This is a genomic window from Micromonospora sp. NPDC049523, from assembly GCF_040676775.1.
Classification (GTDB): Bacteria; Actinomycetota; Actinomycetes; order Mycobacteriales; family Micromonosporaceae; genus Micromonospora_G.
This window is the reverse complement of sequence record NZ_JBFAPP010000015.1, coordinates 1-54,806: the sequence shown is the minus strand read 5'-3', so window position 1 is coordinate 54,806 and position 54,806 is coordinate 1. Positions and strand designations below refer to the sequence as shown.

The 54,806-nt window shown below is 71.0% G+C and carries 53 protein-coding genes and 1 riboswitch (1 of these 54 running past the window's edge); of the genes, 33 read left to right on the top strand and 20 right to left on the bottom strand.

Features of this window, described 5'->3' with window-relative positions:
* Positions 1 to 57: the 5' end (the start) of an antibiotic biosynthesis monooxygenase gene (locus AB0J90_RS23320; protein ID WP_363599029.1), read on the bottom strand. Its footprint begins 258 nt before the window's first position; 57 of the gene's 315 nt are visible here — the first part of the coding sequence; the start codon lies at positions 55 to 57; its stop codon lies beyond the left edge, outside the window.
* 318 nt (positions 58 to 375) lie between these two features.
* Between AB0J90_RS23320 and AB0J90_RS23315 the strand changes: the two genes are divergently transcribed.
* Positions 376 to 1,458, top strand: a complete 1,083-nt coding sequence (locus AB0J90_RS23315; protein ID WP_363599027.1) for a right-handed parallel beta-helix repeat-containing protein — start codon at positions 376 to 378, stop codon at positions 1,456 to 1,458.
* A gap of 118 nt (positions 1,459 to 1,576) precedes the next feature.
* Here AB0J90_RS23315 and AB0J90_RS23310 read toward each other — a convergent pair whose 3' ends face one another.
* Positions 1,577 to 2,257, bottom strand: coding sequence for a hypothetical protein (locus tag AB0J90_RS23310; RefSeq protein ID WP_363599026.1), 681 nt, complete (start codon positions 2,255 to 2,257; stop codon positions 1,577 to 1,579).
* Positions 2,258 to 2,530: 273 nt separating this feature from the next.
* On the opposite strand from AB0J90_RS23310, the gene AB0J90_RS23305 reads away from it, so the two are divergent.
* From AB0J90_RS23305 to AB0J90_RS23295, 3 genes are read left to right on the top strand one after another with little or no spacing between them, the layout of a single operon-like run.
* A complete protein-coding gene (locus AB0J90_RS23305) occupies positions 2,531 to 2,794 on the top strand; it encodes a hypothetical protein (RefSeq protein ID WP_363599024.1) in 264 nt (87 codons plus the stop codon).
* Between the two features lie 42 nt (positions 2,795 to 2,836).
* Complete coding sequence (locus tag AB0J90_RS23300; protein WP_363599022.1) at positions 2,837 to 3,175, top strand: Imm51 family immunity protein; 339 nt, start codon at positions 2,837 to 2,839, stop codon at positions 3,173 to 3,175.
* A 50-nt stretch (positions 3,176 to 3,225) separates the two neighbouring features.
* On the top strand, positions 3,226 to 3,513 hold the full coding sequence (locus AB0J90_RS23295) for a DUF1905 domain-containing protein (RefSeq protein WP_363599020.1): 288 nt from the start codon (positions 3,226 to 3,228) through the stop codon (positions 3,511 to 3,513).
* A gap of 90 nt (positions 3,514 to 3,603) precedes the next feature.
* Here the strand turns inward: AB0J90_RS23295 and AB0J90_RS23290 are convergent, their stop codons facing one another.
* Both AB0J90_RS23290 and AB0J90_RS23285 read right to left on the bottom strand, forming a co-directional pair.
* On the bottom strand, positions 3,604 to 4,590 hold the full coding sequence (locus tag AB0J90_RS23290) for a CU044_5270 family protein (protein WP_363599018.1): 987 nt from the start codon (positions 4,588 to 4,590) through the stop codon (positions 3,604 to 3,606).
* The gene (locus tag AB0J90_RS23285; RefSeq protein WP_363599016.1) at positions 4,577 to 5,170 is read right to left on the bottom strand and encodes an RNA polymerase sigma factor; all 594 of its coding nucleotides are present in this window, start codon (positions 5,168 to 5,170) and stop codon (positions 4,577 to 4,579) included. The genes AB0J90_RS23290 and AB0J90_RS23285 overlap by 14 nt, the downstream gene beginning before the upstream one ends.
* A 207-nt stretch (positions 5,171 to 5,377) precedes the next feature.
* Between AB0J90_RS23285 and AB0J90_RS23280 the strand changes: the two genes are divergently transcribed.
* On the top strand, positions 5,378 to 6,205 hold the full coding sequence (locus AB0J90_RS23280; protein ID WP_363599014.1) for a DUF72 domain-containing protein: 828 nt from the start codon (positions 5,378 to 5,380) through the stop codon (positions 6,203 to 6,205).
* Positions 6,206 to 6,223: 18 nt separating this feature from the next.
* Here the strand turns inward: AB0J90_RS23280 and AB0J90_RS23275 are convergent, their stop codons facing one another.
* Complete coding sequence (locus AB0J90_RS23275) at positions 6,224 to 6,577, bottom strand: TraR/DksA C4-type zinc finger protein (RefSeq protein ID WP_363599012.1); 354 nt, start codon at positions 6,575 to 6,577, stop codon at positions 6,224 to 6,226.
* Between the two features lie 119 nt (positions 6,578 to 6,696).
* Between AB0J90_RS23275 and AB0J90_RS23270 the strand changes: the two genes are divergently transcribed.
* Both AB0J90_RS23270 and AB0J90_RS23265 read left to right on the top strand, forming a co-directional pair.
* Entirely contained in the window at positions 6,697 to 8,073 is a 1,377-nt protein-coding gene (locus AB0J90_RS23270) for an FAD-dependent monooxygenase (RefSeq protein WP_363599010.1), read from the top strand.
* Positions 8,074 to 8,163: 90 nt separating this feature from the next.
* A complete protein-coding gene (locus tag AB0J90_RS23265) occupies positions 8,164 to 8,556 on the top strand; it encodes a DUF2784 domain-containing protein (RefSeq protein WP_363599008.1) in 393 nt (130 codons plus the stop codon).
* Positions 8,557 to 8,622: 66 nt separating this feature from the next.
* Here the strand turns inward: AB0J90_RS23265 and AB0J90_RS23260 are convergent, their stop codons facing one another.
* From AB0J90_RS23260 to AB0J90_RS23250, 3 genes are all read right to left on the bottom strand, one after another.
* The gene (locus tag AB0J90_RS23260) at positions 8,623 to 10,197 is read right to left on the bottom strand and encodes a YbjN domain-containing protein (protein WP_363599006.1); all 1,575 of its coding nucleotides are present in this window, start codon (positions 10,195 to 10,197) and stop codon (positions 8,623 to 8,625) included.
* A 111-nt stretch (positions 10,198 to 10,308) separates the two neighbouring features.
* Complete coding sequence (locus tag AB0J90_RS23255; RefSeq protein WP_363599004.1) at positions 10,309 to 12,165, bottom strand: HSP90 family protein; 1,857 nt, start codon at positions 12,163 to 12,165, stop codon at positions 10,309 to 10,311.
* A gap of 14 nt (positions 12,166 to 12,179) precedes the next feature.
* Positions 12,180 to 12,650, bottom strand: coding sequence for a YbjN domain-containing protein (locus AB0J90_RS23250; RefSeq protein ID WP_363599002.1), 471 nt, complete (start codon positions 12,648 to 12,650; stop codon positions 12,180 to 12,182).
* Between the two features lie 194 nt (positions 12,651 to 12,844).
* Here AB0J90_RS23250 and AB0J90_RS23245 point away from each other — a divergent pair, with 194 nt between their 5' ends.
* A complete protein-coding gene (locus tag AB0J90_RS23245; RefSeq protein WP_363599000.1) occupies positions 12,845 to 15,346 on the top strand; it encodes a DNA translocase FtsK 4TM domain-containing protein in 2,502 nt (833 codons plus the stop codon).
* 96 nt (positions 15,347 to 15,442) lie between these two features.
* Here the strand turns inward: AB0J90_RS23245 and AB0J90_RS23240 are convergent, their stop codons facing one another.
* The gene (locus AB0J90_RS23240; RefSeq protein ID WP_363598998.1) at positions 15,443 to 15,709 is read right to left on the bottom strand and encodes a hypothetical protein; all 267 of its coding nucleotides are present in this window, start codon (positions 15,707 to 15,709) and stop codon (positions 15,443 to 15,445) included.
* A 7-nt stretch (positions 15,710 to 15,716) separates the two neighbouring features.
* A riboswitch (guanidine-III (ykkC-III) riboswitch) is annotated at positions 15,717 to 15,785 on the bottom strand.
* A 99-nt stretch (positions 15,786 to 15,884) separates the two neighbouring features.
* On the opposite strand from AB0J90_RS23240, the gene AB0J90_RS23235 reads away from it, so the two are divergent.
* The 7 genes from AB0J90_RS23235 to AB0J90_RS23205 all read left to right on the top strand — a co-directional run bounded on the left by AB0J90_RS23235 (position 15,885) and on the right by AB0J90_RS23205 (position 22,190).
* Entirely contained in the window at positions 15,885 to 16,808 is a 924-nt protein-coding gene (locus tag AB0J90_RS23235) for an ornithine cyclodeaminase family protein (protein WP_363598996.1), read from the top strand.
* Positions 16,809 to 16,973: 165 nt separating this feature from the next.
* Positions 16,974 to 18,491 (top strand): 30S ribosomal protein S12 methylthiotransferase RimO, encoded by a 1,518-nt coding sequence (gene rimO / locus AB0J90_RS23230; RefSeq protein ID WP_363598994.1) that lies wholly within the window; start codon positions 16,974 to 16,976, stop codon positions 18,489 to 18,491.
* Positions 18,492 to 18,531: 40 nt separating this feature from the next.
* The gene (gene pgsA, locus AB0J90_RS23225) at positions 18,532 to 19,092 is read left to right on the top strand and encodes a CDP-diacylglycerol--glycerol-3-phosphate 3-phosphatidyltransferase (RefSeq protein WP_363599250.1); all 561 of its coding nucleotides are present in this window, start codon (positions 18,532 to 18,534) and stop codon (positions 19,090 to 19,092) included.
* Between the two features lie 82 nt (positions 19,093 to 19,174).
* Positions 19,175 to 19,702 (top strand): CinA family protein, encoded by a 528-nt coding sequence (locus tag AB0J90_RS23220; RefSeq protein ID WP_363598992.1) that lies wholly within the window; start codon positions 19,175 to 19,177, stop codon positions 19,700 to 19,702.
* A gap of 182 nt (positions 19,703 to 19,884) precedes the next feature.
* On the top strand, positions 19,885 to 20,358 hold the full coding sequence (locus AB0J90_RS23215) for a helix-turn-helix transcriptional regulator (protein ID WP_363598990.1): 474 nt from the start codon (positions 19,885 to 19,887) through the stop codon (positions 20,356 to 20,358).
* A gap of 187 nt (positions 20,359 to 20,545) precedes the next feature.
* On the top strand, positions 20,546 to 21,406 hold the full coding sequence (locus tag AB0J90_RS23210) for a PspA/IM30 family protein (RefSeq protein WP_363598988.1): 861 nt from the start codon (positions 20,546 to 20,548) through the stop codon (positions 21,404 to 21,406).
* A gap of 22 nt (positions 21,407 to 21,428) precedes the next feature.
* A complete protein-coding gene (locus AB0J90_RS23205; protein WP_363598986.1) occupies positions 21,429 to 22,190 on the top strand; it encodes a hypothetical protein in 762 nt (253 codons plus the stop codon).
* On the opposite strand, the gene AB0J90_RS23200 is transcribed toward AB0J90_RS23205, so the two are convergent.
* The 4 genes from AB0J90_RS23200 to AB0J90_RS23185 all read right to left on the bottom strand — a co-directional run bounded on the left by AB0J90_RS23200 (position 22,187) and on the right by AB0J90_RS23185 (position 27,902).
* Entirely contained in the window at positions 22,187 to 25,810 is a 3,624-nt protein-coding gene (locus tag AB0J90_RS23200; RefSeq protein WP_363598984.1) for a fibronectin type III domain-containing protein, read from the bottom strand. The genes AB0J90_RS23205 and AB0J90_RS23200 overlap by 4 nt on opposite strands.
* A gap of 171 nt (positions 25,811 to 25,981) precedes the next feature.
* Positions 25,982 to 26,776: a zinc finger domain-containing protein gene (locus AB0J90_RS23195; protein ID WP_363598982.1), complete on the bottom strand. Its 795-nt coding sequence runs from the start codon at positions 26,774 to 26,776 to the stop codon at positions 25,982 to 25,984.
* A gap of 27 nt (positions 26,777 to 26,803) precedes the next feature.
* A complete protein-coding gene (locus AB0J90_RS23190; RefSeq protein ID WP_326560285.1) occupies positions 26,804 to 27,052 on the bottom strand; it encodes a CPCC family cysteine-rich protein in 249 nt (82 codons plus the stop codon).
* Positions 27,053 to 27,113: 61 nt separating this feature from the next.
* Positions 27,114 to 27,902, bottom strand: a complete 789-nt coding sequence (locus tag AB0J90_RS23185; RefSeq protein ID WP_363598980.1) for an SAM-dependent chlorinase/fluorinase — start codon at positions 27,900 to 27,902, stop codon at positions 27,114 to 27,116.
* 87 nt (positions 27,903 to 27,989) lie between these two features.
* Between AB0J90_RS23185 and AB0J90_RS23180 the strand changes: the two genes are divergently transcribed.
* On the top strand, positions 27,990 to 28,928 hold the full coding sequence (locus tag AB0J90_RS23180) for an LLM class F420-dependent oxidoreductase (protein WP_363598978.1): 939 nt from the start codon (positions 27,990 to 27,992) through the stop codon (positions 28,926 to 28,928).
* A gap of 119 nt (positions 28,929 to 29,047) precedes the next feature.
* Positions 29,048 to 30,472, top strand: a complete 1,425-nt coding sequence (locus tag AB0J90_RS23175) for an ATP-binding protein (RefSeq protein ID WP_363598976.1) — start codon at positions 29,048 to 29,050, stop codon at positions 30,470 to 30,472.
* Positions 30,473 to 30,500: 28 nt separating this feature from the next.
* Here the strand turns inward: AB0J90_RS23175 and AB0J90_RS23170 are convergent, their stop codons facing one another.
* Positions 30,501 to 31,724 (bottom strand): hypothetical protein, encoded by a 1,224-nt coding sequence (locus tag AB0J90_RS23170; protein ID WP_363598974.1) that lies wholly within the window; start codon positions 31,722 to 31,724, stop codon positions 30,501 to 30,503.
* Positions 31,725 to 31,855: 131 nt separating this feature from the next.
* On the opposite strand from AB0J90_RS23170, the gene AB0J90_RS23165 reads away from it, so the two are divergent.
* Entirely contained in the window at positions 31,856 to 32,278 is a 423-nt protein-coding gene (locus AB0J90_RS23165) for a VOC family protein (protein WP_363598972.1), read from the top strand.
* A gap of 10 nt (positions 32,279 to 32,288) precedes the next feature.
* On the opposite strand, the gene AB0J90_RS23160 is transcribed toward AB0J90_RS23165, so the two are convergent.
* Positions 32,289 to 33,011 carry a pentapeptide repeat-containing protein gene (locus tag AB0J90_RS23160; RefSeq protein ID WP_363598970.1) on the bottom strand — a complete coding sequence of 241 codons (723 nt, stop codon included), beginning with the start codon at positions 33,009 to 33,011 and terminating at the stop codon, positions 32,289 to 32,291.
* A 162-nt stretch (positions 33,012 to 33,173) separates the two neighbouring features.
* Between AB0J90_RS23160 and AB0J90_RS23155 the strand changes: the two genes are divergently transcribed.
* Positions 33,174 to 34,079, top strand: coding sequence for a diacylglycerol kinase family protein (locus AB0J90_RS23155; protein ID WP_363598968.1), 906 nt, complete (start codon positions 33,174 to 33,176; stop codon positions 34,077 to 34,079).
* Between the two features lie 6 nt (positions 34,080 to 34,085).
* Here the strand turns inward: AB0J90_RS23155 and AB0J90_RS23150 are convergent, their stop codons facing one another.
* On the bottom strand, positions 34,086 to 34,502 hold the full coding sequence (locus AB0J90_RS23150) for a VOC family protein (protein WP_363598966.1): 417 nt from the start codon (positions 34,500 to 34,502) through the stop codon (positions 34,086 to 34,088).
* Positions 34,503 to 34,708: 206 nt separating this feature from the next.
* Entirely contained in the window at positions 34,709 to 35,359 is a 651-nt protein-coding gene (locus AB0J90_RS23145) for a helix-turn-helix domain-containing protein (protein ID WP_363598964.1), read from the bottom strand.
* 99 nt (positions 35,360 to 35,458) lie between these two features.
* Here AB0J90_RS23145 and AB0J90_RS23140 point away from each other — a divergent pair, with 99 nt between their 5' ends.
* Both AB0J90_RS23140 and AB0J90_RS23135 read left to right on the top strand, forming a co-directional pair.
* Positions 35,459 to 36,403, top strand: a complete 945-nt coding sequence (locus AB0J90_RS23140; RefSeq protein ID WP_363598962.1) for an ABC transporter ATP-binding protein — start codon at positions 35,459 to 35,461, stop codon at positions 36,401 to 36,403.
* Positions 36,384 to 37,121, top strand: coding sequence for an ABC transporter permease (locus tag AB0J90_RS23135; RefSeq protein ID WP_363598960.1), 738 nt, complete (start codon positions 36,384 to 36,386; stop codon positions 37,119 to 37,121). The genes AB0J90_RS23140 and AB0J90_RS23135 overlap by 20 nt, the downstream gene beginning before the upstream one ends.
* Positions 37,122 to 37,142: 21 nt before the next feature.
* On the opposite strand, the gene AB0J90_RS23130 is transcribed toward AB0J90_RS23135, so the two are convergent.
* Both AB0J90_RS23130 and AB0J90_RS23125 read right to left on the bottom strand, forming a co-directional pair.
* Positions 37,143 to 37,745 carry a DUF6624 domain-containing protein gene (locus tag AB0J90_RS23130; protein ID WP_363598958.1) on the bottom strand — a complete coding sequence of 201 codons (603 nt, stop codon included), beginning with the start codon at positions 37,743 to 37,745 and terminating at the stop codon, positions 37,143 to 37,145.
* Positions 37,746 to 37,795: 50 nt separating this feature from the next.
* Positions 37,796 to 38,221 carry a VOC family protein gene (locus AB0J90_RS23125; protein WP_363598956.1) on the bottom strand — a complete coding sequence of 142 codons (426 nt, stop codon included), beginning with the start codon at positions 38,219 to 38,221 and terminating at the stop codon, positions 37,796 to 37,798.
* A gap of 114 nt (positions 38,222 to 38,335) precedes the next feature.
* On the opposite strand from AB0J90_RS23125, the gene AB0J90_RS23120 reads away from it, so the two are divergent.
* Positions 38,336 to 38,794 (top strand): VOC family protein, encoded by a 459-nt coding sequence (locus AB0J90_RS23120; protein WP_363598954.1) that lies wholly within the window; start codon positions 38,336 to 38,338, stop codon positions 38,792 to 38,794.
* 85 nt (positions 38,795 to 38,879) lie between these two features.
* Here the strand turns inward: AB0J90_RS23120 and AB0J90_RS23115 are convergent, their stop codons facing one another.
* Positions 38,880 to 43,445, bottom strand: a complete 4,566-nt coding sequence (locus AB0J90_RS23115) for an ATP-dependent helicase (RefSeq protein ID WP_363598952.1) — start codon at positions 43,443 to 43,445, stop codon at positions 38,880 to 38,882.
* A gap of 171 nt (positions 43,446 to 43,616) precedes the next feature.
* Here AB0J90_RS23115 and AB0J90_RS23110 point away from each other — a divergent pair, with 171 nt between their 5' ends.
* The 11 genes from AB0J90_RS23110 to AB0J90_RS23060 all read left to right on the top strand — a co-directional run bounded on the left by AB0J90_RS23110 (position 43,617) and on the right by AB0J90_RS23060 (position 54,769).
* Entirely contained in the window at positions 43,617 to 43,955 is a 339-nt protein-coding gene (locus tag AB0J90_RS23110) for a hypothetical protein (protein WP_363598951.1), read from the top strand.
* Positions 43,956 to 44,025: 70 nt separating this feature from the next.
* Complete coding sequence (locus AB0J90_RS23105; RefSeq protein WP_363598949.1) at positions 44,026 to 44,421, top strand: hypothetical protein; 396 nt, start codon at positions 44,026 to 44,028, stop codon at positions 44,419 to 44,421.
* 348 nt (positions 44,422 to 44,769) lie between these two features.
* On the top strand, positions 44,770 to 47,619 hold the full coding sequence (locus AB0J90_RS23100; protein WP_363598947.1) for a Na+/H+ antiporter subunit A: 2,850 nt from the start codon (positions 44,770 to 44,772) through the stop codon (positions 47,617 to 47,619).
* A complete protein-coding gene (locus AB0J90_RS23095; protein WP_363598945.1) occupies positions 47,616 to 48,143 on the top strand; it encodes a Na(+)/H(+) antiporter subunit C in 528 nt (175 codons plus the stop codon). The genes AB0J90_RS23100 and AB0J90_RS23095 overlap by 4 nt, the downstream gene beginning before the upstream one ends.
* Complete coding sequence (locus tag AB0J90_RS23090; protein WP_363598943.1) at positions 48,140 to 49,645, top strand: Na+/H+ antiporter subunit D; 1,506 nt, start codon at positions 48,140 to 48,142, stop codon at positions 49,643 to 49,645. The genes AB0J90_RS23095 and AB0J90_RS23090 overlap by 4 nt, the downstream gene beginning before the upstream one ends.
* Positions 49,642 to 50,391: a Na+/H+ antiporter subunit E gene (locus tag AB0J90_RS23085; RefSeq protein ID WP_363598941.1), complete on the top strand. Its 750-nt coding sequence runs from the start codon at positions 49,642 to 49,644 to the stop codon at positions 50,389 to 50,391. Before AB0J90_RS23090 ends, AB0J90_RS23085 begins: the two co-directional genes overlap by 4 nt.
* Positions 50,388 to 50,648 carry a monovalent cation/H+ antiporter complex subunit F gene (locus AB0J90_RS23080; RefSeq protein ID WP_326560262.1) on the top strand — a complete coding sequence of 87 codons (261 nt, stop codon included), beginning with the start codon at positions 50,388 to 50,390 and terminating at the stop codon, positions 50,646 to 50,648. The genes AB0J90_RS23085 and AB0J90_RS23080 overlap by 4 nt, the downstream gene beginning before the upstream one ends.
* Complete coding sequence (gene mnhG, locus AB0J90_RS23075) at positions 50,645 to 50,995, top strand: monovalent cation/H(+) antiporter subunit G (protein WP_363598939.1); 351 nt, start codon at positions 50,645 to 50,647, stop codon at positions 50,993 to 50,995. The genes AB0J90_RS23080 and mnhG overlap by 4 nt, the downstream gene beginning before the upstream one ends.
* 275 nt (positions 50,996 to 51,270) lie before the next feature.
* On the top strand, positions 51,271 to 52,647 hold the full coding sequence (locus tag AB0J90_RS23070) for a hemolysin family protein (protein WP_363598937.1): 1,377 nt from the start codon (positions 51,271 to 51,273) through the stop codon (positions 52,645 to 52,647).
* A complete protein-coding gene (locus AB0J90_RS23065) occupies positions 52,644 to 53,708 on the top strand; it encodes a hemolysin family protein (protein WP_363598935.1) in 1,065 nt (354 codons plus the stop codon). Before AB0J90_RS23070 ends, AB0J90_RS23065 begins: the two co-directional genes overlap by 4 nt.
* Positions 53,709 to 53,860: 152 nt before the next feature.
* Positions 53,861 to 54,769 (top strand): sporulation protein, encoded by a 909-nt coding sequence (locus AB0J90_RS23060; protein ID WP_363598933.1) that lies wholly within the window; start codon positions 53,861 to 53,863, stop codon positions 54,767 to 54,769.
* Positions 54,770 to 54,806: the final 37 nt, after the last annotated feature.

Below are 54,806 nucleotides of genomic sequence, written 5' to 3'. Positions count from 1 at the left end.
GAACTCCGTCGCGGCGGATTCGTCGCGGAGGTCGAACCGAACCACCAGTGCAAACATCAACCCCTCCGGGGGGTACGTCGCGTTGATTTGCGCCACCGTACCCGAACGACAGCCCCGCCCTGCCCGCGCTCCGGGCCGGCAGCCGCTGGCAGGAACGCGGTCAGTTCGTCCACGGCGGGCGAGTCGCGCAGGATCCCTGAGTTGAAGATCCGCTGACGCGCCGGTGCGACCTGTTGCTGGGGGGCCGGTTGAGGGAGGGGGAGTGAGCAGGGGATTCAAGGTGGTTGCAAGAGGCGTTGCAGATCATGCACCTAGTTTCATCGGCACGAGGGGGCGACGGACCGAAGGTCGCCGATGAACAGAGCGGGGATGGCAATGAGGAGAGTTTGGCAACGGACGGGTGTCAGCCGACGCGCCTTCCTGGTGGCCGGTGCGGCGTGCGTCGCGCTCGCGGGTGTGCTGCCGTCGCTGCCGGCGAGCGCCGCCCCAGTCGATCAGCTGACCGTGTACGTGAGCCCTTCGGGCACCGCCAGCGCCAAGTCGATGGGCAGCCGTGCCGGACTCACCGGCGACACCGCCGTTTCCTCGATCGAGGAGGCGCAGGCGATCCTGCGCGCCCGGAAGGTGAAGAACGCGAAGGTGCTCCTGGCGGACGGCCTCTACCAGCCGACCGCGCCGATCAAGGTGGACTGGTCACCTCCGGGCGGGCAGCTCACGATCGCCGGGGTTGGCGCCGCGGCCGTGATCGACTGCGGCTTGTTCGAGGACAACAGCCCCAACACCGAGTACGGCGTGATCGTCTCCGCCGACAACGTCCGCATCTCCGATCAGACGTACCAGAACTGCCGCAACGGTGGCATCCGGGCCAACGGAACAGCGGCCAACCCGCTTGACGCGCTGAACGTCAGCGGCAACACGTTCCGACGCCTCGGCAGCAAGTACCAGGCCGGGCCCGGCAACGGCTACGGCGGCGTACACGCGACGTACACGACGCGGCTACGGGTCGAGGGCAACCTGTTCCAGAACCTGGAGAACAGTGCCGGCACCGGCGTCGCCGAGATACACGGCGTGTACGTCGCCAACTACGGGAGCAACACCACCATCTACGGCAACAGGTTCGAGCTGATCTCGGGCGATCCGGTGCGGACGCGCAACCGTGCGAACAACACGATCGTGGACGCCAACATGTTCTGGAAGACCGGCTCGTACGCGATCTTCAGCGACTGGCGGTACACCACGGAGGGGTGCAGCACGAACGGGATCTTCTCCGCGAACAAGGTCGGCACCACCACGTACAACAATGACAGCTGGAACGAGGACGGCCAGGGCTCGATCAGCATCGTGCGGGTGCGACTGTGGGGGCATGACGCCGCGACCGACGCCAACCTCTACGGCTGCTCGAGTGACCCGATCACCTTCAGCGGCACCAACTCGTACGTCTCGACCAGGCCCTGGTAACACCAGTTCCATCGGCGATCTTGCACTTGTGGCGCCCGTATCAGGTCAATGATCCGGGTTTGCGTGACGCCACAAGTGCAAGATCGTCGCGCTGTTCTGTGTGGGGAGAGGGTGGGGGTTAGGGGGTTAGGGTTTGGTGTAGGCGGTAGCGGTTGACGCTTATCTGGCGTACGCCTTCCATGGTTCGGACCCGGTCCCAGAGTGGGCCCTTCGAGATGGCGTTGCCGTTGGCGGCCAGGGCTTCCAGGTGTGCCTCGGGGCTCGTCCACTCGGCGTAGTTCAACACGTGGGTACCGTCGTCGCTGATGTGGAAGAAGGCTCCGATGCCACCGGCGGGCAGGTTCCCGTCCGCGTCGAGCGCCTCGAACACCGCGTCGATCCAGACCCGCGAGCGTTCGAGGCCGTCGGTGTCGACGCGTACCGCGACCACCGCGCCCGTGATCCGGCCGTCGTCGGCCCGGTTGCCCCGGTAGATCCGGTACCGGGCCAGGTCGCGCCGCTCGATGCCGGGCACCGCCGCGTCGATCCGGTCGACCCGGGCCGCGCGACCGTCGTGGGTGAACTGCTCGAACGCGGCCTTGTCCGCCCATTGCGAGTAGTGCCGGAGCAACTTGCCGTCGGTGTCCAGGTAGATCGAGTACGACAGCAGTCCGGCCGGCCACGGGGCGTCCTGCCAGGCGGAGACGATCGCGTCCGCCGCTGCTCGCTGCCGATCGGGCGTGCCGAGCACCCACTCGCTGGAGAGGGCAACACCCACATCCGTACGGGTGAGATCGGGAAGTTGGTCGGTGATACGCACGGTCGACTCCTCCAGAGAACGGCTGGTACGGAGTCGACGGTAAAACCCCAACAAACGTTGAGGTCAAGTGCCGCGCCTCGTGGAGCTTGAATCTCATTTGTCGGGTCTGCTGTGGCGCGAGGCGATCTGGGCAATCACGAGGACTCTCCGAACCGGGAAGCCGACCGATTGTCAGGTGTCGATCGGTGCTGAAAAATCCCAGCCAGTTGCCAGCTTCGCCGGTCCGAAGTGGACTGACGCGATGCTGGCGCGGCTGACCAAGGGAGAGAGAACATGCTGCGTCGTGTCTTCGTCGCGCTGGTGCTCGCCATCGGCGTCACCGCCCTGATCCCCAGCGCACCGGCCCAGGCCCTGTACCCCTGCCCGGCCGGCAACCTCTGCCTGCACACCTGGTACGCCGACTCGGCCCGCACCATCTGGAAGGGCAGCTACAGCATCAACTGCGACGGGCAGGAACTCCGGCTCGGTACGCAGTCCGGATACCTGGTCTTCACCAAGGGACCGTGCGGGGGAGTGACCCCGCCGCCGATCAGCTGACGCCGACCGGGCGTCACCGGTGCCCGTGACAGAATCGCCGCCATGTCTCCGATGCGGCTGCACGAGCTGACCCCGGGCAAGTTCTCCCTGTTGCTGAACGCCGGCACCACGGACGTGGACGACGTGGTCGCGGAACTCGGTCACGAACCCAACGGGTACTTCTGGGAAGGCGTCGCCCAGCTGCTGGTCAGCAACGAGGCGCCGACCCTGGAAGGGCGTTTCGCGTACGACCCGGAGGGCGGCATGTTCGTCGCCTACGGTACGGACAAGGCCGCACTGGAGGAGTTGGCCACCCGGATGACCGTCGTGGCGACGGATCCCGAGCGCATCCGGCAGCTCGTCGCCGACGCCGAGGCGAACGGATTCGAGTTCGACGACTGACCAGGGTTCCGTTGCCGGTCCCGTAACCGTCCGGCTCCTATCCTCGTCACGTGGAGCTGGAGTTCAGGGGCGAGATGTGGTTCTGGAAGGGCCCGTCGCCGTGGCACTTCGTCACCGTCGCGGACGAGGAGTGCGGTGCGCTGGAGGCGGCCTCGGGCCTGGTGACGTACGGCTGGGGCATGATCCCGGTCGCGGCGCAGATCGGTGCTACCGGTTGGAAGACGTCGCTGTTCCCGAAGGACGGGCGGTACCTCGTCCCGGTGAAGGCGTGGGTACGCAAGGCCGAGGGGCTTGAGCTGGGCGACGTGGTGACCGTACGCCTCGTCGTGGACGTCTGACCGTACGCCTCGTCGTGGACGTCTGACCGTACGGCGGCATACCGGCCCCGTGTCCGTTGTGCCGCCGTACGGTCGGTCAGCGGGTCCGCTTCACGGCACCTGGCGTACCCGGTCGACGATGGCGATCCTGGTCCGGGCTTCGGCCCACCCACGTTCGTTCGGCACCAGCGTCGGGGGCCCCGGTGTCGGCCCGGCCGTGGTCGTCGCCGGGCCGGTCGGAACCACCTTCACGTCCTGGCTGCCGAGATACTCGTGGGTCGTCGGATCGAAGATCAGCGCCGAGCCGAGCCCGTCGGTCGTCCTCGCCACGCCGACGCCGTGCCGGCCGGCCGCGTCGACCGCGTCCGGGATCACGACGACTCCGGGCAGGGTCGCGACCGCTTCGAACAGGGCGGCCAACACCGGCGCCGGCAGGTACTGCCCCTGGACGATCTCGCAGAACAGCTCGAACACCCGCTGGTCCTGTGGATGCTCACCCGAACTGTTCGCCACCAGGTACTGACGCATCTCGTCGGTCTTCGTCGGCAGCCCCGGCACGTACGCGGGCCGAAGGCAGTCCGGCCCCTGCTCGGGGCAGAGGGTCAGGAGCGGGCCGTGCAGGTCGGGTCGCCCCTGATTCCCCGGATCCTCGGACCGCTCGTCGAGCCAGCCGTCGCGGGTGCCGTCCACCGGCATCCACAACTGTCGGTGCTTGCGGACGGGCGGAACGTACCCGCCGCTGAGCACGATGACGGACTCGACGTACACGAACTGGTCTGGTCGGGGGGTGACCGAGGGCGTCTCCCGCGCCTTCGCCGCCGCCAGTTCCAGCACCGTACGGGCGTCGAGGGTGGTCGTCGACGGGCCGGTCACGTCCGGGCGCGGCGTACCGAGGTTGACCGCCACCAGCCCGACCACGACGGCGAGCGCCAGGCCGACCGCCGGTGCCAGCCGCCACCCCCACCGGGCCACCGGCCGTACGCGACCCGCGGGCGCCGTGGCCTCGGCGAGCAGCCGGGTACGGGCACGGGCCAACGCGTCGGGTTCCGCCGACGCCAGGTCGGCTCGGAAGCCGGACATCAGGTCAAGCTCGTTCATCGTCGGCCCCGTTCGTCAGGTCCAGTTCTGGGTGGTCGCGGAGCGCTTCACGGATGCGTCGACGGGCGCTGTGCAGGCGGGAGCGGACGGTCCCGACGGGGATGCCGAGGGCGCGGGCGACCTCCGGATAGCTCAGTTGCGCCTGGCCGACGAGCGTCAGCACCTCCCGCTCGCGTACGGACAGCCGGGCCAGCACCGCGGCGAGTTTGCGGACGTGGTCCTCGGCGGCGACCCGGGCCAGCACCCGGTCCGTGTCGCCGTCTCCCACCGGGTCGACTCCGGTACGGGCGAGCGCCCGGTACTGGCGTACCTCAGTGCGCTGTTCCCGGCGGAGCAGGTTGGCGGCGATGCCGTACAGCCAGGGTCGCGCGTCAGGGTGCGAGACGTCGTAGCGTTCGCGACCGCGGAACGCGACCAGGAACGTCTCGGCGGTGAGGTCGTCCGCGAACGAACGGCCGATCCGGCGAGCCAGGTATCGGTGGATCGCCTCGGCGTGGCGGTCGAAGATCCCGGCGAACCGTTCCGGGTCGGCCCAGGAGGACCGGATCAGCTCGTGGTCACCGACCGTGCCCGTCCTCACGTCAGCCTCGGCCGCGCCGGCCGTCATGGTCGACCCGGCGGCGGGTACGCCGCAGCCCGCGCGCGGGCCGTCCGGCCTGGTGGATGTGTCATCGGCTCTCCCATTGGGGTACGAATCTCTCTCACCCGTCATTGCCCGATAGGGTCCGAGCAGTTCGGTGTGTCCAGGGGAGGGGTCGGGGTCTTGCGCCTGCACGTGGGATGCGCGATGTGGAGTCTGAAGTCATGGCAGGGACGTGTGCTGCCGCATCCACTTCCGTCCCACGAGCGCCTGCGGCACTATGCCAGCTGGTGCAACGCGGTCGAGGGGAACACCACGTTCTACGCGACTCCGGCCAGGGACACCGTGGTCACCTGGGCGCAGCAGACCGATCCCGAATTCCGGTTCGTGGTCAAGCTGCCGAAGCCCATCACGCACGAACGCCGGCTCAGCGACGTCGACGAGCCGCTGCGGACCTTCCTGGACGCGATCGAGCCACTCGGTCCGCGCGCCCACGCGCTCTGGATCCAACTGCCGGGTTCGTTCGGTCCCGCCGAGGTTCCCACCCTCGCCAGCTTCCTGCGCGGCCTGCCCGACACCCACCGGTACGCCGTCGAGGTCCGTCACCCCGCGTTCTTCGAGGAGCCCCGCGCGGTGCGGCTGCTCGAAGGGGTGCTTGCCGACACGGCCACCGAGTGGATCCCGTTCGACACCACCGCCTTCTTCCGCAGCCCGCCGACCAGCGACGCGGAGCGGGACGCGTGGACCAAGAAGCCACGGATGCCGCTGCGTACGCGTGCGCTGACCGACCGGCCGATCGTCCGCTACCTGGGCCGGGACGCCGAGGCGCGGACGGTCGAGGGCTGGCAGCCGTGGGTCGGGATCGTCGCCGGTTGGCTGCGCGAGGGCCGCTCGCCGACCATGTTCATCCACACCCCGGACAACGCCGACGCGCCGCTGCTCGCCCGCCGCTTCCACGACGAGGTACGGGCACGCGTACCCGAACTCGACGCGCTTCCCGAACCGATCCCGGCCGAGCCGCTGACCCTCTTCTGACCGCCCCCGAAGGCCCCGTCAGCGCCGGTTGGCGCAGGTCACACAGGTACGGGCCGAGGGGCGTACGGCAAGCCGCTCGACGGGAATCGGACGCGCGCACCCCTCGCACACGCCGTACGTCCCATCGTCGAGCCGTTGCAGCGCGACGTCGAGTTCGGCGAGCTGTCGGCGTGCCGCGTCCAGTACGGCGGTGAGCTGGGCCCGTTCGAACGCGATCGTGGACCCCTCCGGGTCGTGCTCGTCGTCGGCGTTGGACGACCGGGATGCCTCGAACAGGTTCCGCAGGTCGCCGTCGAGTGCCTCGGCCTGGGCCTCGGCCTGCTCGCGTAGTTGCAGCAGCACCTCGCGGACCGAGGCGTCTTCCCCGTTCATGGCGCTTCCATCAGACGAGCGTACGGCGTGGCAGGTGGGTGACCCCGGCCGAGTGGGCAACGCCGAGTGCGCAACGTCGAAGACGGAATGCAATGGACTCGGCACATAGAGTGCTGCGCATGGCATCCACTGGCAGCGCCGTGGTGGTCGGCGGGAGCATGGGCGGGCTGCTCGCGGCCCGCGCACTCAGTGAGACGTACGCCAGGATCGTGGTCATCGACCGGGACCGGTTGCCGACCCAGCCGGCGAACCGGCGCGGGGTGCCGCAGGGCCGGCAGTTGCACGTCCTGCTGGCCCGTGGCCGGGAGGCGTTCGAGGAGCTGTTCCCCGGCCTGACCGACGAACTCCACTCGGGCGGTGCACCGCTGGTGGACCTGAACGGGCAGGTCAACTGGTACAACGACGGCTACCTGATGCGCCGCCGACCCTCGTCCCTGTACGCGGTCGGCATCGGCCGGCCTCTGCTGGAGCACGCCGTACGGGCACGGGTGGCGGCGCTGCCGGGTGTCGAGTTCCTCGCCACGACCGAGGTGCTGGGCATCACCGCCACCCCGGACAACAGCAGGATCACCGGCGTACGGGTGCTGCCGCACGGCGCCGACGAGGACGAGGCGTACACGATCGACGCCGACCTGGTGGTGGACGCCGGGGGCCGCGCCTCCCGTACGCCGGTCTGGTTGGACCAGCTCGGCTACCCGCGCCCGGCCGAGGAGCTGGTACGCGTGGACGTCACCTACGTGACCCGCACCTACCGCCGGGAACCGCACCACATCGGCGGGCTGCTGGGAGTGCTGACCAATGCCGTGCCGGGCAGCCCGCGCTCGGCGATCATCGCGGCCCGGGAGGACGACCAGTTCGCGGTCGCCTTCGCCGGCACACTCGGCGAGGAGCCGCCCACCGACGACGAGGGTATGGCCGAGTACGCCGGGAAGCTCGTCGCGCCGGAGTTCGCCGAGGTGCTGCGTACCGCGGTCCCGACGGGCGAACCGGTGAAGATGCGCTTCCCGGCGAGCATCCGCAGACGGTACGAGCGCCTGCGCCGTTTCCCCGACGGCTACCTGGTGGTGGCCGACGCCGTGTGCAGCTTCAACCCGATCTACGGCCAGGGCATGACCGTGGCGAGCCTGGAGGCGCTGCTGCTGCGGCAACTGCTCGCGGGTGGCACGGACGATCTGGCTCGGCGGTTCTTCCGGGGTGCCGCGAGGCTGATCGACGCGCCCTGGTCGATAGCGGTCGGCACCGACCTGCGGTTTCCCGAGGTGGTCGGCCCCCGTACGGCGAAGGTGCGGTTCGTCAACGCGTACGTCCACCGGCTGCACCGGGCGGCCACGACCGACGCCGTACTCGGGGCGGCGTTCCTGCGGGTCCTGAACCTGATCGACCCGCCGACCAGTCTGCTGGCACCGGGCATCATGCTGCGGGTGCTACGTGGAATGTTGCGCGGCACTCGTGCGACCGACCCCAGCGACAGCGCCCCGGCGGACACCCACGTGTGACCGAACGGCTCTGCCGCGGCGCGCGGGTCTGAGTTCGCGTACCCAGGATTCGCCGGCCGTTGCTGCGTAGCCTGGCCTGCGGAGGCGTACATGGGCTATCGGTTGTTGACCACGGTGATCCTGGTGGTGCATTTCGGCTTTCTGGCCTACCTGGTGTTCGGTGGGTTCGTGGCCTGGCACTGGCGCTGGACGATCTGGCCGCATCTGGCCGCCGCGGTCTGGGGGGTGACGGTCGTCGTGGGCAAGCTGGTCTGCCCGCTGACCTACGCCGAGCACTGGTCGAGACGTCAGGCCGGTGAGTCCGGCGCCGCGACCACCCAGGGTTTCATCGACCGGTACGTCGAAGGAGTGCTCTATCCCGCCCGGTTCACCGCCCTGGCCCAGACCCTGCTCGCCCTACTGATCGCCACCTCCTGGACAGTCTTCGCCCTCCGCCGCCGCCGAATCCCCCACCCCCACCCCGACCCAACCCGTCGATCATGAAGTTAGCGCAAGAAATCGGCCTTCCCGATGCGCTAACTTCATGATCAACGCGGGCTTGGGTGGGGTTTAGGGGAGGTTGGTTACGGCGTCGGCGAAGGCGGCGCCGGTGGCTACGGTGGCGTTGATGAGGGCGGCCAACTGGGGGGCACTGACGCCGTGTTCCAGGTCGGTGGTCACGTCACCAGCGATGATCAACTCGCCCTCGCCGGTGTCGTGCACGTACGCCTTCGGCAGCAACTGGTCGTGGTTCCACGAGTTGCAGAACTCGTACGCCTCGGCCAGCCGGTCCGCCTCCAGCCGGCGGTCGGCGATCACCCGCGCGTGCAGGATCTCCTGCCGCTCACCGATCTGCTGGAACTGGATCACGGCGGTGCCCCAGCGCCCGCCGACCGTGCCGTCCTCGTCCACCAGGTAGTGGTCGCCGCGTTCCTGCAACACCGCGACGATGCCCTCGATCCGCAGCGGCGCCACCACGTCCTGCCGCCCCTCCGGCGGCAGCGCGGACGGCATCGCCCAGTCGCCCGGCGGCTCGTCCGGCGGCAGCACCACCGGCGCGTCGACCGGCCGCTCGGCCAGCCACGCGGCCATCCGCCCGGACTGGTGGCTGGAGCCGTTGCGGGCGTCGAACCGTCCGGCGAGATCCTGCGCGGTGGCCACGAGATCGGCACCGAGCGCCGTCAGGGACAGCTCGGCGGCGGCGCGTTCGCCGTACTCCGGGCGTTGGATCTTGCGGTCGACGCCGGCCTCCGCGGCCAGCCGGCAGACCAGCGCGCCCGCGGCGGAGAACTCCATCGCCGAGGACTCGTCGTACGGCCGGTCCAGCCAGCCGAGGTGGGTGCCGAGGATCTCCAGCCCGCGCTCGTGCTGACCGGTCAACGCGCAGAACCGCAGGTGCTCGGCGAGGAACGGGAACGCGTCCCGCTCGTGCCGGTGCCGGCGGTACGCCCGCACGTGCGCCTGGGCCGCCTCGTCGTAGCGACCCAGCCGCAGGTACGCGATCAGCACCGTGACCAGGGCCTTCTCCGGCTGCTCGGCGCAACCGAGCGCACCGGAGAGCACCGGCTCGACGGTGTCGACCGCCGCCTCCCACTCGCCCCAGCCGGCCAGCAGCTCGGCCTGGCGGGACGGGTCGCAACCCGCGCAGTCGCTGTTCTCGTCCCGGCGGGCGCCGCGCCACTTGGCCAGCCACTCCCGCGCCCCGGCCTCGTCACCGAGATGGTCGGCGACCCGGCAACGCAGGTTGTAGACCGCCTGCAGGCTGCGCCCGCCGGCCTTGAACCGGCGTTCCAGGTCGTCCAGGGCCGCCTGGGTCTGCACCAGTCCCACCCTGGGTGTGCTGCGCAGCGCGGCGATCGCCCACTTGTGGTACCAGCGCAGCATCTCCGCGTCCCAGTCGTCGAACAGCGACGGGTCACGGTCGAAGGCGGCCAGGCACCAACTGAACGGCGGCAGCATCCGCCACCGCTCGGTGTGGTTGTTGTACGCGTCGATCACGGCGAACCGGGCATCGAAGCCGAGCCGTACGTTGCCGGCGGCGTCGGCGTGCGCCACGATCCGCTCCAGCTCGGCGATCTTGCCGTCGCCGTCCGGCAGGTCCCGCGCGTCCTCCAGCGCCTCGACCAGCTCTTCCTGCTCACTCATGCCGCCGCCTCGCTGCGCTCACCGGCAGCATGAGCCAACCTGGCGCTGACCTTGCTGATTCGCTCGCTTCGCTCGCTCACGCTGCGTCCACGCGGTACGAGAGGGGGGTGTTCATGGGATCTCCTCGGGGGGCGGGTCCGCTGCCGCGACCGCGCCCGTACCGGCCGGCGGGCCGGAGAAGGCGCGGTCGAGCAGCGCGAGAAACGACCGGTTCAGGGCGGCGGTGTCGACCGCGCGTAGCGGGTGGTGGCCGGCGAGCAGCGCCTGCCCGTACAGGGCCTCGATGCCGTGGCGGAGGGTGGCGCCGGGCGGGCCCGCGGTGATCCGCCGGATCAGCGGATGCCGCCAGTTGAACACCAGCTCCGGGCGGTGCTCGATCTCCACCTCGGCGAAGGCGGAGAGCACATCGGACCAGAGCTCGTCGGCCTGCGCCAGGTTGCGGTGCACCGTCTCCTGCTCGTGCGCCCGCCGGCTCACCACATAGAGCGCCGGTACGGTGACCGGGTCGAACTGGCGGATCAGCGGCACACAGCCGAACTCGGCCAGTACGCCCCGGGCGACGCCCAGGAACGTCGCCAGTTCCGCCTCCTGCTCGACCGGCAGCGGCTCCAGCCGGGCGGCCAGCTCACCCGGATCCAACCGCCGTGCGGTGACCGACCGGTCGATCCGGTGCAGCCGCTCCAGGATCTCCGTGTCGTACGCGTAACCGGCGTTGACCAGGGGAGTGCCGGCGGCACTGGCGATCGCGGCGAGGGCGCGGAACTCGTCGACCGTCTCGGCGTACCGCAGCACGGTGGCGCCCCGCCGGAAGGCACGCAGGGTCATCGTGCCCCGGCTTGTTTCGAACGGCAGTCCGGCGTCGACCAGGCGCAGCATCTCGTCGTCGCGTACGGCGAGCGCCTTCACCCCGAGGTGGTGCACCCGCAGGAAGGCGGCGAGCCGGTCCGGGTGGTGCACCGACAGGTCCAGCAACCAGTCCCGGATCTGCCCGCCGAGCGACTCCTGCACCTGGGACAGCAGGTCGTCGTCGTAGAGACCCTCGCGGCTGGCGGTGGGCCGCAGCACCGACGTGTCGACCACGCAGCGGACGAAGAACGCCCACTCCGGGACCAGCCCGACCGCGTTCTCGGTGAGCAGCATCCGCTTCAGGTAGACCCGGTGCCCGCCGGCCTGGACCGTGTTCGCGGTCGGCAGCACGAAACCGACACCGACCAGACCGGCCTCGGGCATCCGCAGGTCGATCACGTCCATCGGGCGGCTGCCGAGCAGCTGCGCCCCGTAGTCGAGCAGCGCCGCGCGGCGTACGTCCGGGTCTTCGTGGTCGACCTCCCACGGCGCCTGCGTCTCGGTCAGCCGCAGCTCGTCCGTGCCCGGGGCGTGCCGGAGCACCTCCACGTCGAGCAGGTGCCCGTACGCCCTGACCAGGTCCGCGACCTGGTCCGGTGCGAACCAGTGCGCCCCACCGGGCCGCGGCCGCAGGGTCACGGTGGTGCCGATGTGCGGCCGGGCCGCGTCGTCCACCGCCACCGTGTACCGCCCGTCGGCGTGCCCGGTCCAGCGCACCGCCGGGGTGCCGGTGACCGAGCGGGACACCACCTCGATGGTGTCGGCGACCATGAAACAGGAGAGCAGGCCGATGCCGAACTGGCCGAGGAAATCCTGCCGGGCGAAGCCCAACTCGTCGCGTTTCGAGGTACGCCCGACGCTGGCCAGGAAGGTGTGCACCTCGGGCTCGGTCAGCCCGACGCCGTTGTCGTGCACCCGGAGCGTGCCGTCCGGGTCGATCTCGAAAACGACCCGCCCCGGCTCGGGCGCCGGGTCGGCGTCAGGGGGCAGCGCCCGCCGGGCGGTGATCGCGTCGGCGGCGTTCTGCAACAGCTCGCGGGCGTAGACCCGGGGGCTGCTGTACAGGTGTTGGCTGAGCAGGTCGACTATGCCGCGCAGGTCGACCCGGAACCGTTGCTCCATGGTGGATCCCGCGCTCAGGGTCGCAGTTCGGCGGCGGACTCGGCGAGCTGGCAACCGGTCGAGATGCCACAGTTGATCAGCTGGTCGAGTTGGTGCAACGTCACGCCCTGGGCCAGGTCGGCGGTCACCTCGCCGCAGACCCGCGCACTGCCGTCGTCGTTGACGTGTACGAACGCCTTGGGCCACAACCGGTCGTGGTTCCACGAGTTGCAGAACGCGTACAGCTCCGGCACCCGGTCGATCGGGAACGTGGTCGCGGCCATCGTGCGCACCTGGAGCAGTTCACCGTCCGGGCCGAGTCGGAAGAAGTAGATCAGGTTGTCGTCCCACCTGCCGACCAGGTCACCGTCGCCGTCGGTGTAGAAGGAGAAGCCTCGGGCACTGAGCACCGCCGCGATGAGGTCGTTGGTCAGCGGTTGCAGCGTCTGCAACTGCCCGGCCTCGGCCGGCTCCTCCGGAGAGTGCGGCAAACCCGGCGATGACATGCGACGTCCCCCGTTACGGCGAGATGGGTTGCTTGGTCTGCCCGTGATGTTAGGCGGATCACGCGAGCCGGCATAGTTCGGCCGGACCGTCCAGCTCGTTCGACCGTACCGACTGTGACGTTGCGCCGGACCGGGGGCGGACACGACCGGTAAAAGCGCGGATATCCGTGACGGCAGGGCTAACGTGTGACCTTATGGCGGGCCGTACCCCTCAGGCGAACCGGCGCCGAAGCGGGTCGTCGACGCGCGGCGCCGCACCTTCCCGTACCCGACAGGGCACGCGTGCCCAGCCGGCTGCCCGCGCCCGTGCGGCCAGCCGACGACCCGTCCGCACCTCACCGGCGGTCTACGTCGGGCGCGCGGTCAACACGATGTGGATGGGACTGGCACACGGTGTCGGCTGGGCGTTCCGCGCGGCCGGCCGCCAGGCGGCCACCGCCCGCGAACTCGACCCGGAACACCGCCGCGACGGCGCCGGGCTGCTCATGCTCGGCCTGTCCATCCTGACCGCGGTCGCGGTCTGGTTCTCCTCCGCCGGGCCGCTCGGCACCCGGCTGGCCGACACCGTACGGCTCTTCCTCGGCGCGATCTCCGTGGTCCTGCCGCTGTTGCTGCTCATCGGTGCGATCCGGCTGATGCGCAGCCCGAGCGAGGCGGAGCACCGCGGCCGTGGACTGGTCGGCTGGTCGGCGCTCATCCTGGGCACCGGCGGCCTGCTGCACATCGGCCACCACCCGGCCAACAACCTCGAACGCGACTACGCCGGTGGGCTGATCGGCGCCGGCATCGGCCAGACGCTGGAGAACGCGGTCACCCCGTGGGTGGCCGTACCGCTGCTGGTGCTGCTGGTCCTCTTCGGGCTGCTCGTGGTCACCGCGACGCCGATCAACAAGGTCCCCGAGCGGTTGGGGCTGTTCGCCGAGGCGGTCACCGGTCGCGGCGGCGGCAGCACCCTCACCGACGACGAGATCGACGAGGCGGACGAGGACGAGGAGGAAACCCCGGCCCGCCGCCGGCCGTCCCGGCGCCGCACCGGCAGCCGGGTCGGATCCGCCACCGAAACCGACGGGTACGGTGCGGACGAGTTCCCCGACGAGCCGGTCCCGGTGCCCCGCAAACCGCCCGCGAAGGTGCCCGCCACCCGGAAGGTCGCCGAGCCGCCCGAGCACTCGCCCGCGCCGACCCGCGCCGAACAGCTCGCCATCACCGGTCTCGGCGGCGACTACGTACTGCCACCGGCGAACCTGCTGCGTACCGGCAGCGCGCCGAAGACCCGGAGCAAGGCCAACGACGAGGTGATCGCCGCACTCACCGGAGTCTTCGACCAGTTCGACGTGGACGCCGCGGTGACCGGCTTCACCCGGGGACCGACCGTGACCCGCTACGAGGTGGAACTCGGCCACGGCGTGAAGGTGGAGCGGATCACCCAGCTCTCCCGCAACATCGCGTACGCGGTCAAGTCCCCGGACGTACGGATCCTCAGCCCGATCCCGGGCAAGAGCGCGGTCGGCGTGGAGATCCCGAACACCGACCGGGAGGACGTGGCCCTCGGTGACGTGCTCCGCTCCCGTGCCGCCGGCAACGACCACCACCCGATGCTGGTGGCCCTCGGCAAGGACATCGAGGGCGGCTACGTGGTGGCCAACCTGGCCAAGATGCCGCACATCCTGATCGCCGGTGCGACCGGTGCGGGCAAGTCGTCCTGCCTGAACTCGCTGCTGGTGTCGATCCTGAGCCGGGCCACCCCGGACGAGGTACGGCTACTGCTGATCGACCCGAAGCGGGTCGAGATGACCAGCTACGAGGGGATCCCGCATCTGGTCACCCCGATCGTGACCAACCCGAAGAAGGCGGCCGACTCGCTGGACTGGGTGGTCCGCGAGATGGACATGCGCTACGACGACCTCGCCGCCGCCGGGGTACGCCACATCGACGACTACAACCGCAAGGTCCGGGCCGGACAGATCAAGCCGCCACCGGGCAGTGAGCGGGAGATCCGGCCGTACCCGTACCTGCTGGTGATCGTGGACGAGCTGGCCGACCTGATGATGGTCGCCCCGCGCGACGTGGAGGACTCGGTCGTACGCATCACCCAGCTCGCCCGCGCCGCCGGCATCCACCTGGTGCTCGCCACCCAGCGCCCCTCGGTCGACGTGGTGACCGGTCTGATCAAGGCGAACGTGCCGTCCCGGCTGGCGTTCGCCACCTCCTCGCTGGCCGACTCGCGGGTCATCCTCGACCAGCCCGGCGCGGAGAAGCTGATCGGCCGAGGCGACGGCCTGTTCCTGCCGATGGGCGCCTCCAAGCCGGTACGCATCCAGGGCGCCTGGGTCAACGAGTCCGAGATCAGCGACATCGTGAAGTTCTGCAAGGACCAGCGTGAGCCGGAGTTCCGCTCCGATGTGCTCGCCCCGGCCAAGGACACGAAGAAGAAGGTCGACGAGGACATCGGCGACGACCTGGACGTACTCGTGCAGGCGATCGAGCTGGTGGTGACCTCGCAGTTCGGCTCCACCTCGATGCTGCAGCGCAAGCTGCGGGTCGGTTTCGCCAAGGCCGGCCGTCTGATGGACCTGATGGAGACCCGTGGCGTCGTCGGCCCCTCCGAGGGCTCCAAGGCCCGCGACGTCCTGATCAAGCCCGACGAGCTAGACGACGTCCTCTCCACCCTCCAAGGCGACAATCCCGACGCCTGACACATTCCCCCACCCCACCCCTCCGCCGTAGGGCGCAGTTGTAGGGAAAGAGTGGCTATCGCGGGTCGGATAGCCACTCTTTCTCTACAAGAGGGGTCAGGACTCGGGTGGGGGTGGGGGAGGGGAGCGGTAGAGGAGGGTTCGGGTGAGGGAGATCACGGAGACGATGGTCCAGGTGCCCTCCAGGAGGAGGAAGCCCCAGGAGCGTTCGGTCGCGGCGATCACCGCCAGGATGCCGGCGCCCAGCACGTTGAGGACGAGATAGCGGACGGAGTGCGGGTCCATCCGGCGTAGCTGGTTGGCGGCGAAAGCGGCCAGGATCAGCAGGGCGCCGAGGACCTCGATCAGGTCGTGTGTGTTCATCACCGTCTGCGCGCCGTCTTTGCCTGGCCGGGTACGGCACGCGCTCGTCCGGGGCGTACGCGAAAGCGTCCACCTGCGGCACAGTCTAGCCATCGGCCCGGTGGCGACCCATTGTGTGGTAAACCTCACCCGCCCGACTTGACCTCAAGTCCGGTTCAACTATCAGGATCTTCGTATGACCCTGCTTCTCACCGACGACGAGGTGGCGCAACGGCTCGACGGCCCCACCGCCGTCGCCGCGATGCGCGCCGCGCTGCTGGCCGCGTACTCCGGGCGGTTGGTCGCGCCGCCCCGGGCGTCCGCCGCCCTGCACGGAGGTCGCCTGGTCACGGCCGCCGGGCAGCTCACCGAGGAGTGGTACGGGTTCCGTTCCTACGACACCTTCGGCCACCCCGACGCCGAGCAACTCGTCGTGCTGCACGACGCCGGCTCGGGACGGATCCGGGCGATCGCGGTCGGCGAGGAGATCGGCTCGCGCGGCAGCGGCGGCCTCGGTGCGGTGGCGGTCGACACCCTGGCCCGCGCCGACGCCGCCACCGTCGGGGTGCTCGGTGCCGGACGGCAGGCCTGGGCACAGGTCTGGGCCACCGCGGCGGTACGCCCGCTGCGCGAGGTCACCGTCCACTGCCGTACGCCGGCCGTCCGGGACGCCTTCGCCGCTCGCGTACGGGCCGAGCTGGGCGTACCGGCGACCGCGGTGACCAGCGCCGCAGCGGCGGTACGCGACCGTGACGTGGTCGTGCTCGCCACCGACAGCCACGTACCGGTGATCGATCCGGCGGACCTGGCGCCCGGTACCCACGTCAACGTGGTCGGTTTCAAGCAGCAGGGCCGGGCCGAGTTCGGGACCGACCTGCTCGACCGGGCCGAGGTGCTGGTCACCGACTCGCTGGCCCAGGCGATGGACTACCGTCCGCCGATGCTCGCCGCCGTCGCGCCGTACGTCGAGCGGCTGCGCCACCTCGGCGCGCTGCTCACCGGCGAACAGCCGGGGCGGACCGGTGTCGACCAGGTGACGCTGTTCTGCTCGGTCGGGCTGGCCGGCGCGGAGGTCTTCCTGCTCGACCGGCTGGCCCGGGTCGAGGCGCTGCACACCTGACCCGGGGGCGAGGGTGCGCCGCCGCCTGGCACATGCGGCGGCCGGAACCGTCGTGCGCCCGGCCCGCGGCGGTGCCTCGCCGACCGCGGTGTGCACGGCGGCGTCGTGCGCCCGGCTGGCACCCCTAGCGCTCGCCGGGCTTCCGGAGCGGCCCGGTACCCTCGGATGGTGTCTGCTACTTCCTCTTCCTCGACCACCGGCCGCCGGGTCGCGCTGCTGACCCTCGGCTGTGCCCGCAACGAGGTCGACTCGGAGGAGCTGGCGGCCCGCCTCGACGCCGACGGATGGCAGGTGACCACGGACGGCGAGGGTGCCGACGTGGTGCTGGTCAACACGTGCGGCTTCGTCGAGAAGGCCAAGCAGGACTCGATCGAAACCCTGCTCGCCGCCGCCGACACCGGAGCGAAGGTGGTCGCCGCCGGCTGCATGGCCGAGCGCTACGGCCGTGAACTCGCCGACAGCCTGCCCGAGGCGGGCGCGGTGCTGAGCTTCGACGACTACCCCGACATCTCGGCCCGGCTCAACGCGGTCCTCGCCGGTGAGCAGGTCGTCGCGCACACCCCCAGGGACCGCCGCGAACTGCTCCCGCTGACCCCGGTCGACCGGCACGCCAGTGGGGTCGTGCTGCCCGGTCACGCGCAGACCTCCCGGCCCGCCGGTGGCGGCCTCGTCACCGACGAGCACACCCCGGCGCACCTGCGGCCGGTGCTGCGCCACCGGCTCGACGCCGGCCCGGTCGCCTCGCTCAAGCTCGCCAGCGGCTGTGACCGGCGGTGTGCGTTCTGCGCCATCCCGGCGTTCCGGGGCGCCTTCGTCTCCCGCCCGCCGGAAGAACTGCTGGCCGAGGCGGAATGGCTGGCCCGCACGGGCGTACGAGAGCTGGTGCTGGTCAGCGAGAACTCCACCTCGTACGGCAAGGACCTCGGCGACCCGCGCCTGCTGGAGAAGCTGCTGCCGCAGCTCGCCGCCGTGACCGGGATCGTCCGGGTCCGGGCGAGCTACCTCCAGCCGGCGGAAACCCGGCCGGGCCTGGTCGAGACGATCGCCACCACACCGGGCGTCGCCGCCTATTTCGACCTGTCGTTCCAGCACTCCAGCGAGCCGGTGCTGCGCCGGATGCGACGTTTCGGGTCCACCGCCCGATTCCTCGAACTGCTCGGCTCGGCCCGGGACCTTGCCCCGGCGGCGGGTGCGCGCAGCAACTTCATCGTCGGCTTCCCCGGCGAGACTCGCGCCGACGTGGACGAGCTGGTCCGCTTCCTCTCCGAGGCCCGGCTCGACGCGATCGGCATGTTCGACTACAGCGACGAGGACGGCACCGAGGCCGCCGGCCTGCCCGGCAAGGTCGCCTCGGCCACGATCAAGCGGCGGTACGACCGGCTGAGCGCGCTCGCCGACGAACTCTGCTCGCAGCGCGCCGAGGAACGGCTCGGCTCGACCGTCGAGGTCCTGGTGGACACGATCGACGGCGGGCAGATCGAGGGACGCGCCGAACACCAGGCACCCGAGGTCGACGGCTCGACCACCCTGGTGGCGCCCGCCGACGGCGGGGTCGACCTGGCCGCCCTGCGCCCCGGCGACCTGGTCCGGGCCACCGTCACCGCAACCGAGGGGGTCGACCTGATCGCCGTACCGGTCGAACTGGTCTCCGCGGCGGCCAGCCCGCCCGGCGGCGCGAGGTGACGGCGTGACGGAGGCGTCGGAGCCCACCGCCCCGGCCGCCATGGTCGAGCCGGTGCCCGTCGTCAACGCGGCCAACGCGCTCACCGCCCTGCGGCTCGTCCTGGTCCCGGTTTTCGTGGTGCTGACGGTCGTCTCCGAGATGACCCACCCGGCGTGGCGGATCGCCGCCTGCCTGACCTTCGCGGTGGCGTCCGCGACCGACCTGCTCGACGGCTGGATCGCCCGGCGGTTCAAGCTGGTCACCGCGGTCGGCAAGGTGGCCGACCCGATCGCCGACAAGGCGCTGACCGGCGCCGCCCTGGTCCTGCTCTCCTGGTACGACCTGCTGCCCTGGTGGGTCACCCTGCTGATCCTGGCCCGTGAGTTCGGCGTCACGTTGATCCGGTTCTGGGTGATCCGGTTCGGGGTGATCGCGGCCAGTCGGGGCGGCAAGGCCAAGACCGCGCTGCAGATCCTCGCCATCGTCTGGTACCTCTGGCCGGTGCCGGATTCGGCTACCTTCGTCGGCCCGTGGATCATGGGTGTCGCCCTGGTGGTGACCGTGATCACCGGGCTCGACTACGTGGTACGGGCACTGCGGCTGCGGCGCCGGGCCAACTGAGCGCCGCCCGGCGGTTCCGTCACCGGGACCGGTCGGCGCGGGTTGGTCGGTGGGTGGGGCGATGGACTGGCGAGGGGGCGGGATGACGGGCGAGGTCGAGGTCGAGGCACGGGTCGCGGCGACCGAGGCGGCCGCGGTGGTGCACCCGCTGGCCGAGCGCGGCGAGACCCTGGCCGTGGTGGAGTCGCTCACCGGTGGGCTGCTCGCCGCCACGATCGTGGACATCGCCGGGGTGAGCAGCGTGTTCCGGGGCGGGTTGGTGGTCTACGCCACCGACCTGAAGGAAACCCTGGCCGGCGTACCGGCCGAACTGCTCGCCGAGCGGGGCCCGGTCGACGCGGACGTGGCCGTCGCGCTGGCCGAAGGGGGCCGTCGGCGCTGCGTCGCCGACTGGTGCCTGGCGACCACCGGGGTGGCCGGTCCGGAGCCGCAGAACGGCCGGCCGGTCGGGCTGGTCTTCGTCGCGGTGGCCGGACCCGGCGGTACGCAGGTGCGTGAGCTGCGCCTCGGCGGCGGTCGGGACCAGATCAGGGCGCATACGGTCACCGAGGCGTTGCGGCTGCTCGCGGAGCAGTTGCACGGCGTACAACCGCCCCCGGTGCGGGGCTGAGCGGGGCGGGTGTCGGATGCCGGCGGGAATCCGGACCGGCGGGGTGGGATGTCGTGCGGGCCGGCAACGGGTACGGTTGCGGGAAGGTCCCGGCAGCGGTCGGGATTGGGGGTCGGAGTCGCTCCATGCGGCGTTGCGCTGACTGCCGCCGGAGCTACGGTCCCACGTGAGGGGGAGGTGCGATGGTCCTGCTACGCCGGGTGATCGGTGACGCGTTGCGTGCTCGCCGGCAGGGTCAGCACCGGACCCTGCGCGAGGTTTCCTCGGCCGCCAACGTCAGCCTCGGCTACCTCTCCGAGATCGAACGCGGCCAGAAGGAGGCGTCGAGCGAACTGCTCGCCGCCATCTGTGACGCCCTCGGCGCCCGCCTCTCCGAACTTTTGCGCGAGGTCAGCGACACGGTCGCGCTCGGCGAACAGGTGTCCGGGGTGCTGGCTCCGGTGCAGGAACGGTCGACCGTCGACGCCCCGGCCCGCACCGTGCTCACCGAGTCCGGTGTGCGTACGGTGACCGATTCCGGCGTACGGCAGGTCGCCACCGACGGGAACGTCTCCGTCTCGGTGCGCCAGGACTCGCCGCTCAAGGCCACGCTGCGTACGACCCGCCGGGTCCGGTCCACCACCGACCGTGGTCGCGACGTCGTCCGCGCCGCCTGACCCCTGCTCGGAGCGCCCCTTACGGCGTAGGGTGGCAGTTCCAGAGGTGCTTCCCGGCCGATATCCCCGTGGTCGTCTGCCGGTGTGGCGCCGGCCTGGGACGATGGTGACCATGCCGTGTTCGACCGACGTACACCGGTCGGGCGGCAACGGCCGAAGCGGATGACACCGAGGGGATAACGCGAAGATGGCGAACCCGTTCGTCAAGGGAGTGCGCTACCTGATGGCGCTGTTCGGCGCCAAGATCGATGAGCACGCCGATCCGAAGGTGCAGATCCAGCAGGCCATCGAGGAGTCCCAGCGCCAGCACCAGGCACTCGTACAGCAGGCGGCGGCGGTCATCGGCAACCAGCACCAGCTGGAGATGCGGCTGTCCCGGCAGATGTCCGAGGTCGAGCGGTTGCAGGGGATGACCCGCCAGGCGTTGGTCCTCGCCGACAAGGCCCGCACCGGGGGCGACGAGGCGGAAGCGCAGAAGTTCGAACAGACCGCGCAGACGTTGGCCGCCCAGCTCGTCTCCGCCGAGCAGTCGACGGAGGATCTCAAGGCCCTGCACGACCAGGCGCTCGGTGCCGCCGGGCAGGCCCGCCGCGCGGTCGAGAACAACCAGATGATCCTCCAGCAGAAGCTGGCCGAGCGGACCAAGCTGCTCAGCCAGCTTGAGCAGGCCAAGATGCAGGAAACCGTGGCGAAGTCGCTGGAGTCGATGTCGACGCTGGCCGCGCCCGGCACCACCCCCTCGCTGGACGAGGTACGGGACAAGATCGAACGCCGGTACGCCACCGCCATGGGCCGCGCCGAACTCGCCGGCAACTCGGTCGAGGGGCGCATGCTGGAGATCCAGAAGAGCAGCCTCGACCTGGCCGGCTCGGCCCGGTTGGAGCAGATCCGGGCCAGCATGTCCGGCGACCAGCTCGGCGGCAGCACCCAGCCGGCGGTCGACCAGGCCAACCGGGCGGCGGACAACGCGGGCGTGGCCCGGCTCGACGAGATCCGGGCGAGCCTGGCCAAGGAGCGCTCGACCGGCGACCAGAGCGCCGCCGGCTGAGTTCGGGCAGGAGAGGGCAGCGATGGCAGACCAGCGAGCCCGACACTTCCGGCGGTTGCGCGCCCTACGCCGTTCCGCCCGCTGGTGGAGCGTCTGGGCGGGTGGGCTCGGGGGCGCGGCCGCGGTCCTCACCCCGTACCAGGGACTGGGTCTGCCGGACGCGGCCTGGGTCGCCGGTGCCGGCGGCACCGCCGCGCTGGCCCTCTGGCGCTGGGCCGACCTGCGCCTGCTCGCGGCGCAGCCCGCGCCGCCGCCACCCGATCCGGCGGTGGCGGCCGAACGGACCCGCGCGCAGCTCATCGCCGCGGTCGAGCGGCTGCCCGCCGGTGCCGGCGCGGTGGCCGAGGTACGCCGGCAGAAAACCCGCTTCAACCTGCGCGGCTCCGCCGCGGCGCAGCCGTGGGACCGACTGTCCCGCGCCTCGTCCACGATGACCGGGCTGGCCGGGCGGCTGCCCGCCCTGGCCGGGCCGGCGGTGCTGGAGGCGGCCGTGGCGGAGCGTTCGCTGCACGACCTGGCGCACCGGGTGGCCAGCCTGGAGAAGGCGATGCGGTTCGCGCCCGACGAGTCCCGCCCGGCGCTGGAGTCGGCACATCGGGACCTGTGCGGGCAGCTCGACCGAGGCGTCGCCGCCTACGAGGCACTGGTGATCGCGGCCGCCGCCTACCTGGCCGAGGACACGAGATCCACCCCCGAAGACCCGGCCGCCACCCGCCTGACCGAGGCGACCGACCTGCTCCACGGCATAGCCACCGGCCTGTCCCAACTCCGCACCCCGCGCTAGTCCGGCGGCTGCACCGTCAGCGGGGTGGTGAAGGCGGAGGTGCCGACGGCGTTGAAGGCCTGGATCCGCCAGTGGTACGTGGTGCCGGGGGCCAGTCCCGTGTTGGTGAACGAACGGGCGGTACCGGCGATGGTGAAGCTGGTCAGCCCCGTGCTGAACGAGTCGTCGTTGGCCCGTTGCAGGGTGAAGCCGCTGACCACGCTGCCGCCGCTCTCGAACCAGTTGAGCTGCACGCTGACCGAGTCCGGGGCGGTGGCGGCGATGGTCGCGGCGAGGCTGTGCGGCACCGCCGGTGCGGTCGGCACGGTCACCACCGAAACCGTCGACCAGGGTGACGGGGCGCCGAGGTAGACGGTCCGCACCCGGTGGTAGTACGTCGTGTTCGGGCTCACCGTGGCGTCGGTGTACGCGGCGGTCAGCGGCCCGGAGGCGGTGACCAGCCCGCTGGTGAAGGTCGGGTTGACCGCCCGCTGCACCTCGATCTCGGTGGCGAAGGAGCGGTTGCGCCAGGCCAGGTCGACGCGTACCGGGGCGGACGGGGCCACGGACGCGGTCAGGCCGCTCGGCGCGATCAGGCGTACCACCGCGGAGGCGGTGTTCGACCAGCCGGAGTAGCCGACCTCGGTCTCCGTACGGACCCGGTAGTAGTACGTCGTCCCGGGCGTGACGGTCGAGTCGCTGGTCGTACTGACCGTGGGCAGCAGGCTGAACGTGGTGACACCGGCGGTGAAGGCGGCGTTCGTGGCCCGCTCGACGAGATGGTTCGTGGCCGCCGGGCGGGTCGCGTTGTTCGTCCAGGCGAGCGCGATCGACGGCGCCACGGTCGGCGAGCCGGGTGCCGCCGTCGAGGTGAGCCCGGTCGGCTGCGCGGGGGAGACCCGCAGCACCACCGGGCGGCTCAGCTCACTGCCCTCGTGGCCGACCAGGTGACCCTGCCAGGCGTACTCCCAGCCGAAGTTGAAGACCTGGTTGACGACCACCGCCGGTTCACCCGTACGCGGGTTGACCTGGGTGAAGCCGCTGGTCGTGCCGGCCGGGCGGGTCGGGTCGAGCAGCCGTACGCTGTCGCCGACCTTGAACGGCAGCGGGTCCGGGACGGTCGGCCGGATGGCGACGATCGTGTCCTCCAGCGGGTTCATCCGGATCGTCTCCTTCCAGCCCAACTCGTTCGGGTCCGGTGGGCGGATCGCGCCGTCCCAACCGACTCGGTTGACCAACTGCACCACCAGGTGGTGGAAGTGGATCGCGCGGGTGTCGGCCCCGTTGTGGGTGATCTTCCAGATCTGGGTGCCGTCGCCCGGTGCCCCGATCGGGGTGCCCGGATCGGTCCCGGTCAGGATCTCGGTCGGCGGGTCGACGTATGACAGCGGTGTGGTGGTCTGCACCAGCGCGCTGACCTTCGGCAGTTCCACCCCGAGGGTGGCGTTCATCCGGCCGTACTCCGGTTCGAAGAGTTCCTGGATCGCCTTCGCCCGCAGCGGCAGGGTGACCGGGCCGGTCCGACCGGCGGGGGTGAACGTGATCGTGTTGCTGTGGATCGGCACGTACGTGTTCTTCGGCGTACGGGTGCCGAACGCGGTGTCGTACGCCGGCTGCGGCACGATCGGCGGCGGCTGGCTGGCGCCGTACGCCACGGGCAGGCGGGCGCGCAGCGTGTCGAGGTCGTACGGCGCGTCCGGGGTGCCCTCCACCTGGAACTGGAGCAGCGTACGGGTGTTAGGCCCGTAGCCGGGCTGGGTGCTCGGCGCACCACCGGCGGCGGTCCGGTCGGGGTCACCGGTGTAGTAGTCGTACCGGGTGTCGAAGGCCGGCATCGGCGCCGGACAGTCGTTGTAGAGGATGATCTTCGACCCGGGCGGTACGGAGGAGAAGTCGACGACCACGTCCGCCCGCTCGCCGGGGCCGAGCAGGAGCGAGTGCTCGGAGACGTTCAGCGCGGCGATGTCCCGCCGGTTGTAGACGTAGTTGATCGGCTGGTTGGGCACCACCGCCACCTCGGGCAGCAGCCCGCCCTCGGTGCCGATCTGGATCCAGTCAGGGCCGACGCTGTCCGGGTCGGGCACACCGCCGGCCCGGCCGTCCGTCGGCCAGCTGCGCGGGTGGTCCGGGTTGGCGGTGGCGTCGACCATCGGCACCTCGCCGGCCCCGCCGTCGCCCAGCGTGCCGTCCGGGTGCCACATCGGGCCGTGCGAGGCGGCGTAGTAGAGCTGCAGGTTGAGGCTGCGGTCGTTGCAGGCGTTCAGGATCCGGAACCGGTACGCCTTCGGTGCCACCCGCACGTACGGGTACGCGCAGCCGTTGACCAGCGGGGTGTCCAGGAACGCCTCCGGCACCACGGACGGGTTCGGCGTACCCGGCATCACCGGTGGTTGCCAGGGCGCACTCGCCGGGTCGTAGTGCGGGTTCTGCGTCGGGCCGTGCACCGTCCCGGTGTACGGCGGCCAGAACCACGGCCCGTAGTCCCAGCGCCCCATCGGGTTGGTCCCGGACTCGTTGTACGGGTTCTGGTTGGGCATGTAGACGTGCGGGTACCAGAGGTTCCCGCGACCGCCCCAGCTCGCCCGGTCCCAGGTCGGGTCCTGGGCTTCGAGCTGGGCGTCACCGGGCACGAACGTCTTGTCCTGGATGACCAGGGGAATCTCGTCGGCCGGGATGACCTGCTCGGCGACGAGTTCCCGTTCGGCCTCGTCACGGAGCAGGTAGAGGCCGAGCTGCCCGGAGTAGACGGTCAGCCGGGCGATGCCGAGGGTGTGGTCGTGGTACCAGAGCAGCCGGGCGCCGGCCTGGTTCGGGTAGTACAGCGTCACCGCCCCCGGGTCCGGGGCCGCCATGTCCGGCACGTTCACCAGGCTCGTACCGGTGGGGTAGGAGGTCGGTTCGCCGGCTGGGGTGAGCCACTGGTCCGGGCCACCGTTGCTGATCCAGGGCGTCGCCGCGCCGTGCAGGTGCAGCACCGCCCGGTTCTGCGAATAGTGCTCCGGCCCGCCGAGGGGACCGGGTCCGGCACCCCGCACGGTCGGGTCCACCGGCAGCGGCAGCCGCCCGGCCGGGCCGGTCGGCAGGCCGTTGACGAACTTCACGCGTACCGGTCGGTTGCGGTCCGCGACGATCACCGGCCCGAGATGGTACGGCCGGTTCGGCGGGATGACGGTGTTGCGCCCGTTGGCGTCGGTGCCGTTGTTCAGTTGCCGGTAGCCGCGCAGCCGGGTCGGACCGAGATCCTTGTGCAGTTGTTGGGTGAACTGCTCCAACCCGATCTCGTAGTAGTCGCAGCCGGGGTAGCTGACCGTGTCCGGGGTGGCGACCGGCAGGAAGTTGCCGAGGTTGTTGCGTTGGCCGTCGCCGACCAGGGGCAGCGAGTCGACGAACTTCCGGATGCCGGTGCCGGGTACGACCTGTCCGGCGGAGTCGAGCCGGGGCAGCGGACTGTTCGCATAGTTGGGTACGAAGCCGAAGTAGTCCGGCGCGGACAGCATCGTCGGCGGTGCCACCTGGCTCTGCGTCTGCTGTGGAATTCCGGGCCGGGACTCGGCCGGTGCCTGGGCGGGGGAAGCGGCGCGACTCTCGGTCTCCTGCTTCGCGCGCCGGGCCAGGCGGTGTGCCGCGAGTTTCTTGAACATGACCATGCTCCCTCCCCGGATGCCTGCTCGACCGGAGGTTCCGCCAGTGGGGTTCGGCCGAGCCGATCAGATGGCCATCGCTGACAATCCGTAAGCAACTAACCGCGACAAGCGACGATTGGATACGGGCGGTTCAGCGTCGGTTTGGCACGGGTTCGCCGGTGGGGATGTTCAGCTCGGGGCGGGCTGGCAGCGCGGGCACCAGTACGTGACCCGGTCGCCCTGTTCGGCCTTCTCTACCAGCATGCCGCAGCGGCGGCACGGTTGGGCGCGTCGGCCGTACACGTAGTTGGTCTGCCCCCGGTGCAGCGAGCCGGTGGTGCTCTGCGTCCAGCGTCCACGGTTCGCCGCGAGCAGCCGTTGGGCCAGTGTCACCAGCCCGGTCAGGTCGGGCACCGCGGCCACCGGTGTCCACGGGTTGACGCCCCGCAGGAAGAGCACCTCCGACTTGTAGAGGTTGCCCACGCCGGCCAGGTTGGATTGGTCGAGCAGCGCCTCGGCGATGCTCGTCTCGGGGTGGGTGCCGAGCCGGCGTACCGCCTCGGCCGGGTCCCAGTCCGGACCGAGCAGGTCGGGGCCGAGCCCGCCGACCAGGTCGGCCTCCCGGGCGGTCGGCACCAGGGCGACCTCGTGCAGGTGGTAACCGACCGCGATGGCGTCCGCCGTACGCAGCACCAGCCGGATCAGGTGCGCCGGCCGGGCGGCCCAGCGCTCACCCGGCGGGTAGACCCGCCAGGCCCCGTCCATCCGCAGGTGGGAATGCAGGCTGAGGCGCCGCTCGCCGGCCGGCTCGGCGAGGCGGATCAGCAGGTGCTTGCCGCGGCTGACCGTCTCCAGCACGGTCCAACCGACCAGGTTGGTGCCGGCGAGCTGGGGTACCCGGAAGTCGCTGGCGGTCAGCCGGCCACCGGCCAGCGCGCGGTGCAGCGCGCGGGCGGTGTTCCAGACGGTGTCGCCTTCGGGCACGCTTCCATCCTGCCCGCTATCGCCGGGTCAGGGCTGCTCTTCGACCCGGGGAGCGCGCACCATGTCCTGGTAACGGGGATGGCTGGCGCCGTAGATGGCAAAGTTGAGCCGGGCGTGGGACAGGCTCAGGTCGCCGTTCGGACCGCCCTCGACCACGGCGTCCTCCGACCCCTGCTGGCCGTCGTTCGTCCAGAAGCAGACCGGACAGGTCCCACCTTCTCCGGTGAAAAAGCCGCAGCATGGACATGCTTGTACATCGATCGAATGCTTCCCCACCGGTCAAGCATTCCATAATGGTCCATCCATCGCAGCTCCGTGTCCGCGATGCGGAAGTAGATCAGCTAGCGTCCGCTATCCGTAGCACCTGCCCCGTTACCAGCGAAAGTACGGCATCCGCGCGGCCACCGTTGACGGCCAGCGCCACCCGGCCGGCGGAGTCCCCGAGCACCACGAGCGCACCACTCGGTACGTCACCGAACGTCGCCGCCCGGCGGGCCGGAACGCCCTCCACCAGCAGCGCTGCGCCCAGCCCGTCCAGCGCGGACGCGGGCGCGGCGAGCTGCACGTTGCCGAAGTGGTCCACCGAGAGCACCTCGGCGGCGAGCCAGCCCGGCCCGCTGCCGACCACCGGGTCGGGAAGCCGGACCAGACTGGCCGGGTCGACCGCCGGCCCGGCGTCCGCGAACTCCTCGCCGAGCGCCAGCCGGGCGGCGACCGGGGCGAAGACGTCCCGGCCGTGGAAGGTGTGCGAGACGGTCGTCGCGAGCCAGGCCGGGTTGGTCAGCTCCACCGCACGCTCGGTCCCGCCGAGCGCGGTGGCCGCCCAGCAGAGCAGCCCGTTGTCCGGCCCGACCAGCAACCCGCCGGGGGTCTGTAGCGCGACCCCGCGCCGAGCGGTGCCGACACCCGGGTCGACCACCGCCACGTGCACCGCCGGTGGCAGGTCCACCACCGTCTGGGCGAGTACGGCCGCACCCCGCCCGATGTCGCCGGGCGGCACCAGGTGGGTCACGTCGAGCACCCGTACGGCGGGCGCCAGCCGGGCGACCACGCCGTGGCAGGCGGCCACGAAGCCGTCGGAGAGTCCGTAGTCGGTGGTCAGGCTGATCCAGCCATAGCCGGGCATGACCAGCACGTTAGCCGTCGCCCGTACGCGGTGCCGACAACCCCTCCGCCGGCACGTCGCAGCGGTGGCACCTGGCAAGCTGGTGGCATGCGATTGGTCATCTTCACCGAGCCGCAGGACGGCGCGACGTACGGGGATCTGCTCCGGGTGGCGCGGCACACGTCCGACTGCGGCTTCGACGGTTTCTTCCGGTCCGACCACTATCTGCACATGAACGGGGACGGGCAACCGGGCCCCACCGACGCCTGGCTGACCCTGGCCGGGCTCGCCCTGCAGACCGAGCGGATCCGGCTCGGCACCCTGGTCACCTCGGCCACCTTCCGGCTGCCCGGACCGCTGGCCATCTCGGTCGCGCAGGTGGACGAGATGAGCGGCGGGCGGGTCGAGCTGGGCCTGGGCACCGGCTGGTTCGAGGCCGAGCACCGCGCGTACGGCATTCCGTTCCCGCCGCTGAAGGAGCGGTTCGACCGCCTGACCGAGCAGCTAGAGGTGATCACCGGCCTGTGGGGGACACCGCCGGGTGACACCTTCACCTACCGGGGCGGCTACTACGACCTCTACGACTCGCCCGCGATGCCGAAGCCGGTCCAGCACCCCGGACCGCCGGTCATCGTCGGCGGCACCGGCCTGAAGCGGACGCCGGTCCTGGCCGCCAGGTTCGCCGACGAGTACAACGTCCCGTTCCAGTCCGCTCAGGCGGCGGCGAAGAACTTCGCCGCGGTCGTCGAGGCCTGCGAGCGGATCGGCCGGGACGCCGCCGGCCGGGCCCCGCTGACGCTCTCGGCCGCGGTCACCGTGGTCTGCGGGCGAAACGACGCCGAGGTACGCCGCCGCGCCGACGCGATCGGTCGGGACCTGGACGAGCTGCGCGCCGGGCCCGGTGTGGTCGGCACCCCGGGCGAGGTGGTCGAGCAACTGCACGAGTACGCCAAGGGCGGCGCATCCCGCTTCTTCCTGCAGTTCCTGGACCTCGCCGACCTGGACCAGCTCGACCTGATCGCCGCCGAGGTCGCCCCTCAGCTCTGATCGCCGGTCGGCACTAACATCCATGTTACTAACATCAGTGTTAGTAACATGGATGTTAGTAACATCAGTGTTAGCATCGAGTGGTCGATGCTCGAGACGGCGGGAAGTGGTGATGGATCATGGTTGCCTTCGTTGGCCGGCACCGTGAGCTGCGACTGCTCGCCGCCGAGTTGGAGCGGATCGTGCCCGGCGACAGCCGCCCGGGGCGCTGCCTGCTGATCCGTGGACGACGCCGGGTGGGCAAGTCGCGCCTGGTCGAGCAGTTCGTCGAGACCCTCGACACGCCCAGCGTCTACTTCACCGCCGCCGGGTCCCCCATGCCACAGGAGGTTCGGCGGTTCTGCGCCGACGTGGCCGACTCGCCGCTGCCGGGTCGTGAGTTGCTGGCCGCGGCCAACCCCGAGGACTGGGACTCCGCGTTGCGGCTGCTCGCCGCGGCACTCCCCGAAGACGGCCCGAGCATCGTGGTGATCGACGAGGTGCCGTACCTGATGGATGGTGAGCACGTCTTCGAAGGCGTACTGCAACGGGCATGGGACAGACAACTGTCCCGCAAGCCGGTCCTGCTGATCCTGATCGGCTCCGACCTGTCCATGATGGAGGCGCTGAACAGCTACGAGCGGCCGTTCCACCAGCGGGGTCGGGAGATGGTCGTAGGGCCGCTCAACCCGGCGGACCTCAGCGCCATGCTGGAGGTGGATGCGGCCGAGGCCATCGACGCCGCACTGGTCACCGGCGGTCTTCCGCTCGTCTGCACCGAATGGCAGCCCGGCACGGACGTATGGGACTTCCTCGCCACGGCACTGGCGGACCCGACGTCGGCCTTGCTCGTCTCGGCGGAACGTTCGCTGGCCGCCGAGTTTCCCGCCGCGGTCCAGGCTCGTGCCGTACTCGCCGCGATCGGTTCCGGCGAGCGGACCTTCGCGAACATCGCCCGCGCCAGTGGCGGCCTCGGCGCCACACCATTGCAGCGCTCGCTGGACGTACTCAACGACAAGCGGCTGGTGGTCGGTGAGCTGCCGCTGTCCACCCGGCCGTCGAAGGAACGCCGCTACCGGGTCGCAGATCCTTACCTGCGGTTCTGGTTGCACTTCATCGCCCCGTACATGGCGGAGATCGAGCGCGGACGAGGCGACCTGACCCTCGCCCGGATCCGGCGGGGATGGACCAGTTGGCGGGGACGTGCGGTCGAGCCCCTTGTCCGGGACGCGCTTGCCCGACTGCTGCCGGACGGGGCGTTACCAGCGGCCGGGGTCGTCGGCAGTTACTGGACCCGGGCCAACGATGTCGAGGTCGACATCGTCGGCGCGGACCGTGGGCCGATCGCCCGGGAACTGCTGTTCGTCGGATCGATCAAGTGGCTTGACCAGGCCACCTTCGACGCACACGACCTTGCCGTCCTGCACCGGCACCGGGCCGCGCTCACCGATCAGCCGCTGCCGATCCTGGCGGTGTCGCGCGCTGGCGTCTCCTGTGGCGGGCTGGACGCGGCGTACGGCCCGGAGGAACTGCTGGCCGCCTGGCGGAGCGCGGAGGGCCGGTAACCCGCCGGCCACCGCACCCGCATCTGCGCTACCGGCCCGCGTCGACCACGGGACCGACGGCCGCTTCTGTCGGCTGGAGCGGTACGGGCTGGGTCGGCAGCACGATCTCGCGTACGGAGAGGTAGACGGCGCGTACGGCGAGCGTCCGTTCGACCTCGTCCAGGATCGGGGCGAAGAACTGGCGGCGGTGTTCCACGTCGCTCATCGAGGTGACCGCGAAGTACATGCTGCCGAAGCCGGCCAGCAGGGTGGCGTTGCCGAGCAGTGCCAGCGGCACCGGCAGTCCGGCGCCGAGCATCGCCGGGGGTTCACCGATCCACTGCTCGGCGGTCTCCGGCTGGACCACGATCAGTCCGAGCAGCAGGAAGAAGCTGAACAGTCCGACCCCGACCACCAGGGCCTGTACGAGTTGCCGGGTGGCGAGCATGAGCAGCAGGTTGCCCACCTGCCGGCCGTTGAGCGGCACCGGTTGCAGGGGTCCGTCCGGGGCGACCTCCTCGATCGGCAGGCTGGCCAGCGGGGTGCGCTTGCAGGACGAGGAGAGCCGTTCTGCGCTGAGATCCTGCTCCACCCGGCCGATCTCGTCGCGGAGCCGGCCGGCGGCGGCCAGGATGGTCACCGCGGTGAACAGGCTGAGCACCAGACCCAGGCGGTACCAGGGCAGCCGGTTCATCGCCTGCCACAGTTCGCCGGTGAAGAAGAAGAACAGGGTGACGAAGAGCAGCAGCGGCAGGGCCCGGCCCTGTAGCCGGACGCTGTTGCGCATGTCGTCAACCGCGTGCCGGATGGCGCGGCGCAGCAGCGGGACCACGCCGTAGCTGGTGGCCAGCCAGGAGCCGGTGAACAGCAGCGCGAACGCGGCCACCGAGGTGACGGTGATCTTCAACTGTCCGTCGTGCAGCCAGAGCGCGAGCGGCGGTACGACAACCGGCACCACCGCGTACGCGACCAGGATCGTGATCATCATCCGCCGGGAGAAGTGCGGCAGGCGGCGGCCGAACCTGGTCAGCGCGGACCAGCCGGCCAGTCCGGCGGCGGCCACGATCGCGAGCAGCACCCAGCGGGCGGTGCCGGTGGCGGCCTGCAGGATCACCCAGGCGAGGTCGGCTACCACGACCACGGCGAGGAACGGCAGCATCCGGGGGAGGATGTGCCGGTCGAAGTCGTACCCGGCGATCATCTGTGGCACGCCGTGACGGACGAACCAGCGCTCGGCTTGTCGGACCAGGGCGCGGGAGGCGGTGATGGGCACCCGCTGATCCTGTCAGAGCGCGGGCACCGGTCAATCCGCCGTGGCGGCGTACGGGAATCGAGCGCGGAGCTTGCTAGTCTGCTGTAGACACCGGTATTACCGGTTACGACGATGGTGCGGAGGAAACGGTCATGGGCGTGAGAATCCAGGTGGCCTTCGACGCGGCCGACCCGCACGCGCTGGCCCGCTTCTGGGCCGAGGCGCTGCGCTACCAGCAGGAGGACCACAGTGCGCTGGTCGGTCAGCTACTCGACGGCGGTCAGCTACAGGAGCACGAGGTGATCGAGGTCGACGGCCGTCGCGCCTTCCGCGACGTGGCGACCTGCACGGACCCCGACGGCACCGGCCCCCGGCTGTTCTTCCAGCGGGTGCCCGAGCCGAAGACCGCGAAGAACCGGGTGCACCTGGACCTCCAGGTCGGTCCGGAGGTGGCGAAGGCGGAGGTCGAACGCCTGCTCGAACTGGGCGCCACCATCGCCTGGGTCACGTCCGACCGGGGCCCGGTCAACACCACCCTGCACGACCCCGAGGGCAACGAACTCTGCGTGAGCTGAGCAGCGCTCGTCAGGTGCGCGCGGCATCCCGATCGGCGTCCTCGTCCTCGATCCGGATGCCGAGCGCACCCGCGAGCGTGTACGACAGCGCGATCAGGTCGGCTCGCGCGACGATCGCACCGGCCAGGCTCGTCACCCCGCCGATTCCGGCCAGGGAACAGTTGACGAACCGGGTGCCCGGCATTTTCGCGTGGCTGAACTGGGCGCCGGTCAGGTCGCAGTCGGTGAAACGTACGCCGCCGAGGTCGGCGTTGGTGAAGTCGGCCCGGCTCAGGTTGCAGCCCTCGAACACGACGTGCTGGAAGTTCGAGAACCGGAACGAGGCCAGGTCGAGCCGGCACTGCGCGAACGTCACGTCGCGCAGTGAGCCGTTGACCCAATGCAGGCCGGTCATCCGTGCGGTCGACAGCCGTACCCGCAGCAGGCTCGACTTCTCCACCCGCAGGTTGGCCAGGTTCGAGCTTTCCACCAGGCAGTCGCTGAACTTGGCCCCGTCGAGGGAGGTGCCGCTCAGGTCGGTGCCGCGCAACCGGCAGTGCTCGAACTCCACCGCGTCCGCCGACCGGCCGGACAGGTCCAGGTCCACGAATCCCAGCCGGCGGAACGTCGCCTCGTGGTCGAGGTCGTGTTCCTCGACCGTGGCCAGGTCCAGCGACGCGGGTCGTTTCGGCTCCACCGGCGCCCGCTCGGCGGCCGACCGACCGCTGTCCCGGCGTACCGCGCGTACTGGCATGCCCGCACGGTAGCCGAACCGGCTGGGGGTGCCGGGACGGCGGGGCGGGTGTGGATCGGGTCGGGTGGTGGGTAAGACCCGACGCATGACGTACTCCGTTGGTGTTGTGCCGACCCGGTCGGGCGGCGGCCGTGCCCTCTTCGTCGCGAGCCGGGTGGGCCGGTGACCAGGGTCGCGGTGATCGCCCACCGCAAGAAGACGCTCGGCGGCGGGCTCGGCGAGCTGCGTCGGCGGCTCACCGACGAGGGCATCACAGACCCGATCTGGTACGAGGTGCCGAAAAGCCGTAAAGCTCCCAAGAAGGTACGGAAGGCGCTGGACAAGGGAGCCGAACTGATCCTGGTCTGGGGCGGGGACGGCATGGTCCAGCACTGCGTGGACACCCTCGCTGGCTGGGACGGTGCCACCGGGATCCTGCCGGCCGGCACGGCGAACCTGCTCGCCACCAACCTCGGCATCCCGCAGGACCTCGACGAGGCACTTCGGATCGCCCTGCACGGCGAGCGTCGCCGGATCGACCTCGGTCGGGTCAACGGGCAGCACTTCGCGGTGATGGCCGGCGCCGGCTTCGACGCGGAGATGATCTCGGACGCCGACCGGCAGCTGAAGGACAGCATGGGCAAGCTCGCCTACGTCTGGACCGGCCTGCGGCACGTACGCGACGAGGTCGTGCCGGTGAAGATCAAGGTCGACGGGGAGAAGTGGTTCGACGGCGAGGCGAGCTGCGTGCTGTTCGGCAACGTCAGCACGATCACCGGCGGGATCGAGGCCTTCGACGACGCCCGCCCCGACGACGGCCGGCTGGAGATCGGCGTCGCCACCGGGCACGGGGTGATCGACTGGGCCCGTACGCTCGGCCGGATGGCGGTCGGCCGGTCCGAGAACTCTCCGCTGCTGGAGATCACCCAGGGGCGGAAGGTCGACGTACGGTTCGACACACCACAGACGTACGAGGTCGACGGCGGTGCGTGCGGCACCGGCAAGCGGCTGAAGGTACGGGTGGTGCCGTCCGCCATCACGGTGTGCGTACCGGCCCAGCGTGACGGCGACCAGGCGACGGACGGCTAGTAGAGGTCAGAGGCCCTGTCCGACCTCGATCAGGTAGCCGTCGGGGTCGCGCAGGTAGCACCGGATCTCCGTACCGTGGTCCTTCGGTTCGGTGATGAAGTCCGCGCCGCGGGCCTTCCACTCCTGGTAGAGCGACCGGATGTCGGTGACCCGTACGTTCATCGCACAGCTCAACGTGTTGGAGTCGGCCGGCGCCTTGGCCTGCACCATCGGCTTGTCGTCCGTCGGACCGCCCTCGACGTTGATGATGATGTAGCTGTTGTGGAAACGGAGGATCAGCGGGTTGCTCTCGTGGACACAGGTGGCCCCGAACACCCGCTCGTAGTACTCCCGTGACCGGTCGATGTCACGGACTATCAACAGGGTGGCGAGGAAGATCCCCGCCTCGGGCTTGAAATAGTCGGGTGCCACGTCGGTTGTCATGGTTGCCTCCTGTTCAGCGGGCCGAGCGGAGCCGAACCAGTTCGGCGTCGGGCAGATCCCGCAGGTACAGCCCATGACGAGCCGACAGGATCCAGGCGCCGGGACAAATCCGGATCGCGCTTGCTACCCGAGCCGGGACACCCGAAACGCGGTGGCGCTGGCGTGTCGGACCAGATCGACGTGTACGCGGGCGACGACCCTGCGGGTCACCCCCCGGCTGCCCGGTCGGCTGTCTCCTCGCTTGCCTGTCGGGATGGCCCGTCGGTTCCGAGGATGGCGCGCAGGCCTCGGCCGTAGACCTCGGTCGGAACCGCGTCGGGGTCGATCAGGTGCTGGAAGGCGACGCCGACGTCCAGCGCGGTCATCAGGGCGGCCAACTGGTCGGCGGGCATGGGCGGGTTGCCCCCGGTCCGCTCGACGATCTCCTTCGCGTTGCTCGCCCGGACCACGCGCAGCCACGCCGCGATCGACTCCCGTGCCTCCGGGGTGCGCATCCCGTACAGCCAGAACTCGACGATGGCCATGGCGAACCGGCGTACCTTGGGCAGCGGGAGGGTGGCGTCGTAGTCGGCGCCGAGGTGACGCAGCCAACCGGCGTACGAGATGTCGGCGTCGGCCTCGGTACCGGGGTAGGCCGGATGGTCGTCGGTGAGGCGGCGTTCGAGGATCGCCGCCACCAGCCCGGTCTTGCTCTCGAAGTTGGCGTAGATCGCGCCCTTGGTCAGCCCTGCCTCGGCCGCCACCTCGTCGAGCGAGGTCCGGTGGATGCCCCGTTCACCGAAGAGCGTCTCCGCCGCGTCCAGCAGGTGCTGTCGGGTGCGCTGTTGCTGCTGCGCGCGGGTGAGTCGATCGCTCATGTCGTGATCCTGCCACAACAGGCGCGTTGACATTCTGATCGGTATCCGGATACTCCTTGGTATCTGAATACTGATCGGTATGTGAAGAGGTGGTGCGGGATGCTGCACGTCGAACACCTGACGAAGATCTACCGAGGTGGCCTGCGCGCCAACGACGACCTCTCCCTCGAAGTCCGTCCCGGCGAGGTCCTCGGCCTGCTCGGCCACAACGGCGCCGGCAAGACCACCCTGCTCAACCAGGTCGCCGGCCTGGTCCGACCGACCTCCGGCACGCTGCGGCTGGACGGCCGTGACCCGGTCACCGACCCGGCGTACGCGCGTGCGGTCTGCTCGGTCCAACTCCAGGCACAGGCACCGTTGGCCGGGGTGACGCCGAGACAGGCGATCGAAATCCTCGGCCGGATCCGCGGCGGCAAACGGCAACGGGTACGGCAACGTACCGGAGAACTGCTCGCCGCCCTCGACATCGCCGAGTGGGCGGACGTACCCGGAGAACGCCTCTCCGGGGGTGTCCGCCGGCTGACCGCGTTCTGCATGGCGGCGGTCGAACCCGGCCGGCTGGTGATGCTCGACGAGCCCACCAACGACGTCGACCCGGTCCGCCGCCGCCTGCTCTGGCAGCAGGTACGCGACCTCGCGGCAGACGGCTGCGCGGTCATCCTGGTCACCCACAACGTGGCCGAGGCAGAACGGAGCGTCGACCGGATCGTGGTGCTCGACCACGGCCGGGCGGTGGTCACCGGCACCCCCGCCGAACTGCGCAACCGGGTCACCGCCGACCTGCGGCTCGAACTGACCTGCACGCCGGGGCTGCCGCCGCCCGCGCCACCGGCCTGGGTCGGCACCGTCACGGTCACCGGCCGTCGGATGGTCCTGCCGGTCGACACCGACCAGACCGAACGGGCCGTCGCCTGGGCGCTCGGCCTGCGCGGCGCCGGCACCATCACCGAGTTCGCCCTGCACCCGGTCAGCCTCGAAGACGTCTACGTCGGCCTGACCGCCGGCACCGAGAAGGAAACCGGCGATGCGATCCTGGCTGCGTAGCTACCTGCTGCTCCTGCGCTGGAGCACCATCCGACTCAAGCACACCCTCCCGCTGATGGTCATCATCCAGACCATGCTGGCGGTCGGCATCGTGATCGGCTTCTCGTTCCTGATCCCCACCATGGACCAGGCCACCGCGCTCTACCTGTCGATCGGTGCACCCACCCTCGGCCTGATCACCGTCGGCATGGTGCTCGCACCGCAGCTGGTCGCCGAGGCCAAGACCGCCGGCACCTTCGACTACAACCGCACCCTCCCGGTGCCCCGGTCCGCGATCCTCGCCGCCGACCTCAGCACCTGGCTGGCGACCGCACTGCCCGGACTCGTCCTGGCGCTGCTCACGGCGACGATCCGGTTCGACCTCACGCTCGACATCAGCCCGCTCGTCGTGGCGGCCGTCCTGCTCGTCGCGCTGACCGCAACCGCGATCGGGTACGCGATCGCGTACGCCACCTCGCCGACGGTCGCCAACCTGATCGCCCAACTGATCGTCTTCGTCGCGCTGATGTTCGCCCCGATCAACTTCCCCGCCGACCGGCTACCCGAATGGCTGCAGACCGTGCACCGGGCACTGCCGTTCCAGTACATGGCCGAAGCCGTACGCGACACCCTGGCCGTCCCGCCGGACGGGGTCAGCGCACTGCCGTTCGCCGTACTGGCCGTGTGGTGCGTACTCGGGCTCACCATCACCCTGCGGATCATGACCCGGCGGGCATGACGGGTGCAGCCGGTGGAGGGCTCAGTCGTCCTCGGCCTCGGAACGACGGATGCCCGCCAGGTGATCGGCGAACGGCCCGAAGCCGACCTTGCGGCGCCGCTCGTCGAGGCCGGCAAGGTCCTCGATCGGTTGTGGGGTCGGCTCGTCCAGGTTCTCCGGTAGGTACCAGAACTGGGTGCCGTACAGCTGCGGTTTTCCCTCCGCCCGCAGGACCCGGTCGGTGAGATAGGCGAGGTGGCCGGGGCTCGCCTCACCGTCGCTCACCGCCTGTTCGAGCAGGGCCAGACACTCGCGCTGGAAGGCCGGGTCACGGTCGGCGTGCTGGGCCAGCAGCCAGGCGGCGACGGCGGCCTCATCGCCGACGTCGCTGCGGCGGGGCCAGCCGTGCCGGTCGAGAATCCCCTTCAGCCAGGCGGTGTTCTCGGCGTCGACCGCCTCCACCCGGGCCCAGTCGGCGTGGTCGACCGGCCGCTTCGGCAATTCGGACCGCGCCTGCTGGTCCCGATCCACCCGGGCGACGAGTTCCGTCGCGAGTTCCGAGTTGGATTCCGCGGTGGGTTTCGCGGTGGGTTCCGCGTTGGATTCCGCGGTGGGTTTCGCGTTGGATTCCGCGGTGGGTTCCAAGTTGGAGTCCGCGGTGGGTTCCGCGGTGCTTCGGTGTTCCGCCGGCCCGGTCACCGGTCGGCCCTAGCGGCCGGCGCCGGCATGGGTGCGACGATCAGGATCGGGTTGCCGTCCGGGTCCGCGACGTACGCGGCCCGTTCCTGCCAGGGCTGGTCGGCCGGTTCGAACAGCACCGGAACTCCGACGCTACGTAGATCCTCGATCGCGCGGTCCACGTCGTCGGTGTACACGCACACCTCCGTACGCCGGCCGTTGTCCGCACCCCGAGGAATGCCGTGCAGCCCCGTGTCGTCCGCCCGGCCGAAGGCGAACTGAGCCCCGCCGAGCCTGAGTACGACGAACTCCGGCTCGCCGTCCTGCTCCGGCGGAAAGCGGTAGGACTCGGTGAATCCGAGGCGCTCTCGATAGAACGCGGTGAGTCGTGCTGGATCGTCGCTCAGAATGATCGGAAAGGGATCACGGAACGCAACCGCCATGCCCGTGACCATAGGCGCGGATGGTGACGGTCGGCAAGACAGTCAGGCCTGTCAGCAGGGCATGTGTGTCGGCCGCCCGGTGGCGGGTCGCCGCTGGGGGGAGAATGGATCACCATGGAACAACAGGTGCACTTCGTGACCGTGGCGACCGCCGATCTTGATGCCGCGCGGCGCTTCTATGTCGACGGACTCGGCTGGAATCCGACGCTCGACGTACCCGGCGAGATCCTCTTCTTCCAGATCGGACCGGGGATGATGCTCGGCCTCTTCGACGCCGAGCAGTTCACCGCCGACCTCGGCCCGGGTGATCTCGGCACCGCCCACCTCGGGGCGGCGGCCCCGGCCGACGCCACACCGCGCGGCTTCACCCTCTCGCACAACGTGGCGAGCCCTGAGGAGGTCGACCGGGTGCTCGCCGCCGCGGCCGCCGCCGGTGCCGCCATCCGCAAACCCGGTCAGCCGGCGTCCTTCGGCGGCTACCACGGCCACTTCGCCGACCCGAACGGCCTCCTCTGGGAGATCGCCCACAACCCCACCTGGTCCATCACCCCCACCGGCACCGTCATCCTCTAGCCCCACCCGTCGCGTTGATCATGAAGTTAGCGCGCTCTGAGAGCGAAAATCCGTCGCTAACTTCATGATCAACGCGAACCTGGGGTCAGGTGCGGAGGCGGAGGGCGCGGGGGGTGGGGCGGAAGCCGGCTGTGGTTAGGGCGGCGGCTAGGGGACTGGACTGGACCGAGTCGCCGTCGGCGCGTTCCACCGACAGGGGGCCGAGGGCGCCGGAGTGGACGGCGTCGGCCAGTGCCTTCGCGGCCAGGACCAGGGCGTCGTCATCGTCCACGAAGGACAGTAGGGTGCGGCCGCCACGTTCGACGTACAGGGCCAGGTCACCGGCGACCAGGATCACCAGGGCACCGGCCTTGCGACCGGCCCGGTGCCCGCTCGCCCCGCGCTCACCGTCACCGGAGTCGACCGCCCGCTCCGGCCAGGGCAGCGCGGCACCGTACGGGTTCGCCGGGTCGGTCGCGGCGAGGACCAGCGCGCTGCCCGTACGCCGACGGCCGTCGTCCGGTTCGGCCAGCGCGCGCAGCCGGTCCACCGCCCCCGGTACGGCGAACTGCGCCGCACCCAGTCCCTCGACGAAGTAGCCCCGCCGGGCGGCACCGCGTTCCTCCATCGCCACCAGCACCGGATACACGCCCGCGAACCCGCCGACGATCCCCTCGGCGGCAACCGCGCCCCTGGTCACCAGTCCGTGCCGTTCCAGCAGCAGATCGGCCAGGGCGGCGGCCCGCCGGGTCGGGTCGGTGTCCCGATCGGGCAGCCGGGACCAGCGACCGGCGACCGCCGGTGGCCCGCCCCGAGCCGGCAGCGCCGGTCGACCGGGACGCCGGTAGCGGGTACGCGGTGCGCCAGGCCGGGCCCGGTGCGCACCCCGTCCGCCGAGCAGCGCCCGCAGGGGGGCGATGGTGTCGTTGGTCAACCAGCCAGCCCAGGCCAGCTCCCAGACGGCGGCGACCAGGGGCTCATCGTCGGTCGAGCCGACCCGGTCGGCCAACGCCCGGAAGAAGAGCGCCTGCCCGTCGCCGAGCGCGTCCAGCACCGACTGGTGCAGCGGGGTGAGGGCGAGCGCCGGATCGGGCGGCGGCAGCAGCAGTGGGGCGGAGTCGGCGTACGCGAGGCTGACCCAGCCGTCGGCGGCGCCGATCGCACCGGTCCCGGCCCAGGTCACCTCGCCGCTGGCGCAGAGCTCGTCCAGGTACGCGGGGGAGTAGTCGGCCACCCGTGCGGGCAGGATCAGGCTCTCCAACGCGGACGCGGGCACCGCGACACCCTGCAACTGTTCGATCGCCGCGGCGACCGCCTCGACGCCCCGCGCGTTGCCGCCGATCTGCTGCCAGCGGGGCAGGAAGGTGGCGAGCGTACGCGGCGGCACGGGTTCGATCTCCCGGCGCAGCGCGGCCAGGGAACGGCGCCGCAGCAGCCGCAGCACCTCCGCGCCGCACCACTCGGTGCCGGTGCCGGCCGGTGAGAACTCGCCCGAGACCACCTGCCCGGTGGCGGCGAGCCGGCGCAGCGCCTGTTCGACCACGAACACGCCGAGCCCGAACCGGGCCGCGCAGGTGGCCGCCGCGAACGGCCCGTGCGTACGGGCGTAGCGGGCGACCAGGTCGCCGAGTGGATCGACCACCGGCTCCAGGTACGCCTGCGCGATACCGACCGGCAGGGCGACCCCGAGCGCGTCGGAGAACCGGCCGGCGTCCTCGACCCCGATCCAGCGCTCCTGTCCCGCGATGCGTACCCGCAGGATCCGGCGGGTCGCCGCCAACTCGGCCAGCCACTCCGGGCGGGCGCCGCGTTCGACCAACTCCGCCTCGGTCTGGTCGCCGAGCAGCCGGAGCAGCTCGACCACGTCCTCGCCGTCGCGGGGCCGGCGCTGCTCGGTCAGCCACTGCAATTGCCGCTCGGTCTCGGCGACCACCGCCGGGTCGAGCAATTCGCGCAGGTCCACCCGGCCGAGCAGCTCGCCGAGCAGGGCCGAGTCGAGGGCGAGCGCGGCGGCCCGGCGTTCGGCCAGCGGGGCGTCGCCCTCGTAGAGGAAGGCGCCGACGTAGCCGAAGAGCAGCGACCGGGCGAACGGCGACGGCTGGTTGGTCTCCACCTCGACCAGCCGGATCTTCCGCGCGGCGAGGTCGCGCATCAGCCCGACCAGCGCCGGTACGTCGAAGACGTCCTGCAGGCACTCGCGGGCCGCCTCCAGGGTGATCGGGAAGTCGGCGTACTCGCGGGCGACGTCGAGTAGTTGGGCGGCGCGTTGGCGCTGCTGCCAGAGCGGTTGCCGGCGCCGAGGGTCGCGTCGGGGCAGCAGCAGGGCGCGGGCGGCGCACTCGCGGAACCGAGCGGCGAACATCGCCGAGCCGCCCACCGCCTCCTGCACGATCTGCGCGATCTCGTCCGGGTCGAAGCCGACCAGGTCGGCACCGGGTGGTTCGTCGGCGGTGTCCGGCAGCCGCACCACGATGCCGTCGTCGCTCGGTACGACCTGCGCGTCCACCCCGTACCGTTCGGCCAGCCGGCGGCCGATCGCGAGCGCCCAGGGGCCGTTGACCCTGGCCCCGAGGATCGAGTGCACGGCGAGCCGCCAGTCGCCCAACTCGTCGCGGAAGCGCTCGACCACCACGGTCCGGTCGTCCGGCAACGACCGGGTAGCCTCCCGCTGCTCCCGCAGGTACGCGACCAGGTTGCCGGCCGCCCAGGCGTCCAGCCCACCGTCGCGCAGCGCGGTGACGGCCACCTCGTCGTCCTGTTTCGCCAGGGTGCGCAGTCGGGCGCCGATGGCCCGGCCCAGCTCGATCGGGCGGCCGAGGCTGTCGCCCTTCCAGAACGGCATCCGGGCGGCCTGGCCGGGGGCGGGGGAGACCAGCACCCGGTCCGGGGTGATGTCCTCGATCCGCCACGACGAGGAGCCGAGTAGGAACACGTCGCCGATGCGCGACTCGTAGACCATCTCCTCGTCCAGCTCGCCGACCCGGGCGGACCGGGTCGCCCCGGCGAGGAAGACACCGAACAGGCCCCGGTCGGGGATGGTGCCGCCGCTGGTGACGGCGAGGCGCTGGGCGCCGGACCGGCCGGTGAGCAGGTCGGTGCCGCGATCCCAGACCAGCCGTGGGCGCAGTTCGGCGAAGGCGGTCGACGGGTAGCGGCCGGAGAGCATGTCCAGCACCGCGTGCAGGGCCGAGTCGGGCAGTTCGGCGAAGGGTGCGGCCCGGCGGACCAGTGCGGCGAGGTCGGGCACCCGCCACTCGTCCAGCGCGACCATCGCGATGATCTGCTGCGCCAGTACGTCGAGCGGGTTGCGCGGGTAGTGCAGCTCCTCGATCGCCCCGTCGCCCATCCGTTCGGCGACCACCGCGCAGGAGATCAGGTCGCCCCGGTGCTTGGGGAAGACGACGCCTCGGGAGATCGCGCCGACCTGGTGCCCGGCCCGGCCGACCCGTTGCAGGCCGGCGGCGACACTCGGCGGGGCCTCGATCTGGACCACCAGGTCGACCGCGCCCATGTCGATGCCGAGTTCGAGGCTGGAGGTGGCGACCACGGCGGGAAGCTGGCCGGACTTGAGCGCCTCTTCGATGTGCTTGCGTTCCTCGCGGGAGACGCTGCCGTGGTGGGCCCGCGCGATCACCGCTGGAGCCCCGGTGGCCGAGCCGGACTGGGCCATGATCTCCGCCGGCAGCCGGTCCGGCACCGCGTCGCGGGCGGCGACCGGCGCGGCCGGGTCCAGCGCGGAAGCGGCCTGCTCGTCGGCGGCGAGTTCGTTGAGCCGGGCGCAGAAGCGCTCCGCGCCGCGCCGGGAGTTGGTGAACACGATGGTCGACCGGTGTTCCCGGATGAGCTGGTAGACCCGTTCCTCGACCGCGGGCCAGATGGAGGCGCGGCGGGGGGTGCCGAGTTCGTCGTCGTCGGGCGGGTTGCGTTCGTCGAGTCGGGTCATGTCCTCGACCGGCACCTCGACGCTGACCTCGATGGTCTTCGGCGTACGGGGCTGCACCACGTCGACCGGTCGGGCACCGGCGAGGAAGCGGGCGGTGGCGTCGATCGGTCGTACGGTGGCGGAGAGTCCGATCCGCTGTGCCGGTCGGGGCAGCAGCTCGTCGAGGCGTTCGAGGGAGAGGGCCAGGTGGGCGCCGCGTTTGGTGGCCGCGACCGCGTGCACCTCGTCGACGATCACCGACTCGACCCCGCGCAGCGAGTCGCGGGCGGCCGAGGTGAGCAGCAGGAACAGCGACTCGGGGGTGGTGATCAGGATGTCCGGCGGGGTACGGGTGAACGCCCGCCGCTCGTCGGCCGGGGTGTCGCCGGTACGCATCCCGACGGTGATCTCCGGTGGCGGCAGCCCGAGCCGGGCGGACGCCTGCCGGATGCCGGTGAGCGGGGCGCGCAGGTTGCGTTCGACGTCGACGGCGAGGGCCTTGAGCGGGCTGACGTAGAGCACCCGGCAGCGCTGCTTCGGGTCTTCCGGTCGGGGTTCGCGGGCCAGCCGGTCCAGCGACCAGAGGAAGGCGGCCAGGGTCTTGCCGGATCCGGTCGGCGCGACGACGAGGGCGTTGTGACCGGCGCCGATCGACTGCCAGGCACCGGCCTGGGCGGCGGTGGGTGCGGCGAACGCGGCGGCGAACCACTCACGGGTGGCCACCCCGAACCGCTCCAGCACGTCCGCCATGGCGCCAATCCTGCCCCGCGCCTACGACAATCGGCACACCGCCGTGGTGCTTTGCGACTCTTATACCCTTAAAGGCTTATTCCTACGTTAAGTGTTACTTAACTGCTTGCTGGGCTACTGCGACATAAAGTAACTTCTCCGGCAGTCCGAGGTCGGTACGGAGGGGACCGGATGACTGCCGAACAGCACAGCACCGAGCGCGGCACCGACGTACTCATCCGCAAGGTCGACGGGCACCTGGCCGCACTCCGCCTCGGCCTGCGGGGCGCCGACCTCGAACTAGCCGAACGGGTCGGCGCCTGCCTGCGCGTCCTGGTGCTCGACACCGCCCAGGCCAGCGCCGCCGACCGGGCCCAGGTCCGGGCCGCGGTGCACTACTTCGTCCTGCGCCGCGAGGGCCGCGGCAAACTGGTCGCGGTTCGTTCGCTCGCCGCGGCCCAACACCTGGTGAACCGGGTCGTGCTCCAACTCGGCCGACCCGACCTGCTGATCGGGTCCACATCGGACTGAATGGCCCCGACTGACCCACCCGGTAGACTGCACCCGGCCGACGAGTGACCGGACGGGGAGACGACAAGCGATGTGGGACGGGCGTCTGATCCGCCGACCGATCGGTCGGCTGGTCGTCGCTGTCCTGCTCACCCTGCTCTCGCTCACCGCCGTACACGGGGCGAGTTCCGCCGACACACCGGCCGGCGCCCTGGCCAGCCCGCACGCGTCCATCGGTGCCGCGCTGCAGCACAACACCCCGGTGCACGGCCGGGGCGAGGCGGAAACCGGCTCCGGCCGCGGGGCCGCCCGAGCACTCGCCGGGGCGGAACTACGCCCGCCCGCGCCGGAATCCGTTGCCGTGCGGGTGCGGTCGGTCGCACTGCCGGTCGTACCGGTCGAGGTCTCCGCACCGATCACCGGACACCGGGCGGCGCCGCGTTCGCGGACCGTCTCCGGGCCGTCCAGCCGCGCACCGCCGGCCTGAGCCGCCGCCGCGCCACCGGCTGATCTTCGCGGTCCGGGACCTGCGGAACACTCCTGGCCACAGCCCTGCTTGATCCGCCGCAGGGTCGGGGCCTGGGCCTTCGTCGATGCCCGCGGCCGCGTCGCCGGCTGATTTCCGTCCCGCAGTCGCGGTCCGGACCCGTCGGCCTCGCCCACTTCCGGTACGCCGTGCCGCCCGGCCCCCGGCTCTGCGGTGTGGTGTGGCAGCCCTGACGCGGTTTAGTCCAACTTTCGTTATTTGCCGGCATTATCGACGTTTATGCCGCCTGATCCCCCGTAGCCACAGACCCTGGACAAGGGCCTGCGATGACACCTACCTGGAGAACGCATGCTGGTGCTGCTGAGCCTCCACCTCGCGCTGGCGCTGATCGCGCCACTGCTCGTCCGTTGGTGGGGTCGCCGCGCCTGCTACCTGCTGGCGCTCGCCCCGGCGGCCGTCTTCGGCTGGGCCGTCGCCATCACCGGTACGGTCCGCGACGGCGGCACGGTGGCCGAGACGTACGGCTGGGTCCGGCAGTTGCACCTCGACCTGGCCCTGCGGGTCACCACGCTCTCCTGGCTGATGGTGCTCCTGGTCGGCGGGATCGGCGCCCTGGTGCTGGTCTACTGCGCCCGGTATTTCGCCGCCGACGACTCCGGCCTCGGCCGCTTCGCCGCCACCTTCGTCGGCTTCGCCGGTGCCATGTTCGGCCTGGTCGTCTCGGACAACCTGGTCCTGCTCTACGTGTTCTGGGAACTGACCACGGTCTGCTCCTACCTGCTCATCGGCCAGAACCCGGAGAAGTGGGCCAGCCGGCGGGCCGCCGCCCAGGCACTCGTGATCACCAGTGTCGGCGGGCTGGCCATGCTGATCGGCCTGATCATGCTCGGCCAGCGCGCCGGCACGTACCGGATCTCCGAACTGGCAGACGCACCGCTGCCCACCGACGGGTACCTCGCCACCCTGGTCGTGCTGCTCCTCGTCGGGGCGCTCACCAAATCCGCGATCTTCCCGGTCAGCTTCTGGCTGCCCGCGGCGATGGCCGCACCCACCCCGGTCAGCGCGTACCTGCACGCGGCGGCGATGGTCAAGGCCGGGGTCTACCTCGTCGCGCTCTTCGCCCCGCTGTTCGCCGACGACCAGCCGTGGCGGCTGCTGGTCTACGTCGCCGGGGCGGTCACCATGCTGCTCGGCGGCTGGGCGGCACTGCGCCAGACCGACCTGAAACTGCTGCTCGCGTACGGCACGGTCAGCCAGTTGGGGCTGCTGTTCATCCTCACCGGCGCCGGCACCCGGGACGCCGAACTCGCCGGCATCACCATGCTGCTCGCCCACGCCCTGTTCAAATCCGCGCTCTTCCTCGTCGTCGGCATCGTCGACCACAGCGCCGGCACCCGCGAACTGCCCGCGCTCTCCGGACTGTGGCGACGGATGCCACTGGTCTTCGCCGCCGCCGTACTGGCCGTGGCGTCGATGGCGGGGCTGCCGCCGCTGCTCGGCTTCGTGGGCAAGGAGGCGGTGTTCGAGGCGTTCCGGCACGACCCGTTACTGCTGACCGTCCTCGTCGCCGGTGCCACCCTCACCGTCGCCTACAGCCTGCGTTTCCTCTGGGGGGCGTTCGCCACCAAAGCGGCGCTGCCGGCCACGCCGACCGAACCGGTGGCGGTCGCCATGCTCGCCCCGGTCGGGCTGCTCGCGGTGGCCGGGCTGGCGCTGGGCGTACTGGCCGGACCGGTCGACGACCTGCTGGTCCCGTACGCCGGGCAGTTCGGTCCGGGGAAGTACCACCTCGCGCTCTGGCACGGACCCGGACTGGCGGCCGGGCTCACCCTGGTCGCGCTGGCCGGCGGCGGGCTGCTGTTCGCCCTGCGGCACCGGATGGCGCGGCTGGTGGAACGGATGCGTGCCCCGTTCGACGGCGGGACCGCCTACGAGCGGGTCACCTACTGGCTGGACCGGGTGGCGGTCGAGGTCACCGGCGCGACCCAGCGCGGTTCGCTGCCGCAGTACCTGGGCACCATCCTGGTGGTCCTGGTCGTGGTGCCGGGCGGCGCGCTGCTGATCGGCCGGCCCTGGCCGGAGCGGATCGCGCTCTGGCACAGCCCGGTGCAACTGGTGGTCGCGGTGGTGCTCGCCACCGCCGCGGTGCTCACCGTACGGGCCCGCCGCCGGCTCACCGCGATGGTGCTGGTCGGCGTCACCGGCTACGGCACCGCGATGATGTTCATCCTCTACGGCGCACCCGACCTGGCACTGACCCAGTTCCTGGTCGAGACGGTCTCGATCGTGATGTTCGTGCTGGTGCTGCGCCGGTTGCCGGCCAACTTCTCGGCCCGCCCGCTGCGCGCCAGCCGGTGGCTGCGGGCCGGCATCGGCGCGGCCGTCGGCGTGGTCATGGCCGGGCTGGCGCTCGTCGCGGCCGGCGGCCGGGAGGCGGTGCCGATCTCGGTCGACTTCGCCGAGCTGGCCGTCTCGTACGGCCACGGCCGCAACATCGTCAACGTCACGCTGGTCGACATCCGGGCCTGGGACACCATGGGCGAGATCGCGGTGCTGGTGGTGGCCGCCACCGGGGTGGCCAGCCTGATCTTCCAGCGTCCCCGGGCCGGCCCCGGTCCCCGCCGGCCGAACCTCGGTCGCCGGGGCCCGAGCCGGCCGGAGCGCCGCCGGGAACGGGTCTGGCTACGGGCCGGACCGACCCTGCGCGACCGGCGTCGCTCGATCGTCTTCGAGGTGGTCACCCGGCTGATCTTCCACACCATCGTGCTGTTCTCCCTCTACCTGGTGTTCTCCGGGCACAACGCGCCCGGCGGTGGGTTCAGCGGTGGGCTGGTGGTCGGGCTCGCGCTGGCCGTGCGCTACCTCGCCGGGGGCCGGTACGAACTCGACGAGGCGGCGCCGGTCGACGCCGGACTGGTCCTCGGCACCGGACTGTTCGTCTCGGTCGGTGCCGGAGCGCTGGCCCTGCTGGCCGGCGCGGAGGTGTTGCAGAGCGCCGTACTCGACCTGTACCTGCCGGTGATCGGTGAGGTGCACCTGGTCACGTCGCTCTTCTTCGACATCGGCGTGTACCTGATCGTGGTCGGCCTGGTGCTGGACATCCTGCGCAGCCTCGGCGCCGAGGTGGACCGGCAGATCGAGGCCGGCGAGGGACCCGAAACCGAACTGGAACCGTTGCGAGAGCGGGAGCTGACATGATCCCCAACCTGGTCCAGGCGGTGACCGTCGGCGTGCTCGTCGGCGCCGGCGTCACCCTGCTGCTGGAACGCAGCCTGACCCGGGTGCTGCTCGGCGTCATCATGCTCGGCAACGGGGTCAACCTGATGATCCTGCTCGGCGGCCGCAGCGGTGCCGCGCCGATCGTCGGCGTCACACCCGAGTCGGAGATGAGCGACCCGCTGCCCCAGGCGATGGTGCTCACCGCGATCGTCATCACCCTCGGCATCACCGCGTTCCTGCTCGCCGTCGGCTACCGCAGCTGGCAGCTCTTCGGCCACGACGAGGTGCAGGACGACCTGGAGGACCAGCGGATCATGGTGCTGGCCCAGCGGGACGAGGTGACCCGCGGGGACGAGCCGGTCGACGAGCCTGCGGACGAACCCGACGACGACGGCGAGGACCCGGAACAGGTACCCGGCCCGGCCGGACCGTTCACCCGCCACGACGGCACCGGCCCCGACGGTCCCGTGGGCTCCGGACGTTCAGGCGGTGGTGGGCGATGAGCTACCTGGTTCCGCTGCCGGTGGTGATTCCGTTGCTGGCGGCCGCGTTGACGCTGGTCCTGGCCCGATACCCGGTCGCGCAGCGGCTGGTCAGCATCACCGCGCTGAGCACCACCCTCGGTGTCGCGGTGGTGTTGCTGGTGCAGGCCAGCCGGGAGGGCCCGCTGGTCGTGTACGTCGGCGGCTGGCCGGCACCGGTCGGCATCGTGCTCGTCGCCGACCAGCTCTCCGCGCTGATGCTGGTGGTTTCCGCCGCGGTGACCCTCTGCGTGCTGCTCTACTCGATCGGCGAGGGCCGGGGGGACGGTTCCGAGTCGACCCCGGTGACCATCTACCACCCCACCTACCTGGTGCTGACCGCCGGTGTGACGAACGCGTTCCTCTCCGGCGACCTGTTCAACCTCTTCGTCGGCTTCGAGATGCTGCTCGCCGCGAGCTACGTACTCATCACGCTCAGTGGCACCGGCGTACGGATCAGAGGCGGTACGACGTACGTGGTGGTCAGCCTGCTCTCCTCGCTGATCTTCCTGAGCGCGATCGGGCTGATCTACGGGGCCACCGGCACGCTCAACCTGGCCCAGCTCGCCGGTCGGCTCGACGCGCTCCCGGCGGAACTCCGGCTGGTCCTGCACCTGATGCTGCTGCTGGCTTTCGGGATCAAGGCGGCGGTCTTCCCACTGTCGGCCTGGCTGCCGGACAGCTACCCGACCGCTCCCGCCCCGGTCACCGCGGTCTTCGCCGGGCTGCTCACCAAGGTCGGCGTGTACGCCATCATCCGTACCGAGACACTGCTCTTCCCCGGCGGCCAGGTCGACGACCTGCTGCTGGTCGTCGCGCTGCTCACCATGGTGATCGGCATCCTCGGCGCGGTCGCCCAGTCCGACATCAAGCGGCTGCTCTCCTTCACCCTGCTCAGCCACATCGGATACATGATCTTCGGGGTGGCGCTGACCTCGCTGGCCGGGCTGTCCGGGGCGATCTTCTACGTGGTGCACCACATCACCGTGCAGACCACCCTCTTCCTCGCCACCGGGTTGGTCGAACGCCGGGGCGGCACCACCAACCTGGACCGGCTCGGCGGGCTGGCCCGGGTGGCGCCACTGCTCGGCATCCTGTTCCTCGTACCCGCGCTCAACCTGGCCGGCATCCCGCCGTTCTCCGGCTTCCTCGGCAAACTCGGCCTGCTCCAGGCCGGGGTGGCGCAGGGCGGTGCGCTGCCCTGGCTGCTGGTCATTGGCGGCACCCTCACCAGCCTGCTCACCCTCTACGCCACCATGAAGGTCTGGAACCTGGCCTTCTGGCGTGCACCGAGGCTGGCCGACCCGCACACCCCGGCCGGACTTCCACCGATCATGGTCGGCGCCACCCTCGCCCTGGTCGCCCTCGGCATCGGGCTGACCGTGGTCGCCGGTCCGCTCTACCAGCTCAGCGGTGACGCGGCCGAGGACCTGCGACAACGCACGCCGTACGTGGAAGCGGTCTTCCCGGTGGGCACGCCGTGACCGGGCCGCCGCAGGCCACCACCAGTCGACCCGTCACCAACCGGGGACGGTGGCGCGACCAGTTGGTCACCGTGGTCTGGCTGGTGCTGGTCTGGAACCTGCTCTGGGGCGAGTTCACCTGGGGCAACGTGCTCGGAGGTGCGCTGGTCGCGCTGCTGGTCCTGGTGTTCTTCCCGCTGCCACGGGTGACCTTCGACGGCCGGATCCGGCCGCTCGGGCTGCTCCGGTTCGCCGCCCGGTTCATCGCCGAACTGCTCACCGCCAGCGTCCAGGTCGCCTGGATCGCGATCCGTCCGGACGGCGTACGGCACAGCGCCATCATCGCCGTACCGCTGCGGGTGCGTTCGGACCTGAACCTGACCCTGACCGCCGAGGCGCTGTCGCTGGTCCCCGGCACGCTCATCGTCGAGGCGATCCGTGACACCGGCACGCTCTACGTGCACGTGCTGGACGTACGTGGTCCCGCCGACGTCGAACGCGCCCGGCGGGACGTGCTCGCGGTCGAGGAGCGGATCGTCCGGGCCACGGGCTCCGCCGCCGAACTGCGCCTGCTGACCGGACCGGGTCCGTCGGCCGCCGACCAGCCCCCGTCCGCCCCGCCCCCGTCTGCCCCGCCCCCGTCTGCCCCGTCCCCGTCCGCCCCGTCCCCGTCCGCCTCGCCACCGACGGGTCCAACCCGGCCGTCCGGTCGGGACGGATCCGATCCGCCGCCGTCCACCCGTACCGATGAAGGAGCGACCGAATGAGCGTCGTGATCGTGATCGTCACCGCCCTGCTCTCCGTCGCGGCGCTGCTGGCCCTCTACCGCATCGTCCGCGGCCCGTCCCTGCTGGACCGGGTCGTCGCCACCGACCTGCTGCTTGCCGTCATCGTCGGCGCGGTCGGCACCGAGGCGGCGATCAACCGGCACGCGACCACGCTGCCGATCCTGGTGGTCCTCGCCATCCTGGGCTTCGTGGCCTCGGTGGGCGTGGTCCGGTTCGCCGCCCGGGAGGATTCGTGAGCGACGTCGCCGACCTCCTCTCGGCGGCCTTCCTGGTCGCCGGTGCGCTGCTCAGCCTCGCCGCCGGCATCGGTGTGGTGCGTTTTCCCGACGTGCTGTCCCGGATGCACGCCGCGACCAAGCCGCAGATCCTCGGACTGCTGCTCATCCTGATCGGGGTGGGACTGCGGCTGCGTACGGGCGCCGACATCGCCACCCTGGTCCTGGTCGGGGTGTTCCAGTTGGCGACCGCCCCGGTGGCTGCGCAGATGGTGGGGCGGGCCGCGTACCGTGCCGGTCGGCATCGTTCAGACCTGTTGGTGACCGACGAACTCGCCGACGCCGCCCCCGCCAACCCCGACCGTTGAGTCGCGGCCCACAGCAGCAGACGGCGTGAAGATCAACCGGGAGCTGGATCCGGTCAGATCGGGTGAGGAAGGCGCCTTCCTGGACGAAGAGCGATACCAAGGGCCCTTCCTCACCGGGCGGGGGCGGACTCGTGAGGGTTCGGGTGATTGGCCAGGTCGTCCGGATAAACTGTCGGCATGATCGACTCCTCTGCCCAGGAGGGCAGTAGTAGCCAGCCGGGTACGACCCGGCGCCCCTCCCACCGACCGACGAACCGGGGAGCCCTGAGCCCTCCGTGTTGATCGCGATCGGCCTTCTTCTGATCATCGTGCTCACGGCCGCGACGGGTTACTTCGTGGCCCAGGAGTTCGGCTACGTCGCCGTCGACCGCGGCAAACTCAAACAACTCGCCGACGACGGTGACCCGGCCGCCCAGCGCGCGCTCAAGGTCACCGGACGGCTCTCGTTCATGCTCTCCGGCGCGCAGCTCGGCATCACCCTGACCGCCCTGCTCGTCGGGTACGTCGCCGAGCCCTTCCTCGGTGACGGACTCGCCGACCTGTTCGGCGTGGCGGGTGTGCCCGACGGGGTCACCATGCCGCTGTCCATCGCACTGTCGCTGGTCATCGCGACCGTCGTGCAGATGGTGCTCGGCGAACTGGCGCCGAAGAACCTCGCCATCGCCCGCGCCGAGATGCTGGCGCTGAAGCTCAGCCGCTCGACCCTGATCTACCTGACCGTCGCCGCCCCGGCGATCCGCCTCTTCGACGCCGCCGCCACCCGGCTGCTGCGCCGGGTCGGCATCGAGCCGATCGAGGAACTGCCCAGCGGCGCCACCCCGGAGGACCTGGAGCAGATCATCGCCGAGTCGCGCGAGGAGGGGCAGCTCGACGTCGCCATGTCCACCCTGCTCGACCGGGGGCTCGACTTCCGCCAGCTCACCGCCGCTGAGGCGATGGTGCCACGGGTGGCGGTGCACACCGTACAGGCGGACGAGCCGGTGAGCCGGCTGGTGGAACTGCTCGACACCGGCCACTCCCGGTTTCCCGTACGCGGGACCGAGGGCGTCGACGACGTGATCGGGGTCGCCGGCATCGCCGACGTACTCGGGGTGCCGCCGGAGCGGCGGTCCACCACACTGGTCGCGGACGTGGCCGTACCCCCGTTGCTGGTGCCCACCACGTTGCCGCTGCCGACGGTGCTGGACCGGCTCCGGGCCGGGCACCGGCAGCTCGCCTGCGTGGTCGACGAGTACGGCGGTTTCGCCGGTGTGATCACGCTGGAGGACATCGCGGAGGAACTGGTCGGCCCGATCCGGGACGAGGACGACCCGCCCGAGCCGACCCCGATCCGGCAGCCGGACGGTTCCTGGGTGGTGCCCGCCCGCTGGCGGATCGACGAGGTCGCCGACAGCACCGGCATCGCGCTGCCCGAGGCGCCCGAGTACGACACCCTCTCCGGGCTCGTCATGCGCGAGCTGGGCCGGGTGCCGGAGGTCGGCGACCGGTTGGAGATCAACCTGTCGGCCGAGTCCGAACTTCCCCGGCCGCACCCGAAGGCCCTGGTCGAGGTGCTCGCGGTGGACCGGCACGTAGCCGACTCGGTCCGGCTCGCGCTGGTCGGCCAGAACGCGCTCGGCGCCGGCTCCGAACACCCCGAGGTGACCGCATGAGTACGACCTGGGCGCTGCTCATCTCGGTGCTCCTGCTCGCCCTGAACGGCTTTTTCGTGGCGGCCGAGTTCGCCCTGGTCGCGAGCAAGCGGTACCGCCTGGAACAGGTCGCGGCCAACGGTGGCCGGGCGGCGAAGGCGGCCCTGGACGGGGTACGCGAACTCGGCCTGATGCTGGCCGGTGCGCAGCTCGGCATCACCGTCTGCACGCTGGGCCTCGGTGCCCTCGCCGAGCCGGCGATCGAGCACCTGGCCAGCCCGGTGCTGCACGCGGTGGGGCTGCCGGCGGCGGCCAGTCACGTGATCGCCCTGCTGTTCGCGCTGCTGCTGGTGACGTTCCTGCACCTGGTGGTCGGCGAGATGGCGCCGAAGTCCTGGGCGATCACCGACGCGGAGCGTTCCGCGGTGCTGCTGGCCCTGCCGTTCCGGGGTTTCGCCCGGGTGGCCCGGCCGCTGCTCACCGCGCTCAACGGTCTGGCCAACGTGATCCTGCGCCTGGCCAAGGTACGACCGCAGGACCAGTTGGCCCAGGCGCACGGGCCGGAGGAACTGCGGATGCTGCTGGAGCAGTCGGCCGAGCACGGGCTGCTCGCCGCGGACCAGCAGCAGTTGCTGACCAGCATGCTGGAGTTGCAGGGCACCACGGTGGCCGACGTGATGGAACCGGTGGACCGGATCGTCTCGGTCCGGCGGGAGGACACCGCGGACCGGATCGAGGCGGTGAGCCGGGACAGTGGCCGGTCCCGGCTGGCCGTGCTGGAGGGCCCGGACCTGGTGGCCGGCATGGTGCACGTACGCGAGGCCGTACGCGCGACCACGGCGGGCCGGGCGGCGACGGCGGAGCAGCTGATGACCCCGGTCTTCAGCCTGGCCGCCACCGCCACCGTCACCGAGGCGGTCGCCGCGATGCGGGCCCGTCAGGCACAGCTCGCCCTGGTCACCGACCGGGTCGGGGTCGGTCGGCCGGTCGGCTTCGTCGCGCTGGAGGACCTCCTGGAGGAGGTCATCGGCGAGTTCGACGACGAAACCGACCAGGTCCCGCGCGGTCGCCGACTGCGCTGACTTGTTCACCGCGCGGTCGCCGACTGCGCTGACTTGTTCACCGCGCGGTCGTCCGTGCTGATCGAGAAACGTGAGCGTCAACCGGGCGGGGTGGTCGAATCGGCCGCCCCGCCCGGTCGCGTTGGGGCAGGATCGGCAGGGCAGGCCCCGGCGTGGAGGGACGGCCGACGGTGCTCTTCGGTGGCGCGTCACCCGGTACGGGCTTCGCCGTCCGTACGACGCTGACCAATCCGAGCACCCGGCCGGGGCTCGACCTGCCGGGACGGGTACGGATGGTCGGCGGTGACGAACCGGTGCCGATCGCGCACGTGGTCGTGGGACTGGTCACCAGGGTCGAGCCGGCGGACGGCGGCGACGGCTACCTCGAGTACGAGTTCGGCCGGGTACGGGTCGCCGGGGCGGTCGTGTTGGGGCCGGGGGAGCGGCGGGACGTCGCGTTCGCCGTACCGATGCCCTGGGAACTTCCGGTGACCGTGGTCAACGGCGTACCCCGGCTCAACCTGCCGATGGCGTTGCGGACCGAGGTGGCTCTCGGCCCGGATCTGAACCGGGGTGGCCTGACCGGTGTTTTCGTCCATCCGCTGCCGGCTCAGGAGCGGATCCTGTCGACGTTCGAGAGCCTGGGCTTCACGTTGCGCCAGGTGGGCCTGCAACAGGGGGAGTTGCCGGGGGTGAGGCAGGCGCTGCCGTTCCACCAGAAGATCGGTTACTGGGCGGCGCCGCTCTACGCCGGCCCGTTCGCCGAGGTGGAGCTGACCTTCCTGGCCGGTCCGCAGGCGTTGGAGGTGGTCTTCGCACTGGACCGGCGGCTGGCGCTGGCCGGAGCGAGCCACTACAGCCTGACCCGGTTCCGGGTACCGCACGCCGACGTCGACCGGTTCAACTGGGTCGAGGTGGTGGACGGATGGATACGGCACGCGGTGGCCCGGCACGCCGCCGCCCGCTCCGGTGCCACCGACGGCCCGGTCATGCCCGAGTCCGTCCACACCAACCGCCCCCCCGACCTACCCCCCGAAGGCGAGGGCCTCACCGGCACCGCCGGCGGCGAGGGCGGAATCTAACCCCCCAACCCCCCCGCCCCGCCCCCCGTCCCCCACC

Excerpts from the sequence above, each read along its gene's own strand:
- AB0J90_RS23105 (WP_363598949.1), top strand. The coding sequence starts at position 44,026 with ATGTGGGACGGGCGTCTGATCCGCCGACCGATCGGTCGGCTGGTCGTC.
- AB0J90_RS23140 (WP_363598962.1), top strand. The coding sequence starts at position 35,459 with ATGCTGCACGTCGAACACCTGACGAAGATCTACCGAGGTGGCCTGCGC.
- AB0J90_RS23205 (WP_363598986.1), top strand. The coding sequence starts at position 21,429 with ATGGCAGACCAGCGAGCCCGACACTTCCGGCGGTTGCGCGCCCTACGC.
- AB0J90_RS23305 (WP_363599024.1), top strand. The coding sequence starts at position 2,531 with ATGCTGCGTCGTGTCTTCGTCGCGCTGGTGCTCGCCATCGGCGTCACC.
- pgsA (WP_363599250.1), top strand. The coding sequence starts at position 18,532 with ATGGTCGAGCCGGTGCCCGTCGTCAACGCGGCCAACGCGCTCACCGCC.
- AB0J90_RS23150 (WP_363598966.1), bottom strand. The coding sequence starts at position 34,502 with ATGACAACCGACGTGGCACCCGACTATTTCAAGCCCGAGGCGGGGATC.
- AB0J90_RS23255 (WP_363599004.1), bottom strand. The coding sequence starts at position 12,165 with ATGGAGCAACGGTTCCGGGTCGACCTGCGCGGCATAGTCGACCTGCTC.
- AB0J90_RS23115 (WP_363598952.1), bottom strand. The coding sequence starts at position 43,445 with ATGGCGGACGTGCTGGAGCGGTTCGGGGTGGCCACCCGTGAGTGGTTC.
- AB0J90_RS23110 (WP_363598951.1), top strand. The coding sequence starts at position 43,617 with ATGACTGCCGAACAGCACAGCACCGAGCGCGGCACCGACGTACTCATC.
- AB0J90_RS23215 (WP_363598990.1), top strand. The coding sequence starts at position 19,885 with ATGGTCCTGCTACGCCGGGTGATCGGTGACGCGTTGCGTGCTCGCCGG.
- AB0J90_RS23095 (WP_363598945.1), top strand. The coding sequence starts at position 47,616 with ATGATCCCCAACCTGGTCCAGGCGGTGACCGTCGGCGTGCTCGTCGGC.
- AB0J90_RS23160 (WP_363598970.1), bottom strand. The coding sequence starts at position 33,011 with ATGCCAGTACGCGCGGTACGCCGGGACAGCGGTCGGTCGGCCGCCGAG.
- AB0J90_RS23120 (WP_363598954.1), top strand. The coding sequence starts at position 38,336 with ATGGAACAACAGGTGCACTTCGTGACCGTGGCGACCGCCGATCTTGAT.
- AB0J90_RS23200 (WP_363598984.1), bottom strand. The coding sequence starts at position 25,810 with ATGTTCAAGAAACTCGCGGCACACCGCCTGGCCCGGCGCGCGAAGCAG.
- AB0J90_RS23080 (WP_326560262.1), top strand. The coding sequence starts at position 50,388 with ATGAGCGTCGTGATCGTGATCGTCACCGCCCTGCTCTCCGTCGCGGCG.
- AB0J90_RS23275 (WP_363599012.1), bottom strand. The coding sequence starts at position 6,577 with ATGAACGGGGAAGACGCCTCGGTCCGCGAGGTGCTGCTGCAACTACGC.
- AB0J90_RS23235 (WP_363598996.1), top strand. The coding sequence starts at position 15,885 with ATGACCCTGCTTCTCACCGACGACGAGGTGGCGCAACGGCTCGACGGC.
- AB0J90_RS23265 (WP_363599008.1), top strand. The coding sequence starts at position 8,164 with ATGGGCTATCGGTTGTTGACCACGGTGATCCTGGTGGTGCATTTCGGC.
- AB0J90_RS23280 (WP_363599014.1), top strand. The coding sequence starts at position 5,378 with ATGTGGAGTCTGAAGTCATGGCAGGGACGTGTGCTGCCGCATCCACTT.
- AB0J90_RS23260 (WP_363599006.1), bottom strand. The coding sequence starts at position 10,197 with ATGAGTGAGCAGGAAGAGCTGGTCGAGGCGCTGGAGGACGCGCGGGAC.
- AB0J90_RS23185 (WP_363598980.1), bottom strand. The coding sequence starts at position 27,902 with ATGCCCGGCTATGGCTGGATCAGCCTGACCACCGACTACGGACTCTCC.
- AB0J90_RS23245 (WP_363599000.1), top strand. The coding sequence starts at position 12,845 with ATGGCGGGCCGTACCCCTCAGGCGAACCGGCGCCGAAGCGGGTCGTCG.
- AB0J90_RS23180 (WP_363598978.1), top strand. The coding sequence starts at position 27,990 with ATGCGATTGGTCATCTTCACCGAGCCGCAGGACGGCGCGACGTACGGG.
- AB0J90_RS23175 (WP_363598976.1), top strand. The coding sequence starts at position 29,048 with ATGGTTGCCTTCGTTGGCCGGCACCGTGAGCTGCGACTGCTCGCCGCC.
- AB0J90_RS23290 (WP_363599018.1), bottom strand. The coding sequence starts at position 4,590 with ATGAACGAGCTTGACCTGATGTCCGGCTTCCGAGCCGACCTGGCGTCG.
- AB0J90_RS23210 (WP_363598988.1), top strand. The coding sequence starts at position 20,546 with ATGGCGAACCCGTTCGTCAAGGGAGTGCGCTACCTGATGGCGCTGTTC.
- AB0J90_RS23315 (WP_363599027.1), top strand. The coding sequence starts at position 376 with ATGAGGAGAGTTTGGCAACGGACGGGTGTCAGCCGACGCGCCTTCCTG.
- AB0J90_RS23090 (WP_363598943.1), top strand. The coding sequence starts at position 48,140 with ATGAGCTACCTGGTTCCGCTGCCGGTGGTGATTCCGTTGCTGGCGGCC.
- AB0J90_RS23270 (WP_363599010.1), top strand. The coding sequence starts at position 6,697 with ATGGCATCCACTGGCAGCGCCGTGGTGGTCGGCGGGAGCATGGGCGGG.
- AB0J90_RS23250 (WP_363599002.1), bottom strand. The coding sequence starts at position 12,650 with ATGTCATCGCCGGGTTTGCCGCACTCTCCGGAGGAGCCGGCCGAGGCC.
- AB0J90_RS23135 (WP_363598960.1), top strand. The coding sequence starts at position 36,384 with ATGCGATCCTGGCTGCGTAGCTACCTGCTGCTCCTGCGCTGGAGCACC.
- AB0J90_RS23145 (WP_363598964.1), bottom strand. The coding sequence starts at position 35,359 with ATGAGCGATCGACTCACCCGCGCGCAGCAGCAACAGCGCACCCGACAG.
- AB0J90_RS23125 (WP_363598956.1), bottom strand. The coding sequence starts at position 38,221 with ATGGCGGTTGCGTTCCGTGATCCCTTTCCGATCATTCTGAGCGACGAT.
- AB0J90_RS23220 (WP_363598992.1), top strand. The coding sequence starts at position 19,175 with ATGACGGGCGAGGTCGAGGTCGAGGCACGGGTCGCGGCGACCGAGGCG.
- AB0J90_RS23240 (WP_363598998.1), bottom strand. The coding sequence starts at position 15,709 with ATGAACACACACGACCTGATCGAGGTCCTCGGCGCCCTGCTGATCCTG.
- rimO (WP_363598994.1), top strand. The coding sequence starts at position 16,974 with ATGGTGTCTGCTACTTCCTCTTCCTCGACCACCGGCCGCCGGGTCGCG.
- AB0J90_RS23100 (WP_363598947.1), top strand. The coding sequence starts at position 44,770 with ATGCTGGTGCTGCTGAGCCTCCACCTCGCGCTGGCGCTGATCGCGCCA.
- AB0J90_RS23300 (WP_363599022.1), top strand. The coding sequence starts at position 2,837 with ATGTCTCCGATGCGGCTGCACGAGCTGACCCCGGGCAAGTTCTCCCTG.
- AB0J90_RS23165 (WP_363598972.1), top strand. The coding sequence starts at position 31,856 with ATGGGCGTGAGAATCCAGGTGGCCTTCGACGCGGCCGACCCGCACGCG.
- AB0J90_RS23065 (WP_363598935.1), top strand. The coding sequence starts at position 52,644 with ATGAGTACGACCTGGGCGCTGCTCATCTCGGTGCTCCTGCTCGCCCTG.